The 57671-nt window shown below is 57.3% G+C and carries 39 protein-coding genes (2 of these 39 only partly in view); 14 read left to right on the top strand and 25 right to left on the bottom strand.

Annotation, left to right across the window (positions count from 1 at the left end):
• A protein-coding gene (locus tag UH5x_RS13140; RefSeq protein WP_482635900.1) for a cryptochrome/photolyase family protein crosses the window boundary here: on the bottom strand, positions 1–119 show its beginning. Its footprint begins 1453 nt before the window's first position; only the first 119 of its 1572 coding nucleotides appear in the window; its start codon is at positions 117–119; its stop codon lies off the left edge, out of view.
• Between the two features lie 134 nt (positions 120–253).
• Between UH5x_RS13140 and hisA the strand changes: the two genes are divergently transcribed.
• Complete coding sequence (gene hisA / locus UH5x_RS13135; protein ID WP_482635899.1) at positions 254–982, top strand: 1-(5-phosphoribosyl)-5-[(5-phosphoribosylamino)methylideneamino]imidazole-4-carboxamide isomerase; 729 nt, start codon at positions 254–256, stop codon at positions 980–982.
• Between the two features lie 796 nt (positions 983–1778).
• Here hisA and UH5x_RS13130 read toward each other — a convergent pair.
• The 5 genes from UH5x_RS13130 to UH5x_RS13110 form a co-directional block, all read right to left on the bottom strand.
• Entirely contained in the window at positions 1779–3302 is a 1524-nt protein-coding gene (locus UH5x_RS13130) for a sulfatase family protein (RefSeq protein WP_482635898.1), read from the bottom strand.
• A gap of 12 nt (positions 3303–3314) precedes the next feature.
• Entirely contained in the window at positions 3315–4970 is a 1656-nt protein-coding gene (locus UH5x_RS13125; protein ID WP_482635897.1) for a C25 family cysteine peptidase, read from the bottom strand.
• Between the two features lie 102 nt (positions 4971–5072).
• Positions 5073–5594 carry a Holliday junction resolvase RuvX gene (gene ruvX, locus UH5x_RS13120; protein WP_047817132.1) on the bottom strand — a complete coding sequence of 174 codons (522 nt, stop codon included), beginning with the start codon at positions 5592–5594 and terminating at the stop codon, positions 5073–5075.
• Between the two features lie 198 nt (positions 5595–5792).
• Positions 5793–6893, bottom strand: a complete 1101-nt coding sequence (locus tag UH5x_RS13115; RefSeq protein WP_482635896.1) for a glycoside hydrolase family 43 protein — start codon at positions 6891–6893, stop codon at positions 5793–5795.
• 208 nt (positions 6894–7101) lie between these two features.
• Complete coding sequence (locus tag UH5x_RS13110) at positions 7102–10791, bottom strand: DUF7133 domain-containing protein (protein WP_482635895.1); 3690 nt, start codon at positions 10789–10791, stop codon at positions 7102–7104.
• Positions 10792–11520: 729 nt separating this feature from the next.
• Here UH5x_RS13110 and UH5x_RS13105 point away from each other — a divergent pair.
• Positions 11521–12894, top strand: a complete 1374-nt coding sequence (locus tag UH5x_RS13105) for an IS4 family transposase (RefSeq protein ID WP_482633085.1) — start codon at positions 11521–11523, stop codon at positions 12892–12894.
• Between the two features lie 503 nt (positions 12895–13397).
• Here UH5x_RS13105 and UH5x_RS13100 read toward each other — a convergent pair.
• Complete coding sequence (locus UH5x_RS13100) at positions 13398–15500, bottom strand: ATP-dependent DNA helicase (RefSeq protein WP_482635894.1); 2103 nt, start codon at positions 15498–15500, stop codon at positions 13398–13400.
• Positions 15497–16651 (bottom strand): hypothetical protein, encoded by a 1155-nt coding sequence (locus tag UH5x_RS13095; RefSeq protein WP_047812910.1) that lies wholly within the window; start codon positions 16649–16651, stop codon positions 15497–15499. The genes UH5x_RS13100 and UH5x_RS13095 overlap by 4 nt, the downstream gene beginning before the upstream one ends.
• Before the next feature lie 106 nt (positions 16652–16757).
• Between UH5x_RS13095 and UH5x_RS13090 the strand changes: the two genes are divergently transcribed.
• From UH5x_RS13090 to UH5x_RS13080, 3 genes are all read left to right on the top strand, one after another.
• On the top strand, positions 16758–17579 hold the full coding sequence (locus UH5x_RS13090) for a TrmH family RNA methyltransferase (RefSeq protein WP_482635981.1): 822 nt from the start codon (positions 16758–16760) through the stop codon (positions 17577–17579).
• A gap of 374 nt (positions 17580–17953) precedes the next feature.
• Positions 17954–19708 (top strand): hypothetical protein, encoded by a 1755-nt coding sequence (locus UH5x_RS13085; protein ID WP_482635893.1) that lies wholly within the window; start codon positions 17954–17956, stop codon positions 19706–19708.
• 80 nt (positions 19709–19788) lie between these two features.
• Positions 19789–21054: a hypothetical protein gene (locus UH5x_RS13080; RefSeq protein ID WP_482635892.1), complete on the top strand. Its 1266-nt coding sequence runs from the start codon at positions 19789–19791 to the stop codon at positions 21052–21054.
• Between the two features lie 126 nt (positions 21055–21180).
• Here UH5x_RS13080 and UH5x_RS13075 read toward each other — a convergent pair whose 3' ends face one another.
• Together UH5x_RS13075 and UH5x_RS13070 are read right to left on the bottom strand one after the other, a co-directional pair.
• Positions 21181–21570, bottom strand: a complete 390-nt coding sequence (locus UH5x_RS13075; RefSeq protein WP_047812905.1) for a DUF4339 domain-containing protein — start codon at positions 21568–21570, stop codon at positions 21181–21183.
• Between the two features lie 2 nt (positions 21571–21572).
• A complete protein-coding gene (locus UH5x_RS13070; RefSeq protein ID WP_482635891.1) occupies positions 21573–22289 on the bottom strand; it encodes a PH domain-containing protein in 717 nt (238 codons plus the stop codon).
• Positions 22290–22615: 326 nt separating this feature from the next.
• Here UH5x_RS13070 and nrdR point away from each other — a divergent pair, with 326 nt between their 5' ends.
• From nrdR to UH5x_RS13055, 3 genes are all read left to right on the top strand, one after another.
• Positions 22616–23086, top strand: coding sequence for a transcriptional regulator NrdR (gene nrdR / locus UH5x_RS13065; RefSeq protein ID WP_047812903.1), 471 nt, complete (start codon positions 22616–22618; stop codon positions 23084–23086).
• Positions 23086–24291, top strand: coding sequence for an FtsX-like permease family protein (locus UH5x_RS13060; protein ID WP_482635890.1), 1206 nt, complete (start codon positions 23086–23088; stop codon positions 24289–24291). Before nrdR ends, UH5x_RS13060 begins: the two co-directional genes overlap by 1 nt.
• A gap of 210 nt (positions 24292–24501) precedes the next feature.
• Positions 24502–29307, top strand: coding sequence for an outer membrane protein assembly factor BamB family protein (locus UH5x_RS13055; protein WP_482635889.1), 4806 nt, complete (start codon positions 24502–24504; stop codon positions 29305–29307).
• A gap of 153 nt (positions 29308–29460) precedes the next feature.
• Here the strand turns inward: UH5x_RS13055 and UH5x_RS13050 are convergent, their stop codons facing one another.
• From UH5x_RS13050 to UH5x_RS13035, 4 genes are all read right to left on the bottom strand, one after another.
• Positions 29461–33429 carry a hydantoinase B/oxoprolinase family protein gene (locus tag UH5x_RS13050; RefSeq protein WP_482635888.1) on the bottom strand — a complete coding sequence of 1323 codons (3969 nt, stop codon included), beginning with the start codon at positions 33427–33429 and terminating at the stop codon, positions 29461–29463.
• A gap of 157 nt (positions 33430–33586) precedes the next feature.
• Positions 33587–34855: a phosphoserine phosphatase SerB gene (gene serB / locus UH5x_RS13045; protein WP_047813036.1), complete on the bottom strand. Its 1269-nt coding sequence runs from the start codon at positions 34853–34855 to the stop codon at positions 33587–33589.
• 47 nt (positions 34856–34902) lie between these two features.
• The gene (trkA, locus tag UH5x_RS13040; protein WP_047812899.1) at positions 34903–36249 is read right to left on the bottom strand and encodes a Trk system potassium transporter TrkA; all 1347 of its coding nucleotides are present in this window, start codon (positions 36247–36249) and stop codon (positions 34903–34905) included.
• A 4-nt stretch (positions 36250–36253) separates the two neighbouring features.
• The gene (locus tag UH5x_RS13035) at positions 36254–36445 is read right to left on the bottom strand and encodes a hypothetical protein (protein ID WP_047812898.1); all 192 of its coding nucleotides are present in this window, start codon (positions 36443–36445) and stop codon (positions 36254–36256) included.
• A gap of 386 nt (positions 36446–36831) precedes the next feature.
• On the opposite strand from UH5x_RS13035, the gene UH5x_RS13030 reads away from it, so the two are divergent.
• The 3 genes from UH5x_RS13030 to UH5x_RS13020 all read left to right on the top strand — a co-directional run bounded on the left by UH5x_RS13030 (position 36832) and on the right by UH5x_RS13020 (position 41088).
• Positions 36832–38040, top strand: a complete 1209-nt coding sequence (locus UH5x_RS13030; RefSeq protein ID WP_482635887.1) for a lactonase family protein — start codon at positions 36832–36834, stop codon at positions 38038–38040.
• 126 nt (positions 38041–38166) lie between these two features.
• The gene (locus tag UH5x_RS13025) at positions 38167–40254 is read left to right on the top strand and encodes a WD40 repeat domain-containing protein (protein ID WP_482635886.1); all 2088 of its coding nucleotides are present in this window, start codon (positions 38167–38169) and stop codon (positions 40252–40254) included.
• Between the two features lie 96 nt (positions 40255–40350).
• Positions 40351–41088, top strand: coding sequence for an SDR family oxidoreductase (locus tag UH5x_RS13020; protein ID WP_482635885.1), 738 nt, complete (start codon positions 40351–40353; stop codon positions 41086–41088).
• A 332-nt stretch (positions 41089–41420) separates the two neighbouring features.
• On the opposite strand, the gene UH5x_RS13015 is transcribed toward UH5x_RS13020, so the two are convergent.
• From UH5x_RS13015 to UH5x_RS13005, 3 genes are all read right to left on the bottom strand, one after another.
• Positions 41421–43136, bottom strand: a complete 1716-nt coding sequence (locus tag UH5x_RS13015) for a serine/threonine-protein kinase (RefSeq protein WP_482635980.1) — start codon at positions 43134–43136, stop codon at positions 41421–41423.
• On the bottom strand, positions 43123–43764 hold the full coding sequence (locus tag UH5x_RS13010) for an ECF-type sigma factor (protein WP_482635884.1): 642 nt from the start codon (positions 43762–43764) through the stop codon (positions 43123–43125). The genes UH5x_RS13015 and UH5x_RS13010 overlap by 14 nt, the downstream gene beginning before the upstream one ends.
• 108 nt (positions 43765–43872) lie before the next feature.
• Positions 43873–45183 carry a sodium:calcium antiporter gene (locus UH5x_RS13005; protein ID WP_482635883.1) on the bottom strand — a complete coding sequence of 437 codons (1311 nt, stop codon included), beginning with the start codon at positions 45181–45183 and terminating at the stop codon, positions 43873–43875.
• A 592-nt stretch (positions 45184–45775) separates the two neighbouring features.
• Between UH5x_RS13005 and UH5x_RS13000 the strand changes: the two genes are divergently transcribed.
• On the top strand, positions 45776–46873 hold the full coding sequence (locus UH5x_RS13000) for a DUF1571 domain-containing protein (protein ID WP_482635882.1): 1098 nt from the start codon (positions 45776–45778) through the stop codon (positions 46871–46873).
• 222 nt (positions 46874–47095) lie between these two features.
• Here UH5x_RS13000 and UH5x_RS12995 read toward each other — a convergent pair whose 3' ends face one another.
• From UH5x_RS12995 to UH5x_RS12965, 7 genes are all read right to left on the bottom strand, one after another.
• Positions 47096–48370 (bottom strand): serine hydrolase domain-containing protein, encoded by a 1275-nt coding sequence (locus UH5x_RS12995; RefSeq protein ID WP_482635881.1) that lies wholly within the window; start codon positions 48368–48370, stop codon positions 47096–47098.
• 292 nt (positions 48371–48662) lie between these two features.
• Positions 48663–48848, bottom strand: coding sequence for a hypothetical protein (locus UH5x_RS12990; RefSeq protein WP_482635880.1), 186 nt, complete (start codon positions 48846–48848; stop codon positions 48663–48665).
• Between the two features lie 121 nt (positions 48849–48969).
• The gene (locus UH5x_RS12985; RefSeq protein ID WP_482635879.1) at positions 48970–50172 is read right to left on the bottom strand and encodes a DUF1559 family PulG-like putative transporter; all 1203 of its coding nucleotides are present in this window, start codon (positions 50170–50172) and stop codon (positions 48970–48972) included.
• A 394-nt stretch (positions 50173–50566) separates the two neighbouring features.
• Positions 50567–52024: a sulfatase family protein gene (locus tag UH5x_RS12980; RefSeq protein ID WP_482635878.1), complete on the bottom strand. Its 1458-nt coding sequence runs from the start codon at positions 52022–52024 to the stop codon at positions 50567–50569.
• A gap of 70 nt (positions 52025–52094) precedes the next feature.
• A complete protein-coding gene (locus UH5x_RS12975) occupies positions 52095–53168 on the bottom strand; it encodes a dihydrodipicolinate synthase family protein (RefSeq protein WP_482635979.1) in 1074 nt (357 codons plus the stop codon).
• A gap of 4 nt (positions 53169–53172) precedes the next feature.
• Positions 53173–54210, bottom strand: coding sequence for an NAD-dependent epimerase/dehydratase family protein (locus tag UH5x_RS12970; protein WP_482635877.1), 1038 nt, complete (start codon positions 54208–54210; stop codon positions 53173–53175).
• Positions 54211–54343: 133 nt separating this feature from the next.
• The gene (locus UH5x_RS12965; protein WP_482635876.1) at positions 54344–55756 is read right to left on the bottom strand and encodes an isoaspartyl peptidase/L-asparaginase; all 1413 of its coding nucleotides are present in this window, start codon (positions 55754–55756) and stop codon (positions 54344–54346) included.
• Positions 55757–56166: 410 nt separating this feature from the next.
• Here UH5x_RS12965 and UH5x_RS12960 point away from each other — a divergent pair, with 410 nt between their 5' ends.
• A complete protein-coding gene (locus UH5x_RS12960) occupies positions 56167–56388 on the top strand; it encodes a hypothetical protein (RefSeq protein ID WP_150122475.1) in 222 nt (73 codons plus the stop codon).
• Between the two features lie 150 nt (positions 56389–56538).
• Positions 56539–56988: a hypothetical protein gene (locus tag UH5x_RS12955; RefSeq protein WP_482635875.1), complete on the top strand. Its 450-nt coding sequence runs from the start codon at positions 56539–56541 to the stop codon at positions 56986–56988.
• A 236-nt stretch (positions 56989–57224) separates the two neighbouring features.
• Here the strand turns inward: UH5x_RS12955 and UH5x_RS12950 are convergent, their stop codons facing one another.
• Positions 57225–57671, bottom strand: the 3' portion of a protein-coding gene (locus UH5x_RS12950) for a hypothetical protein (RefSeq protein ID WP_482635874.1). It continues 165 nt past the right edge of the window; 447 of the gene's 612 nt are visible here — the last part of the coding sequence; its start codon lies beyond the right edge, outside the window; its stop codon occupies positions 57225–57227.

The raw sequence follows: 57671 nt of genomic DNA, 5'->3' as shown, positions 1-57671 counted from the left end.
TCTTTGTCGTTTTCCGCCATCCAAACGCGATCGGTTTCGGGATCAAAATCGTCGAAGGCCTCGGAGTCGTGGTTGAGTTGATCACCCAAGACGAGCACGAGATGGCGAATTTTTGTCATGACGGGTCCAGCAAACGGCGGTCTCGAATTATCCTCACGCGTATTCACGGTAGCGCGGACGCAACCCTGCCCTGCTCTGCCCTGCCCCAAACTCGCAATTTTTGTCCTCGCAGACACCTGGAAACGAACCACGCATGGAAATTTGGCCCGCCATCGATTTGCGTCACGGAAAACCGGTTCGCCTTCGCCAAGGAGACTACGACCAGCAAACCACGTTCGGGGATGACCCGGTCGAATTCGCAAAACGCTGGCAGGAATCCGGCGCCAAACGATTGCACTTGGTCGATCTGGACGCCGCGCGAGGCGACAGTCCCGACGCCAACCGAGACGCGGTGCAGCGGATCATCGAGGCGACCGGGTTGCCCTGCCAAATGGGCGGCGGCGTGCGAGACGAAGCCACGATCGAATCGTTGTTGAACATCGGCGTCACGCGATTGGTCGTTGGTTCGCGGGCACTGAAAGATCCAGATTGGTTCGTCGAAATGTGCGACAAGTATCCCGGCAAGTTGGTCGCGGGCATCGACGCTCGTGATGGCAAGGTCGCGACGCAAGGCTGGCTCGAAACCAGCGACGTCTCGGCGTTCGAGTTTGCAACGAAGTTGCGATCACGAACTGAAAACATCGCTGCGATTGTCTACACCGACATCGCGAAAGACGGCATGATGCAAGGGCCCAACTTTGAAGGGTTGGCAGAGATGGCTGCGGCGAGCGACATCCCGTTGGTCGCCAGCGGCGGCGTGACGACCTACGACGATATCAAGCAACTGGTCGAGATGAAGATGCCCGCCGCGATTGTCGGTCGATCACTCTATGATGGAGTGATGGAGCTGGGCGAGGTCGTGCGATTGGCCGGCGACGTTTAGGACGTCGTCGTCCGCAGTCGCCCGCAGCATTGGTAGCGAAAGTCGTCAAGACTTTCGACGAACCATCGTGCAAGTCGAAACTCTTGACGAGTTTCGCTACTGGAGACTTGGGCTGTCGCGGAATTTGAGTTGCGGGTTGGTTAGACATCGGTGCGCGTGCCCTCCCCCGGAAACCTCGCTGAACGCTCGCTTTCCGACCCCTCCCGTTTCACGGGCGGGGTTCATCGCATCGCCCCGGATCGGGCCGTCGTCAGTAGCTCGGGGCGGAAGCCCGGAGACTTCTTGGATTTGAGGTGCGATTGGTAGCGAAAGTCGTCAAGACTTTCGATGAACCGTCGTGCAAGTCGAAACTCTTGACGAGTTTCGCTACTGGAGACTTGGGCTGTCGCGGAATTTGAGTTGCGGGTTGGTTAGACATCGGTGCGCGTGCCCTCCCCCGGAAACCTCGCTGAACGGTCGCTTTCCGACCCCTCCCGTTTCACGGGCGGGGTTCATCGCATCGCCCCGGATGGGGCCGTCGTCAGTAGCTCGGGGCGGAAGCCCCGAGACTGTTGACGGCGAGCAGGAGGTCGCCCCGGATGGGGCCCGTCGTGGGGATGAGGGATGGAGCCTTGCTCACCCGTCGGGTTTCTATTCGACGGGCTTGGAAGCCGATCGTACGGCGGCGCTCGCGTCGGATGGCGTCATTGAGAAAGTTCCATTGACAATTTGAAATGGGTTAGGAGACGTTCGCCCCAGTCGCATTTTTCACTTTGCAGTTGTCGATTTCACTTTTTCAATGGTTGAGAACGCAAGGCTAGTAAGAGCCTTTCCAGGTCAGTTGCGGCTCGTCTTCGGCGAGCTTTCCGGGGCCGCGGATTTCGGTGCCGGTGACCTTTTGAAGTCGGTCGCCGAGTTGTTGGCGATAGACTTCCGCGGCTGCCTGCAGTTGTTGGACGACTTCGGGGTGGGCTTCGATCACGTTGGTTGTTTCCGAAACGTCGGCGTCCAAGTCGTACAGCTCCAGGCCGGATTTGGTCATTGCATAACCATCGGGCATGCCGTCTTTTCCTGGTTCGCGATCACCAAGCGTTCGATAGGCATGCGGGAAAACCAATTTGAAACGTTCGTTGCGAATCGTTTGGAGTTGCCCGCCGCCGTAGTAGCCGACGAAGGATTCGTGAGGTGATGTCGCGCCCGGAACATCCAACATCAAGTCCAGGATGGAGTGGCCATCGATCTTTTGCTCGGGAGCCTCGCCGCCGGTCAACTCGACAATTGTTGGCAGCACATCGATGGTGGAACAGAACGTGTCGCAGGTGGTGCCCGCCGGAATGGTGTCGGGCCACCACATCACAGTTGGTTCGCGAACGCCGCCTTCCCACTGGGTGCCTTTGCCTTCGCGAAGGGGACCGGCGCTGCCGGCGTGGTTGCCATAAGAAAGCCACGGTCCGTTGTCGCTGGTGAAGATCACGAGCGTGTTCTTTTGTTGGTCGATGGATTCAATCGCGGAAAGAATTTGGCCGACCGACCAATCGATTTCCATCATCACGTCGCCGAACAGCCCTGCCCCGCTCTTGCCACGAAAACGCTCGGAGACATACAGCGGGACGTGGACCATCGGATGAGGCAGATACAGCAGGAACGGCTTGTCACTGGATTGATCTTCGATGAACTCGACGCTGCGGCGGGTGAGTTCCACCGTCATCTGTTCTTGATCTGCAGGTTGGACGTTGTCGTTGACAATTCGAGGGGGCTGGCCCGCGACAGCTTCGATGATTGGCAGCGGTGGCCAGTTACCAGGATCGTGGGGGTCTTTCTGTTGACGACGGATGGTGTCGGGGTGCAACGGCCACATGTCGTTGCTGTAGGGGATGCCGTAGAACTGCTCAAAACCTTGGTTGGTCGGCAGGAATTTGGGGTGATGCCCCAGGTGCCATTTGCCATAGCAAGCGGTTCGATAGCCCGCGGATCGGCAGACTTCGGCGAAGGTGGTTTCGGAGGGCGCGAGACCAACTTTGGCTTTCGGGCCGAGTGCTCCAGAAAGTCCGAGGCGGCGGTGGTAGCAGCCGGTGAGAAGAGCCGAACGCGAGGCGGAACAGACAGCGGATGAAACGCTGAAATCGGTGAATTTGCGGCCTTCGCTGGCCATCCGTTCCAGGTTCGGCGTGGAGTAGCCTTGGGCACCAAAAGGGCCAATGTCGGCATAAGCCATGTCGTCCATGTAGATCACGACAATGTTGGGGCGTGATCCCGCGATATCTTCAGGGGCGGTGGCGGAGGCTGGAAGTGTGGTGAAAAAGGCAGGAAGGCATAAAGCCAGAAGGTGGGGAAGTCGCATGGGGAAGGTGGGTCAATCAGGGAGGAAGGTTCTTTGGGCAGCACTGGCCCACCCTGTTTTACCATGAACGAAACCTCGAATGATCAAGGGACCCGATTCTCCGAGCGGAAGCTGCAGCGTTTGTAGGATGCGTTTGCCGGCCGGAACTTCGATCTTGTGTTCCGTGATCGTGGTGCCGTGCGCGTCGTGTTCCTTGGTTGAATCGGCAGGCGTTTGTGTGATCGCGGTCAGTGGTCGTTCAACGGCGACGATCAAGGTTCCCGCGATGGGGCTGGTGACGGCAACGCTGAGTGAACGTGTGGTCACATCGTCGGTCGGGACGTCGGCTTGCTGCTCGGGTTGACCTGAGGGCTCGACAGAAAGGTCCAACGGTTGAGGTGGGTGCAGTCGCAAGGTTGGGTCGCCGAGCAATTGATAAAGCGCCGCGTGTTCCAAGCGTTCTTGTTGCAGGTCCGTTCCCGCGGGTGAAATCAACGAGGCCAGTGTGTCGACCATGACTCGCATGGTGGATTGTTGTCCCTGTTGTTTGGATTGCAGGCTGCGAGCGGCATGCAGCATTGCGTCTCCGATGCGTTCACAACCCGTGTTTTGTTGACCGCCTGAGTAAACCGATTGCAGCAGTCCGAGTCCCATGCAAGCGTTGCCATAAGGCATCGACAAGCGAGACGATGCGATCACCGCGATCGGGCCTCCCTCAGCGAGCACCATGCGTTCGGCCAAGCAGTCTCCTGGTGCGTCGTAAGCACCGGCGAAGCAAGCCAACAGGACGGCGATCGTGGCGCCATTGGGAGCACGTTTCAGTTGCGTTGCGTTTTGATTGTTGAGCAAGGATTCCACCGACCATTGTTCTCGGGCTGCCGGCGTCCCATCCGCCGCGGTTGTTTGCAGCAGTTCGAGGCGATCGATTTGGCCGTGGCCCGCATACACCCAAAAGCGTGCACCCGTGCGATAGCGATTCAGGACCGCATCGGAAAACGATTTGCCGGGAGGACAAAATGGATGGTTGGGACTGGCATAGGCAATTTGTGGTTTCGCATCCGCTGGCAGAACCGTCGTGATCACCCCGCGAGTGACGGATTCGATGGCGGTGTCGACCATCGCCCCAAAGCCACCAACTCCGCCGGTCAATTGAAACGAGCGTCGCCAGAGTCCAAAGTCGTCGGAGTTTTCGTACGCTTCAATCCGCTGGACCACACTGGCCAATTGCTCGGCAGACCGAATCGGCAAACGGCCGATGGCAGCGTCACTGACCCGATCGCCGTCGCGATCACCATAAGGAAGATCGGTGGGCAGCGTGGACGTGGATCCGAATCGCGAGGTGATCGGAGCAGGAATCATCCAGGTGGGAATCTGATGCGATTGATTGCGACGCGTGTCGAAATCCGGGGTGTCGCCAACAAGAACGATGTAGCGGGTAGCGGCTCCACCGGCGTTCCAGATTTCTTGGTGGGTGAGCGTCGCGGTGTTCGCTGGTCGAACGGTCGCGATTCGAAGTCCTTCCTGGGATCTCATTTCGATCCAGGGTTGCAGGGCTGCGTCCAGTTCCGGTGAAGCGACCACGATGACATCCACGTCATCGGCCGAATTCGCAGTGGCGGGGAAGCAAACTGCCACCAGCGCTAGCAGAGCCAGCAAGCATGAGCCAAAAGAAAGGGGGCGACGATTCATTGCGATCCATCTCTTCGAAAGGTTTTGAGTTCGTCCAGTGACAACGTCGACTGAGTCAAAACACAACGTCGACTCGGGCAAAACACGGAACGTTCTGCTCCATCATGCATCATCGAGCGACTCATCGGAAGTTGAATCTTCCAGTCGGTGCCCGGACAGCTCGCCGCGATACCGGCAGGATTCCAAGAAAGATTCCAGCAAAACCTGGGCGGCGACGGCATCGACACGTTGTTTGGTCTTTTTGCGGGTGGTTTTGCCTTGCCGGATCTTGGCGGTGGCGGCGACCGTTGTGAAACGCTCGTCGAAGAGACGCGTCGGCAGTCCGGTGGTTTCCTTCAGCCAGGCCGCGAATTTTCGGCTTTCTTTGCTTTTATCGCTTTCGCCGCCGTCGCAGTGAATTGGAAGGCCAACGACCCAAGCAGCAATCCGTTCCGATTTCGCGAGGTCAATGAAGTACTGAGCGTCCTTCTCGGGCGTGCTGACTGGATGGGTTTCCAGGGGACTGGCCAGGATCCAGTCGGGGTCACAAATCGCGACTCCGATGCGAACGGTTCCGTAGTCAACCGATGCCAATCGCCCGGTGGAAGGAAACCCGTCGTCGGGGATGTCGGTGGACGTTGGCATTCGAATGCTGGGCGAGATAGAAGAGAAATCAAAAAAGAATCACTCAGAGGACGCTGATGTGTCCGAAACGTGACTCGGTTGATTCTATCGTCTTGTGCCAGAGAAGATCACTCCAACCAGAGGAGATCACTCCAAGTCGTTGCCCACTTCGACGAAAGCGGTCTTGGGACGGTTCAAGCCACGTGGAAGCGTTCCGGCCTATTCTTCTCCGCTGAGTGCCTGGCCGCTGGGACGTTGGATCGGAGTCGTTCGGTCCAGCGGTGCGCCGAGAAGCGGTGTTCCATCGTTGGCGACTCGCATGGGTTGCAGGTGGAGGGCTCGATTCCAGCCTGGTTCAGGTCCCACTTTGGCATGGAAAATGTGCCACCATTGTTGGTCGTCGAGCGACGGAACGAAGCACGAATGGCCGACACCGTAGACAGTCTCGGTGCTCTGGAAGGCCGGTTCGGGCAACTTCTTCCAAGCATCGGGAGCCAGGGGATTGTCCTTCACCAATTCCAATCGGCCGAGCTTGTAGGTTGGCAACCAGGACGCACCGCAGGAATAGAGCAGCGAGGTCTTTCCTTTCGCTTGGAAAACCTCAGGGCCTTCGTTGAGCCCCCGTTGAGAAGCATCGGGTTCCACGCGTTCCCACAGGTGGTCGTCGTTGTCGCAAATGAGAACGCGAGGCCCCGACAGTTCGGTCGGTGAGCTCATCGGAGCGATGTAGAGGTATTGATTGTCACTGCCCGGTTTGTCCCATCCCGACCAGATTGCGAACAGCTGGTCGTTGTGATTCAGAAGGGTCATATCGATCGACCAGATGTTAGGCGATCGACCGTCTTCACCATCTCCGGTGGCCAAGGGACCGTGCAGGTTGTACTCGCCCAAAGGGTCAGATGTCTTGGATTCCAAGACGTAAGTCAGGTGATTGGCGTTGTCGCCATCCGAGGCGGCAAAGTAGACGTAGAAGCGGTCGCCAATCGCATGCAGTTCGGGGGCCCAAACCTCTTTGGAATAAGGTCCTTCGTCAGGTGCTTTCCAGACCAAGTGACGTTCGCCCATCGTGGTCAGATCGTCGCTTGCAAAGATGAGAATGCCACGGTCGTTGTCCGATTTGCACCATAGGTAGCGAGGTTGGTGCGGATCCCGAATCACCCAAGGGTCGGCCCCCTTTGCAATCGGATTCCGGAAATGCTGCTGTGAATCGCCAGTGGAAGCCTCTTGTCCGAGTGCATCGACTCCCGGCGAGAAGCCGAGGAACCACGTGAAAACCAGTCCCGCAGCCATCAGTATGCAACGTCCGCCGTCAGCGCTCATCGATGTTTCCAGTTGAAAATGAAGGAGTGATCTCGCAATCGAAATTCTTGGGCAAGCTTCTGAATCAAGGGGCACGGACCTCACATGGAATGCTTGTCATTTCTTCACGATAGGAGTGTGTTTGCCTGCAGTCGTTGTGGACGGGCGGTCAATGAGCGGGCGACGATGGTTTTGCATTCACGCCAGGTTGTCCGGGTGCCGAATGTTGTCACTGCGACAGCGATTCCAGGTAGTCCAGCAGCGAGGAAAGTTCAAAGGTGGTGTATTCATTCAGGACACCCGTTGGCATGACGGAAACCTCCGATGTCTTTCGGACTTCGATGTCTTCTTTTTCGATGGTGGTTTCGCTTCCGGCCTGATCGCGGAGCGTGACTCGGTCGCTGCGTTCGTCCGTGATGAACCCTGTCAGGAGATCGCCATCGGTGGTCAAGATTTTATGAGTCGCGAATCCTTGAGCGATTGTCTTGCTAGGATCGAGAACTGCCACGGCGAGCTCCGGACGCTTGTAGGTTTGGGTGATGTTTCCGAGGTACGGTCCCTTCTGAACTTCGGACTGCGAAACGGTGTGGCAAGCAATGCATTTGGCACTCGAGAACACAAGCTTTCCTAGCTCAACGTTTCCTTTGGCAGCAACGGCTGCGGCGGTCGCTTCCTCGATTTTCAACGAACTGATTTTGGGAGAGTCGGTTGGAATCAGGGATTTCAACTGGAACGCTTCTTCGGGCGACCAAACTGGAACGGTGGGTTCGGAGGAAAGGGGCTGAGAATCGTCGACCTGGAAAATCTCATCGCCGAGATAGTAGTGCTGGCTCACCAAATCCGCTGCCGTTACAGATGGGATTGTGGTGAGTGCCTGTTGCAGTGTTGCTGCAATCTTGGGGGTCTCCTTCCACGATTCGGGTTCGTAGTACGGTCCGCGTGTGTCCGGGCGGGTACCCCATGAATCACCTTTCCAAGGTGCTTCGCGACTGTGCAATCGGCAAAGTGCCTCGAGCATCGCGACCTTCGTGTTGGCGTTGGCGTGTGGGAGTCTTGCAATCACCCCATCAACCACCTCGGTCGAATGAATCATTGCGAGCACTCGGAGAACTTCCGCTTCGGCGGACGATTCGGAAGCGGAATCCAGGACCGCGAAACAAGCGTCGACCGCATTCCTTTTCGCGAGACAGCGAATAGCGGTATGGACCACGACGGGATCTTCGTGTGACAACGCGGCGATGCATTCTTGATCGCTTGCGTCGGTTTGAAGATGCAGCAGTAGATTTCGAAATTCAGATCGCTTGGCAATCGCTTGGTCCACCAACATTTGATGGGCGGGATTTCCGCGACGCATCAACTCACGTTGAGCCTCGACGCGGCGTCGATAGCTCGGAGAGCCCATGACTTGAATCAGTTCAGTGTCCGTTGCCTGTGCGAAATTTGGCATCGGGTCGGGCTCGAAATCAGTGGGCTTCACACAGACGATGTACCCAACATTGGGTGTCGTCCAATCGAATGTCGCACCTTTCCAACTGGCGCAGTAAACCCGGCTGTTTCCGTCCACATCGGCGTCGGTTGGCCGAGTCATCTTGATGAACGACTGAGGCGGCTTGGTTTCCTGGTAGGTGGACCCAGCAGGCGAAACCGTGTGGTGGAAGAGCGACCCTGTTCCCCAGTCAGCAGTGAAGGGAGCGTGGTTCCATTTTCCGAACCCAGGTTCATCGATGTACACGGCTCCGCAACCTGAACCGCCTCCATAATCAGCCAGGGGTTGCACGCATTCGTCGTTGAAGTTTTTGTAGAGGCGGGGGTAGCCATGATCGTCCATTCCCGTGAAGTGATGCAGCCGAACGTCCCATCCTCCACCATCGTTCGTGTTGTCACGAGCGAACATTTCCATCTCCGGACTGATGGCAACCTCGAGGATGTTTCGAGTTCCGGTTGAGTAGATCTGCAGATCGGTTCCATCAGGACGGACCCGAAGGACGCCTCCACCTCGGTGTGTCAGATGTTTTCCGTCACTCCCTTCGGCATCCAAGAATCCGAAATCACCACCGGCGATATAGAGCCAACCGTCGACTCCGAGACTCAGTCCATTGGTGGTGTGATCGGCGGGCCGATCGGAGTAGTCAAACGCAAGGTTCTTGACGAGCGTTTTTTGTTCGTCCGCGACACCGTCGCCGTCATGGTCAAAGAACACGCTGAGGTTGGGCGGGTGCATGACATACAACCGGTCGTGGTCCCATACCAAGCCGCGAGGGGCATCGATTTCGCAAAAGACTTTTGTTTCGTCCGCGCGGTCATCGCCGTCGAGGTCGCGCAGGCGAATCACTCGTCCACGTTCAGGATTCCGCCCGAGGGAACCGTTGCCGTCGGAGCTAACGAACAGCGTTCCATCAACGCCTGCGGCGACGAAGACCGGGTAGTTCACTGCGGGAGGCGAAGCAAAAACGGTTGCCGTGAATCCATCAGGAACCTGGACGTCGCGAAGAATCGCCGCTTCTTGCTCCGCCGAGAGTTCGACGATACGAGGCGGAAGATTGCCGCGGTTGGTATACGGATCGGCCGCAAGTGGTTCAAACTTTCCGTTGTCCGACTTGGGATCGGCTGGCCAAAGGGGCCCGATGCCTTCCCCGTCGATGTCCACTTCCCAAATGCTGCACCACCCACCGTGTCCGCTGCCTAGGCCGACGATGCGAACAAACCGGACGGGATCGGATTGGCGAAGTGGCAGCTTTCCTCGACCGTTGGGTTTCGGCTCGGAAGTATCGAGTGACGAGGAATCCAGCAGCGTCGTCCAGGAGGCCCCGTCAAGGGAGCCTTCCACGCGATATTGATAGATTCCTCGGCGGGATTCCCACTGGATCGAAATGGTTTCGAGAGCGTGTGGTTCTTCAAACTCAAATTGCAGCGACTGGGGATAGCCACCGCCGCTGGCACACCAACGGGTTTGTTGGTTGCCGTCCAGGGCATGGTAGACGGGATGTCCGTTTTGAGTGCTGGATGCGCTCACCTTCACCAGGGAAGCATCATCAGGGACGCTAGTCAGCTCCAAGTCGACTTGCGAGGCGACGTCCTGCTTGTCAATGAACGTTGTCTCGTTCTCGCCTTGATAAGGCGTCAGGTATTCGTCATTGAGTTTTCCGCAGGTCCACAGCAACCCTCGCGAAATGAGTTCCAGATATCGAGGGTCTTGGACGGTTTCGGTGTTGTGTCCAATCGTGGTGCTGAAGCTTTTGGCACCCTGCGTCTCGTTGGTCCAGGCGACGATCGCTTCCTCGATGCGAGGGGGCTTGCCCCCAAGTTTTTGTTTGCCAATGGCCAATGGGTGTGCGCCGAAGACTTTGACATTGTTGTAGAGCTCTTCCGGAATGGTGGTCCAATCGGCAAGTGTTTGCGTGATCGGGTGTTTGGTGTCAACAAAATGAATGTCGATTGGTTGCTGAGGTCCGTGGCCACTGGACTGCAGTCCCAGGTGAGAGAACCACGCGTCTGTGCCAGTTCGAAAACTGTGCATGGCGCAGTGCAGATGGACGGCCGGGATTGTGCGATGAAGGTTGACGATTCGGTTCACCAGCGCCTCGTCTTTGATGTCAGCAGCACACTCGTCGTGAATGATGACGTCGTAATCCTCCGCCCAGTTGAGCTTGCGGTACAAAGGCAGGACCGGTGCGGTGGTTGAGTTATCGGTCCAATAAACATCGACACGAACATTCGCATGAGCCTGAATGCCTTCGGCAATCGCAGATTGCTGATTGGCATAGTCGTGGCAGCACCCACCCGCGATCAACAACGCTCGAATGGGTGGTGCAGAAACGGGAGGGTCCGCTTCCTGCGCAAAACTCGCTGGTGCTCCTGTGCAAAGAACGAACGAAGTCACCAGCACAGCCGGTAAGAGCGTGGAGAGTCGAGACATCATTGATCGTACTTTCGTGCCAAACGCCAACCGGGCTGGTTGCTGCGAGTCAAAATCAGTGGGAAAGGCCAAGACAGAGTTTCTCACAAAGTGATTGTGAAGCCGAGGTGGGGATGTCAGTGTAGTCCGACCGTTTGTATGCTCCCTGCTTCTTTGTTGCGTTTGGCGGAGGGATGGGTAGACCGTGAACGATGATCAGCTTGGTTCCAGTAACCCTTACGATCCTCCTAGGTCAGAGGAGGGACAGCCGGACGATACCGCCCTTCCCTCTTTTCGAACGGCAACTCGAAATCGTGCAATTGCTGGCACGGTTGCGGTTTTGCTTTCAATCGCGATTGCTCATTTTGGATCACGATTCGTAATCACTTGGGTGATACCTAACGCAGCGGCTTGATCCTAGCAACGTGCAGCGATCGATTGACTTGATCGAGACCAATCCACGTCGCGAAAAATGACCTGGATCATTCTCGTTGTGATTGCACTTGAGTTGTGAACATGAACATTCGAACCACGACGATCGCTCGCCTTCTCGCTGCAACCTTTTTTGCCGCATTGAGCAGGTCGGCAGGAGTCTTTCGGCAATTGAACTGTTTTGGCAAACGCCACGGGTCCCACGTACAACCGGGGCTAACGCTGAATGGCACTTACTTTAGATTGAGTCTTCAGCTGCGATAATCTTGGCACAGTTTTTGCGCATTCAGGCTTCCTTTCTCAAAAAGGAGCCATTTTGGCATGAACGATTCCGAGCGAAGCATGGAAGCCGACCAGCAGTTTGACCGCTCCTTCGAACTGCTGCATCAGCTTGTCAACTTCGAAGATGCGAACGAGCTTTTTGCCCAGCGAGCTCACACTGTCTACACCGCCTGCGTTGTCCTTTGGATGCTCGTCTACCAGCGTCTCAAGCCCGATGCCTCACTCGAAAACGCGGTGAAACACCTGATCGAAACTAGGCCGAGCTATCTTCCCGAGAACAAACGACTCGACGAAAACACGATCTCGACCGCATCGGGTGCCTACAGCCGAGCGCGATCTCGACTGCCTCTAGAAGTCGTTCGTTGGTTTGCCGAGGAAGTCAGCTCCGGCATCATTTCGGCCACCGAGCCTACATTCAACCAACAACGCGTGTTCCTGATTGACGGAACCACGATGGCTCTTGCACCGGAAAAAGAACTCCAACAAGCGTTTCCACCGGCAAGCAACCAACTCGGCGAAGGTATCTGGCCATGCGCGTTGTTAACCGTCTTTCATGAACTTGCCAGCGGCGCTGCAATGCTTCCGCAAGTCGGACCGATGTACGGGCCCGAGGCAGTCTCCGAGACGCAACTTGCTCGCCAAGGTTTTGAGCAGCTTCCCGAGCACTCGATCATTATGTCCGATGCGGGCTTTGGGATCTTTGGAGTCGCGTATGAAGCCATCAATGCAGGGCACGACATTTTGCTGCGAATGAAGAAGGCTAACTTTCATTCGCTGCAGAAGAATGCCGAGCTGATTGAGCAATCCGAACATCACAAAAGTTACCGACACACGTGGATACCCACGAAGAAGAATCGCCAGACCCAACCGGAGTTGCCCGCGGATTGCCAGTGCGATGTTTTTCTGCACGAGGTCAAGGTTACCGACTCGCTGACGCTTTATCTGGTCAGCACGCTGGCCGACGAAGCTTTCACGTTGGCCGCATTATTTGAGCGTCGCTACGATGTAGAAATTGACATTTGCAACTTCAAGGTGGTGATGGATGCCGAGAATATCCGTGCCAAGAGTGTCGACACATTCATGAAAGAACTCTACACGTCAGTCGTGGCTTACAACCTGACCAGTCAGCTTCGTATCGAAGCGGCCGCCATGGAGGAAGTTCCGCCGCGTCGAATGAGTTTCAAGCGAACGTGGACCACCTTTCAGACTTTTTTGTTGCGACACATGCACACCGAGCCTAGCCAGTGGCGCGAGGCCTACCGAACCGCCCTGGCGATCGCCCGCAAAGACAAGTTGCCAATTCGAGGCAAACGCAGATACCGACGCGAGGCGTACCGCAAACGGCCCAAAGACGCGCAATTCGAAAAGCGAAAGAAACCACCGTCAAAACTGAAAGACTCGGATCTAAAGTAAGTGCCATTCGGCTAACGCTGGGCTGCTAAATCTTTGCTATTGGCGCTCCCACAGCGGATGCAAATTTTCTTCCGGCTTCTGTCTGTCATCCATCCCGGTAGGGATGTCAGATGGTAGCCGGGGGTCGCTGCGTAGCAGCACACCCCCGGAAACCGTGCCTCCCAAAAAACTCTCCATCCCGCCGTGGCCATCGGCCACGGCGGGATGGAGAGTGGCGGCTTGGGGTTTGCATGTCCATCGGTGGCGCTATCGCTTACCGACGGCTACCATCTTGCATCCCTACCGGGATGAAAACTTGCGCAAGCGACAATACTCTCCAAGCCCAAACGTTCAGTAGTCTCGGGGCTTCCGCCCCGAGCTATCAACGCGGGCTCCTCCGGAGCCATCCACGTTCATTCGCCCCGGGAGGGGCCGTCATCGTTCGCTCGGGGTGGAAGCCCCGAGAACATTGATGGAGACCACAATCCCGCCCCGGATGGGGCCGTCGAATAGAAGCGGCTTGCTCACTGCTTCTTTGTTTTTTGACGCGGGACGGTGCCGACGTCGTGGCATGGAAGCGGTGGAAGTGCGCTGAGGAAAAGTCGGCCGTAAGGTTTGGATCGGATTCGAGGGTCCAAAACCACGACCATCCCCGAGTCATCGCGGGTGCGGATCAGACGCCCAAAGCCCTGCCGGAATTTGATCACGGCTTCGGGCAATTGGTAGTCAGGGAATGGATGGCCGCCGCGGGCGCGGATGGTTTCGAGCCGTGCTTCGAGTAGCGGATGGTCGGGAACGGAGAATGGCAGCTTCGTGATCACGACGTTGGTCAGTGCGTCGCCAGGAACGTCGACTCCCTGCCAAAAACTGTCGGTTCCAAGCAGCACACCACGTGGATCTTTGCGAAAGGAGTCGAGCAACTGCGTTCGGTTTTGATCGCCCGCTTGGCTGTACAAGTGCAGGTCGCGTTCGATGCACCACGGCGTGATCGCTTCGGCGCATTTGCGAAGCAACGAGTAACTCGTGAAGAGCACGAACGCGTGGCCATCGGTGTGTCCAACGAATCGCTTGATTTGTTGCGGAAGGGCCGCTTCGAATTCATCTCGTTTCGCGGAGGGATCAGGCAGTCCACGGACGATGATCAGCTTGGCTTGTTTCTCGTAGTCGAAGGGGCTGCCGACTTGGAGTGAGCGGCCTGTCGTCAGACCCACACGACTGCGAAAGAATTTGAATTTGTCTTGTTCGCCAGTCGCCAGCGTGGCACTGGTCATGATGACCGAGCCAATTTCCTCGTTTTGAAAAACTTCTTCGCGAAGCGTTTGGCCGATGTCGATTGGTGAAGCGGACAGGGAGACTCGGTCCATCCCTCGACGACTGCCGGAGGTTTCCACCCAATAAACCGATTCTTGCTTGAGCGATTGGTCGAGCCATTCACGCAGACCGCCGGCCAAGGCGAGAAGTCGATCGTGAGCGGATTGGAAGTCTTGGCGATCGGAATCGTTTTCTTGTGCATCGGCGTGAGCTCGCAACCGTCGAGCGAGGATCTCCATCGGTTCACTGAGCGGATTGGGCACGACTTCGGGGTGATGCACGCGACCATTGCGTGAGCGTGACTCTTGCATCCAATCCAGCACACCGGCAAACATTTCGCTGGCCGCGAATCGGCATCGGTCGACCATCTTTTGCAACGCGTCCAGGTTGTGCGCGACGAGCAAACCCTTTTGTTGGCGGTCGTTGTAGAGACGATCAAACAGGTAATCAAATTGGCCACTGGTCAATCGAATGCCGAGGTGGTCACCGGCGACGGATTCGATGGTGTGGCATTCGTCGAGGATGATCGCGTCGTAGTCGGGCAGCAGCGAAACGCCCTGCCGTCGCATCGCGATGTCGGTGAACAGCATCGCGTGATTGACGATCAACAGTTGTGCGTTCTGGGCACGGCGTCGGGCTTGGAAGTAAAAGCAGTCCTTGAAGTTCGGGCATTTATTGCGAAGGCAATTGCCCGTGTCGCTGCGGACCTCGTCCCAGACTTGTCCGTCGGGTTTGATCGGCAACGTTGAGAGCGAACCGTCGGGAGTGCTGTCGGACCACTTGCGAATTTCGCGAAGCTGTTGCATTTGAAAATCGTTGGCCATCAACGACACGGATTTCTCAACCGCGCGTCCCATTCGTCGCAGCGACAGGTAGTTGTTGCGACCTTTCACCAGCACCGCGGAAAACTCTCGCGGGATGACGCTGTTGAGAAGCGGGATGTCTTTGCCGATCAGTTGTTCTTGCAGACTGATCGTGTGGGTTGAGATCAGGACGCGTTTGGGGCGATCGGGTTTCTCGCTTTGTTCGCCAGCGGGCGGAATGCGATCGTCGACCGAGTCAGCAGAACGGGTTGTTTTTGGGCCTCCCGATTCGGTTTGGTCGGAAGTGGCGTGCAGGATCGCGGCGGCCAAGTAGGCGAAGCTCTTCCCCGTTCCCGTGCCCGCTTCGACGACCAGGTGTTCGCGGTCGGTCAACGCCGAAGAGACCGCTCGCGCCATCTCGAGCTGCTGTTCGCGAGGTTCGTAGCGTGGCAATCGGCGGCTGATGCTGCCACCAGGCCCGAGAATCGAATCGATCGAAATGGGATCGCTCACGTGGAAGCCTGCTCCGGTTCGGGAGTCAACGATCGGTCGTAGATGCGGTGGGTTTTGCTGCGGGTGGCGCCCCCGCGTTCGATCGTTCCTCGGGAAAGTTGGTTGCTTTCGAGGACCCAGGAGAATTCGCCCATTTCAATTCCGAAGTCGATCGCTTCCGGCAGGATTTTGTAGAGCGTGACCAAGCCCAGGCCCCACTTTTGATATTCAGGCAACACGTTGGCGCTGACCAAGCGGAGTCGTTTCAGTTTCTTGCGGCCGAGCAGCAGTTTCAGCCAACCGAACGGAAACAGCTTGCCGCCGATTTGTTTGATCAACGGGTTGTAGTCGAGCAAGCCGAAGCCGGCTCCGACGGGTTTGCCATCGATTTCCGCGATGCTGGTGAGTTTGGGGAGCAACAGGTTTTTCAGGCCTTTGCTTTGCTCGTCCACTTCCGATTCGCTCATTGGGACATAGCCCCAGGTTCGCTGCAGCGATTGGTTGTAGATGTCCAAGAACACGCGGACGTCAGCGTGGAAGTTCTTGGGATCGATCGTGCGACATTCGGCATTGAAACGCCGAGTCGATTCTTCGATCACAAACAGCAACTTGGGATCGAGCGTTTCCAGGATGTCGATCGAGGCTTCGTAGCTGTAGAGGTCTTGAGACTTTTCGAAGCCGGCGGCTTGGATCAGCCGTTCGTAGTACGGATGGTTGTAGGGGATCAGGAATGTCGGCGGTGTATCGAAGCCATCGACCAACAACCCAACTTCGTAATTCAGGCTGGGGTGAACCGGGCCGCGGACGCCGGTCATCCCGCGTTCTTTCAGCCAATCGCCGGCGGTGTTGAGAAGTTCGACGGCGGCTTCTTCATCGTCTTCGCATTCGAAGAATCCAAAGAACCCACGTGTTTCTTCGTGATAGCGATTGTGGGCGTGATTGACGACCGCCAGGACTCGGCCGACGACACGGTCGCCGCGGCGAACCAGGAAGGTCTGCCCTTCGGCGTCGTCGTAGAACGGATGGTGCTTGAATCCCAGCAATTTGACCCGTTCGCTCCACAGGGGCGGGACCCAGTTGGGGTCGTCCCGGTAGAGGCGTTTTTCGAGATCGAGAAATGCCTTTTGGTCTTTGCGTCCGGAAACGGGTTGGCACAACACATTTTCGGACATTCGCGAGGCCGTGAGTTGGGGGCAGAGAAGGTGTTTGGAAAACATTCAAAGATAGCAGACTCGGGTTGGTTCTCCCATTGAAGCGAATATGCAAAAGTGTGGCCCCATGGAAACCATCCGAAGTTTGCAAAATGCCGCCGTCCGCCGAATCGTTTCGCTGCGCCGTTCTCGGAAACGACGGGCTGCTGGCGTTGTCTTGGTGGACGGGCCCCGAGAATCGTTGCGGGCGATCGAGGCTGGGTTGAAGCTGGTCGCTTTTTACGAGATCGAACCGAAGCCCTCGGATTTGTCGTCGAAATCTGAAATGCCAGAGCAGGCGGTCGTTCGTCGCCAGGCGATCGATTCGGGCGTGCATCGTTGGGTGACGCCTGAGGTGTTGCGGAAAATCGCTTACACGGCGTCGACGGATCGCTGTGTGGCGGAGTTTGTGGCCCCGGATGATTCACTCGACCGGCTCACGGCTCATCCCGCTTGGAGCGAGGGATTGGTGTTGGTGCTCGATCAGGTTGAAAAACCGGGCAATTTGGGCGCCGTGTTTCGGTCAGCCGATGCGGCGGGCGTGTCCGCTGTCTTGTTGTCGGATTGCCCCTCGGATCGATTCAACCCGAATGCCATTCGTGGTTCGTTGGGGGCGGTGTTCACGGTCCCTTCCGCATCGGGCAGCGAGTCGGAGATCGCTGGGTTTTTGAAGGCTCAGGGTTATCGAGTCGCCGCCATGCGAGTGGAAGGCTCGCGACCGCTGTTCGAATCGGACTTGCGTGGCAAGCTCGCGGTCGTGCTGGGCAGCGAAGCGGATGGCTTGGCAGATCGCTGGGCGGCTGAGTGCGTCGAACCCGTGGCGTTGCCGATGGCGGGCCACGTGGACAGCTTGAATGTGTCGGTCAGCGCCGCGATTGTGGCTTACGAAGCGATGCGGCAGCGAAGTTGAGGCGAGGCAACTCTCTCGCGCCACGTTCGATCGGTGTCACAGCGTGATCCGCGCAGCGTGTTTCCTCGTGAAACCATTTGCGTCGTCGAGCCACTGTGAAACGACCGACCTGACCTGAACCACGTGGACCGAGCTGGAAATGGGGTGGTTCTTCCCCGTTCGTGTGGGGTTGGCAGGTCCAATCGGCATGGGTGTCAAGATCGATTCAACAGAACCAAGCGTTCGATCTGTCAAAATCGTTAATGCCGGAACCACCCGGCGACGATACAGAGGGTGTTCGGAGGTCCGGCGATGAATTTCGTCTGACCAACGACATGGAGAATGTGCCGGGGGGGTACAGGATCCCAAAAAGATCGTGAGCGTAAGGATCCGCCATGCTGATTGGCAAAACAATGAACCCGATGGGCTCGAACCAAATGGTTAGCCGCCGCAAACGTGAACGGCTCGCTCGTTGGTTGACCCAAGCCGTTGTATGGGGAGGTTGCATTGCCGCGAGCCAAGTCGCCGGAAGCACGGCGTTGGCGGACGAAACTGCAACTGACAAACTGCCACCGATTCGTCTGGTTTCGGGGAGCATGCACAGCAACCCATTTGTGAAGCGTTCTGCTTCCCATCAGGCCGTTGGTCCGATTCTGGCAACCAAAGTCAACGGCCATGCGGCTGCGAGCAACGTGAATTTGCTCCAGAACCATGGCAGCGTTGCACCGGAGGGTCAGACGACGCTGTACCCGATCCGTCAGACATCCGATCAAACGATGTCGGAGATCAAACTGAAGTCGATCGGCACCGCTGTTGGTTTGCTGCCAATTGGTGCTCCGGTTTCGGAAAAAACACCCTTGGTCGTGGAGCCGCCTCGTGCTCCGCAGACAAGAATCAACCCACATGCCCAGCCGGACTACGACCGAGTGGAGTCCGGCGGCATCGTCGAATGGAAGCATGCTCAGCTTTCACCTGCAGTGGAGCCGACGAAATCGCTCGAAACTCCACCTGAATTGCAGTGGACTCAGCCGAGGATCGCTCGCCAAACCATGCCGTTGGTGAAGCCGGAAATTGTGGCGGAAGAAGTCGTTGCCGAGACACCTGTCGTCGAAGCCACCGTTCCGACGTCGTCGTCTGAGCCTGTGAAGGTCACAGCCGTCGTTGCTGAGGAAGCAGACGTGGCGATCGCCGAAGAATCGGAGCCCATTGAGTTTTCGCTCAATGATGCGATGGATTCGATGAACGCCGAATCTGTTTCTCTTAGCTTTTCGGATGCCAGTCTCTCTGGCTCAGAAGCATCGGAAAACAAGGGCGAAGAATCGATTGCGATGCCCGAGCCGTTGAGCATTGCAGCACCAGTTCAGGAGTCGGCTGCACCAGCGTCATTGCCGCTGTTGCCACAGCCGGTGCAAGTCCATTTGCCAAGCGAGATGGTGGTTCAACAACACCGCCACCTGCCTGTGAAAATTGACGCTCCAGCTCACTTCGAGCATGTCGCTTCGGAACGCATGCACGAGGCTCCGGTTCGGCACCGTGCCGCGGTCGCTGTTGAAGCACCACCGATGGTCGCGGTTGCACAACCGTCCCAAGACGCTCCGGCGGAAGGACGGGTGAGTGCGACACTGATTGTGCCGGCAGCCTTGGCCGGCCATCGGGGACCATCACGGCAAAATTCGTCCAACGGTTCGGGATCCACGTTGCTGGTCCAAGATGCGATCGTGTGTGACCCAGACGATGTCACTTCGTTGACGGTCGATGGCATCATCGAGGCCGTTCGTGTCGAAGACGATTCCGTGGCGCGAGTCATCAGCAGCACTTCACGTCACTTGCGATTGATTGGGGTTCGCCCTGGCAAGACCCGCGTGTTGGTGCAGCAAAAAGTGGCCGGCCAAGAAGGTTCGCTTCGTGAAATTTATGAATTGCACGTCGCTGCGTCCAGCAACGTTCGTGGTGGTGAGAGCCAGCAAGAGCGATCGTTGATGGAACTGATCGAGCAAAAGTTTCGCACCGCATCGGTGCAAGTCACGCGTCAAGGTGACCGCATTGTCGTTCAAGGTGAATGCGATGACTCCCAAGACGCAAAAGAAATCGTTCGTTTGATTCGAAAGACATTCCTGGTGCCAGTCGAAGATCAGCTGATCCTTCGCTAGCTCCTGTCCCGTTCGTCCAACCTACCACTACCCAGCCACCGTCGGTCACCGTGCCGCTTTGTTCGTCCTGAGGTTCAATTATGAACAACAACTGGTTTCCTCGATTCGCCGCACGATTGTTCGGCACCCTTGCCGCGGTTGGTTTGGCTTGGTCGGGTTTGGGCACCGCTGCCACGCATGCTCAGCAATTTGGCGGTTCGGCACCCAGCAACACGCTGATGCACGAAGGCCAAGCATTCCGTGTCGTTCAGGCCTCTGATCCGGCATCCGCTGGTTGGGACCTGAATGCGATGCAGTCAGCGGTTGACGCTTCGTCGTCATCCTTCGGCAATCAAATTGCTCAGGTCGGCCACCATCACGGGGCGATGTCACAATCGTGTGGCAGTTGCGGAACCCAGTGTGGTGGAGCTTGCGGATCGACCGGTTACGGTACAGCTGGCTACGGCGGCGGGATGGCATGTCCTACCTGCGATCCTTATCGCTACGCCAGCGTCGAAGCGTTGTACATGCGTCGCGAAGGAGTCGACAACTTCACCGTCGCTCGTGACTTTGCTCTGGATGATGTGGACTTTGAGATTGCTCCACGGATCACCGTCGGAGTGGTTCCTGACTGCGTCAACGGCATGGAGGTGAGCTTCACCGGTGTCCTGGATTGGGACTCGGATATCTCGGTTGCGGACAACGACAATCTCTCGACCTTGTTGATCGAAGATCCTTTGCAGCCCGGTACCCTGGGCACCTTTGGTTTTGATGCCTTGGATGAAGCCGACGCTCAACGCCAGATCTACGAATCCCGTCTCTGGTCGGTTGAAATGAGCCGAACCATGATGGCTTGGGACGTGGCCAAGTTGCTGATCGGTGGACGCTACATCGATTTCGAAGAGGACTTCAACTATTCAACCGTCAACGGAGTTGACCCAGTCGCCGACACTGGTTTGCTGCGAAACAACGCTGCCAACCGGATGATTGGTTTGCAGGTCGGAGCTGACATCTACAATCCGATCGGACGTTTTTCGTCGAGCTACGTTCGGGCCCGTGCAGGCGGTTACTTGAACCTTGCTGAATCCGACATCCTGGTTCGCAACGGCGCCGACATTCTGGCAAATGGTTCGGACAGTTCCTCCGAACTCGCCGGCATGTTCGAATTCGGGACGGGGGTTCGTTATCAGGTTGGCGAGATGATGGCCGTTCGCGGTGGCTTCGAGGCTTGGTACCTGACCGGAGTGGCAACCTCGGAAGAGCAAATCAGCTCCGCCACCGTCACCCCGAACTTTGGCCGAGGGCTGATCGCCGACGACGATGTGTTCTTCATCGGTTTGACCGTCGGTGCTGAACTGAAGTACTGATCTCTGCCCCACGGTGGCACAGGACACCGCTCGATATCCAAGAGCGGTTCTGATCATCCGTGACCGACCGAGACAAAGAGACAACGAAAGCCATCGGCGAGTCCCTTCGGGGGTTCCTCGGTGGCTTTATTTTTTGTCGCGTCGGATTTTCTTTTGCAGCCAACGCTTGGCTGAGTCGCTGGGGCCGGTCGTGGGAGTGTTGGACGATCGTTTTTCTTGCCCGACGCTGTGTTCGATGATGCGAGTTTTGGTTCGTTCGAGGTCTTTGCCGCACTCAGGGCAGATCGTCGGCGGTTGTCCCACGCGAACGTTGCACTGGGGGCAGTAGTGTTCGATGCTGGGCCGGCGAGCGGCTTCGAACAGACCGCCGACCTGGGAGGCCGTGAACCAATTGGAATCGTCCTTGCGAATCCTGGTTTCCGCCACCACCGATCCGTCACGTACCAAAGCCAATAATTCGGCGGGCTTGTACGGACCGAGTTGTTCATCGCCTTTCTGAACAAACCAAACGGACATGCTTAATTTTGCTCGATATGGATGCTGCGCCGTCGTCGTTCGGCACGTCGAATGTCGTCGATCAAACCGGCCACCTCACCGACGTTGTGGATTCCGACCAACTCCAGCGTCGGATCGCTCTTGTCCGTGCTGATGATGGAGATGGAACCGACCTTGAACATTCGCTGGATCGGACCCTGTTCGTAGCTTACATCGCTGATGTCAATCACTTCAATGCGATCGGTGCGACGCGTCAAGATACCGGTTCGGTGGATGAATCGTTGGCTGGTGAGTTCGTATTGGACGCCCAGTCGTTTGGCGGCGTAGTTCAGGCCGACCAAAATCCACAGGATGACGATCACAATCAGAGCGATACCGAACGTGAATTGCTCGATGAATCCGGCTGCGACCAGCAAAACGACACTGAGGATCGTCAATCCAATCCAGGACCCGATCATCGCCTTGGGGCTGTAGCCGCCTTCCCAGAGAGATTCTTCTGGTTCGTGGTCGTCCAGTGACTGCTTTTTGGCGATTTCCTCCATGAAGCGTTCCCGAGGGGTGCCTGCCGACGGTTGCGCTGTGCCACGGGGTTGCGCTGTGCCCCGGCGTGGGACTGAGCCGCCGGAATCAGGGGCGGGGGTGGAAGAACCAGCCGACGAAAGCGGATCGTTGACCGAATCCGTTGGCGTATCAGCTTGGGAAGGGGCGTTTTCGTCGGTAGGATTGCCGGGAGTGGTCATCGTTGAGTCGTTCCTGTTGATTCAATTCGAGGGTTGGTTCACGAGTGGTGCCACTCCAAAAAACATGCCAAAGTCAGCATGTTGGCGCAGAACCGAATGATTCTCGTTGGCCAAAAAGGTTGACCTTCTGGGCCGAAAACCTGGTGTTCTGGGGCGCTACACTGTGATGGCTCGGTCCGTGATTGCCGGACCAGACACCTCGCATCCGAAGACGTTCTGGACGATCATAGCACACCTTCGAAAGACTCGTGAATCATGCTTGCCAGGTCCAGTGGGCTGGAGCGTTTGAAATCCGGGGCTGTTTTCCATCTTGAATTTGACCGCCAATGCGTTGCCCGTTCTGTCATTCCGATAACGACAAAGTCCAAGATTCACGGACGGCCGAGGCCGGGTATGTGGTTCGGCGGAAACGGTTGTGCCAAACGTGCCAGCGGCGTTTCACCACCTTGGAACAAATCGATGCTCTGAATGTTCGCGTGGTCAAAAGTGACGAAACGCGAGAACCGTTTGATCGAGAGAAAATCAAACGCGGGATCGAGCGGGCGTGTTCCAAGCGGGCCGTGACCAGCGACGAAATCGAAAAGACCGTTCAGAAAATCGAAGAGGCGATTTACGCCGAATTTGACATGGAAATCCCCACCGCGACGATCGGCGAAGTGGTGCTGCGGAAACTCGCGACGCTAGACGAGGTGGCTTACATCCGGTTCGCTAGCGTTTACCGAGATTTTGACGACGCGAAAGATTTTCTGCAGATCGTTTCGAACCTGCAGCGTGACGCTCAGTTGGACGGTCGCTGATGAGTCGAAGCACCCCCCTGGCCTGGAAGAATTTGGTCGGCAACCCGGCACGTTTGTGCGTGGCGGCGGCAGGGGTGGGTTTTGCGGCGGTGCTGATGTTCACGCAGAATGGGTTCCGCAACGCGTTGCTGGACAGTCCGGTGCGGTTGATCGAGGTGGTGGACTGCGAATTGGTCGCGATCAGTCCGGCTCGATACATGCTGCCGGTGGATGAACGATTCCCGCGGTCTTTGCTTCGCCGTGTGAAGGCGGATCCCGCGGTCGCGGACGTGCAAGCCTTGTTGATCGAACGAACGATGGCCCGGGTGCGGGTCGAGGGCAGTCCTGCGAGACCGATCCGAGTGATCTCGGTACCGGACTCGAGTTTGTATCCTGCGGCCATGTCCGAGGACGCGTCGCGACCGTGGTTGAATCTCCCGGGCCTGGATGAACACCGTGATCAACTCCGGCAGCGAGCGACCGCACTGGTCGATCGCAAGACGCGGTCAGAATACGGATTTCAATTCAAAGCGTCGGGGCAACCGGCCGACCAACGAATCGAGTTGTCCAAGCGATCGATCGAACTGGTCGGTTCCTTCACCTTGGGCACCGACTTTGCCAATGAAGGGTCGTTGTTGATCGCGGAGTCTTCGTTCGCGAACTATTTCCCTCAGCGTGGTTATGGCAAGCCGCTTGAGACCGTGGATCTGGGGCTGATCCGCTTGCATGACGGTGCTTCGCCGGAGCAAGCCGCTCAACGATTGACGAACATGGCCAGGGGCCAGTGGGAAGTCCTCACGCGGCAGCAAATCCGAGATCGCGAGCAGACATTCTGGAGCGAGCAGACACCGATTGGGATGATCTTTCTGATCGGCACGCTGATGGGATTCGCGGTTGGAGTCATCATTTGCTATCAAATTCTGTTCACCAATTTGCAAGACGCGATGTCGGAATACGCCACGCTGAAGGCGATGGGGTATCCCAACCGGTTCTTTGTGGGGTTGGTGGTCCGGCAGTCGGTTTATTTGTCGGTTCTGGGGTTCATCCCCGCGGTGCTGATCGCGTTGGCATTGTTCCAGGGGCTGGAATCACTGACGGGGCTGCCAATGGCGTTGACGCTGACTCGGGCGGGTTCTGTGCTGGCCCTGACCACCTTGATGTGTCTGATCAGCGGGTTGCTGGCACTGCGGAAATTGGTGCGGGCGGATCCGGCCAGCCTGTTTTGAAGGGATGAAAGATTTCGTCGAGTCCGGTTCGGCGGAAGATGACACTGGTTTGCGAGGAACCCGGGGCGATACAATGAGATCGCGTTTTCGTGTTCCGTGTGTGCCTCTGGTTCCGTGCGAGCAAGGTACGCTTGTTCGAATGCTTGTTTTCAATCGGTTTGTGTAGTGAATTCCCACGCCAATCTTCGTCTCGATGCCAAGGTTTCCTGGATGACTCGCTCGACAATGGCGGCGGTGATCTTCGCCGGAATGCTGTTTGCCACACCTGGGGCATCGAAAGTGGCCCTCGCTCAAGGCTTGTTCGATTCGCGGATGCAGATGGGGGATGCCGAGTTCTTGCCGCCCCCACGAAGCATGCGACAAATCATTCGCGATGCCGAAGAGGCGATCGAGCAAGAACGCTACAGCGACGCGGTCGTCCGACTGGGAGATCTTCTGCTGCGGTCAAGCGACGATCCTGCGTCGGAAATGATGCAGGACTATTACGCTCCGATCGCGTCGGATGCCGAGGAAGAAACCGACGACCAACGTGTGCAGCCAGGACAACCGCTTGGCAACCGAGAGGGAATGCTCGATCGCAATGGGCGGCCGTTGGATGACGAGGCCGCTCAAGCGGAAGAATTGGCGCGGTTGCAAAGTCAATTGCCTCGTAGCCTGCTGGACCATGTCCGTGACTTGATCGGTGGTCTCCCGAAAGAAGGCTTGGAGATTTACGAACTGCGGTACGGGCCTTTGGCTGGCAAGCTGCTGGAAGATGCCGGGCCGAAGCGAGATTGGAAAACGGTCGAACGCGTCCGACGCGAGACCTTCCACACCCAAGCCGGCTACAAAGCATCCGTCCTGTTGGCGGTTCGTGAGTGGATGCTTGGCAACCCGTTGGCCTGTTCGTTGTTGCTGGATGACCTGGTCAGTCAGCAACGCATCGTGGATCAAGTGGGCGAGTCGGTGGTGACCTTGCATGCGATTGCGTGTGCACGTGCGGATCGATCGATCCCGACGCCGACGAAGTATCCCCAAGCCTTCACTTCGTTGTTTCCAACCAGCGAAGCCGTTGATGAGATTGCCTGGAAGGAATGGGTGCTGGCACAGAGTGAATCTGAATTGGTGAGCGCGGAGTCTCTGGCGGAGAATTACCCGTTGTTGGGCGGTGAGGTGGATCGCAATGGTTCCGGTGCTGGGCAAATGCCGCTCAGCAATCCACGTTGGATGGTGGAATCGTCCGCCAGTCCGCGGCAGGAACGAATGATTCAGGAGAAGACTCAACAACTCAAAGCCACCGGGCAGTTGCCGCCTCCCTCTTGGACACCGTTGCGAGTGGGCGATCAGTTGCTGATGCGAACCACTCAGCGATTGTTGGGGGTCGATTTTCGGACGGGCAAACGAGTTTGGCAGTATCCGTGGTTCGCGCCGCCAGAAGCCACATTGACGCCGGACCTCGCCGATCCGATGGAGGAGGAAGAAGACCCCGTTGATATTCTCGTTCAACGTGTTTGGAACGATGTTCCGTTTGGGCAGATCTCGAGCGATGGCCAACGAGTCTTCATGATCGATGATCTGAGTAAAATCGAAATTGAACGGTTCAGTCCGTTTGCCAGTCGCGGCATGTCGTCACTCGCCAACACGTTGGTCGCGTTGGATCTCAAAACCCAAGGCAAGTTGCTGTGGCGACTGGGGAAGTCAGAGTCCACCCCTTCGGCCTTGGCCGAAGCGTTTTTCCTCGGCCCTCCACTTCCCTTTCGAGGTGACCTGTACGTGATCGCCGAGATCGCGGGTGAAGTGGTGCTGCTGTGCTTGGATCCCGCGGATGGATCGGTTCAATGGCAGCAGGTGTTGGTGGCCGTGGAATCAGGTGGGATTGGTGCTGATCCCGTCCGCCGAGTCGCCGGAGCGATGCCCACTTATCACAACGGAATGCTGATCTGCCCAACCGGGGCTGGCGCCACGGTCGCGGTCAATCTGGTTGACCGAACCATTCGTTGGGGCAACCAAATTCCACGAAATCAGGAATTTGTTCATAGTATCTACCGGCCAAACACCCGGGTCTCTTCGAATCAGTTGAGCCGCCGTTGGACGCACTCGCTGGCGATCGCAGAAGGCACCTCGGTGGTGGTCACTCCGATTGAGTGCGATCGATTGCAGGTTCTCGATGTGCTCACCGGACGCAATCGTTTCACGCCCCGAAATCGAATTCGTCTGGCTTACGTTGCAGGGATCCAAGACGGCCTCTTCTTTGTTGTCGGTGCCGATGAAGTGTCGGCGTGTTCGTTGCAAGACGGCACGGAGGTCTGGTCGACGCCGCCTGATTTGGTTCGACCAGGGCAACGCATTTCGGGGCGTGGTGTGTTTGGAAACGATCGCTATTACTTGCCCACCACCACCGACGAACTGATCGAAATTTCGCTGCAAAACGGTGAGGTGTTGCAGCGCCGGACGGTCCGTTTTCCGCTTGGGAACCTGATCGCAATCGATGGCGAGTTGATCTCCCAATCGGCCACGATGGTGGCGGTCGCTTACGGTGAACAATCGCTGCAGCCGCGTGTCGATGCGTTGCTCCAAAAGGATCCGGACAATTTCTTTGCCTTGGTTCGCAAAGCGGAGCTGTTGATCGAACAGGAGCAACGTCCCCGAGCACTGGGCCTGCTCCGAAGAGCTCGGGAATTGGATCCTGACAACGATGAAGTGATCATGTTGTCGGTGGAAGCCATGCTGGGAAGTCTTCGCGAAAATCCGAGCGATACCAGTGTCGACTTGGATGCCCTGATGGAGTTGATTGACCAACCCGAGCAACGGGCGGAACTGTTGGTGCTGCAGATCAAGGGGGCGGTCGCGAAACCCACTTCGCAGATCGAGCATGCGAAGGCGTTGAGGCTGTTGCTGGATTTATCCGAGTTGGTGCTGCGTCATCCAACGCTCAATCGTGACATGGACGCTGTCTTTCCCAATGCGGCTCGTCAGTTCACGGTCGATGATTGGATCAGCGCTCGGGTGTCGCAGTTGGTTTCCTCTGCTACCGAAGAAGACATGGTGGCAATGACGCAAGCCGTGGAGTCATTGGTTTCGACGCGAGGGAACATGGACGGGGCCACGTTGATGCGGACGCTGCAGCATTTCTCACCGGTCGTCGAGGCGACGCGAGGTTTGCGACGAGACATGGCCGCGCGAGCATTGTTGATGGAAGACGGCTTCCTGGCCGAGCGTTTGATTTGGGCGGACACCATGACGACGGATGATGCCTTGAAGTCGTTGAGCAACGATCGTCTGTTGATGCTGTCGAAGCTGTACAGCAAAGAATCGTGGAACCTGGATCGATTGGCGGTGGGAGAACTGCTGGGCCAACGTTTGAGCGAGACAGAACCCACTGGTGCGGACACGTTCATTGAGGACGCGCTGCAAGCCAATCCCGTTCGAGGTCGCGACTACGAGATGGGCGAACAGTGGCCTCGAAACGTCAACTTGGAATGGCAATCGATGCGAATGCCTCGTTCCAGCATGATGATGAACGACCGTCGTTACGCGAAGACAACTCATCTGATGGGGCGTCAACTCCGCGGTTGGAATGCGATGAGTGACAACATGAACTCCTTGGCACTGATCAATCCTTACGGGATTCATCGGGCGATCCCGGTCGAGGGTTTCTCGGGGATGCGATCGTTTGGAAAAGAACTGACCTACAGCGGCAGCCTGATGCTGTTGCTGACTCAATCGGAACTGATCGCCATTGATTTGTTTCGAACCTTGGGTGCCAATGGCGAGGACCCCATTCGTTGGCGACGAACTCTGGGAACCGATGGCCAGCCGGTTGCCAGGCGGCGGAGTGCGGCAACTCCGTTTGGAAATCAGATCTATCGCAACATGATGGTTTCGGCGACGGCGGACAACGGGGATGCTCAGTTGATCCTGGGACCGGTTTTGGGGGATCGATTGTTTCTGTTGCAGGGAACAGAACTGATTTGCTTGGACACGGTGACGGGGGAAGAGCGTTGGCGGACGACAACCGAAGCCGTTGGGACCGCGATCGTGCATGCGGAGGATCGGGTGATGGTCGTCAGTCGGTCGCAGAACCAAATCGAAAGCTATGACATCCACGATGGCGGTTTGCTGGAGACCCAGAAACGGACGCTGGGATCGGTGATCTCGTCACTGGGGTCCCATCTGTTGACGGTGACACAGGTGAACAGAGAAGCCAATGTGCCTGCCGATGTGAGCGAAGAAATGCGAGCCAGCCTGGAGGCAGCCAAGGAGATGCTCGACCCTCAGTTGGTCGAACTGATCGACATGAGAACGGGAGAAACGGTCCAGTTCCGAGTCGCAGACACTCAAAACGTGAACGAAACGGCGGCCTACGCGGAAATGTCCGACGGTCGCTACTTCACGCTGTTGGATCACACCGGCCGGGCAACGATTTGGGATTTGCTATCCGGACGCGAAATCGCGGATGTTATGGTGCCTGCTCGGCAGGGGCTGTACGGGGTTTCGGTGATGTCGATCCAAGATCAAATGTTGATTCTGCCCCGACACCGAAAACCCAATCGAGATTTGGCTGCGACGCGTTCGGTGGCGGTTTCGGGTGGTGCGGCGGTTCAACCAATCACTGCGATGCATGCGATCTCAACCGTGGATGGATCGCTGCGTTGGAGTCGTTCGTTTGACGATGCCTGGGGATGCACGGTGGAGCAACCGTGGGGCACTCCGATGCTGCTGATGGCTCGGGCGCACTTGACCGTGCCCGGCAATGGCGTGCGTCGTCGGCAAATGGATGTGATGGGGATCAGCGTCGTCGATGGCAAGACGTTGCACGAGATCGAACGCAAGGAAACGAACAGCAACACCAATGTGATTGAGAGTCGCGTGAAGCTGATTCCACATCGCAACACGATGCTGGCGGAGATTCAATTGGAACTGTTGACGTACACGTTCAGTGAGGAGGGATCCGGTGACAACGTGGTTCCTGAGCTCACCCCACAAACCGATGGTGAGGACGACGCGAGCGAGGAAGCCGACGACACGCTGGAATGATCCGTTTCAGGGGCGTCCCGAAATCTCGTTGGTAGCTGGACTCACCCGAGTTCAGGAATCGCTGCTGGAACCGAACTCTGGCGAATCCGGCGACACGCGACAGGGGTAGGTAGCTCAGGACGGTTGCTCTTTGTCTCGCACTGCTTCTTTGTTTCAGTCGGCGGGCCGTTCCTTGCCGTAGCCGCCACCGCCTGGCGTTTCCATGACCAACCGATCGCCAGCCTCAACTTCTCGGCTGGTCGCGAAGGGGAGTTCCGTTCGTTGGGATTGATGGATCAGGGTTTGTCGACCGGGTTGGCCTGGTTGCCCGCCTTGAATCCCGTAGGCACGCGTTGTTCGCCGGGAAGTGATGAGAGACAGTGTCAGTGGACGAAGGAATTCCATTTCGCGAATCATTCCGTCACCGCCTCGGTTTTGCCCTGCTCCTCCACTGCCACGACGGATGGCAAACCGCCACAGGCGAATCGGCAATCGTGATTCCAGGATCTCAGGGTCCGTGATTCGCGTGTTGGTCATGTGAGTGTGAACGGCGTCCGCACCTGCTTGAGTCGCCGTTGCACCGGCACCACCGCCGATGGTTTCGTAATAACCAAAGGTTTCATCGCCAAGCAGCAGGTTGTTCATCGTGCCTTGGGATGCGGCGGCGACGCCCAACGCGCCGAGCAAGACATCCACCACGCGATTGCTGGTTTCAACATTGCCAGCGACCACTGCTGGACTGTTCTCGGGGGTGTCGCCAGCAGGCGGCGCGAGCAAGCCCGGAGGGATAACCAGTTCGATTCGCTTCAGCACCCCGTCGCACAACGGCAACTCGCCGGGGACAACGCACCGGAGCACATACAGCACGGCCGCGGTCACGATCGATGGTGTGGCATTGAACCCGTTGGGATGGACCGGACCCGTTCCAGTGAAATCGATTTGCAACCGTCCGGTCGATTGGTCCGGCTGCAGGGTGACTCGCAGGGGCGTGCCGTCGTCGAGTGAATCTTCGAAAACGCGAGGCTCGGTTCCCAGCGTGGCGATCCAGGTCGCGGTGGCTTCTCCCGCGACATGCAGCAACTGCTTCAGCAGATCCATCAGGCGAGACTTGGTCATCGAATCAGCCAAGGCCTGGATTCGATTCGCACCGGCCTGCCCTGCCGCTTCCGCCGCCGCGATGTCGGCCATGTTTTCTTCCACGTTTCGAGAAGGGTACGTGGCGGTGGAAAGCAGTTCGCGAATTCTTGGGTGGTGAGACTTCCCGCTGCGGACCAGGCATTCGTTGTGCAGCACCACGCCTTCTTCTGCCAGACAGGTGGCTGCGGGGGCCATGGATCCCGGGACCATGCCACCGATTTCGGCGTGATGGCATCGTGAGGCGACGAAGAAGTCGCAGGGCCAATCCTTGGGACGCGACGAACCGGACGCGTTTTCGTCGCAAAAAACGGGGGTCACCACAGTGATGTCAGGCAGGTGCGAACCACCGGCATAGGGGTCGTTGCTGAGGTACGAGTCACCCGGTGACATCTCCGGGTAGTCCGCGATCAAACTGCGAACCGTGTGACTCATCGCCCCCAAGTGAACTGGCACGTGGGGTGCGTTGGCGACCAAGGATCCATCGCCCAAGAACACGGCGCAACTGTAGTCACGGCGTTCTTTGACATTCACGCTGACGCTGGTTCGACGGATGACTTCGCCCATCGATTCGGCAATCCCTTGCACGCGTCTCGCGGCGATCTCCATCGCGATGGTGTCATTCAGTTGGTCAGCGGCTGGGAGTGGGGTCTCCTCGACACGCGGGGATTTGGTTTTGTGAATCTCCAAGATCCCTTCGGCGGACAGGGTGGCGGTCCAGTCCGGTTCCACCACCAAGACAGAATAAGGGCCCGTCACCACCGCCGGTCCGATGAGGGTCTGACCGGTCTTCAACGTTTCACGGTCCCAGAGGTCGACGTTTCGATCAGCACCCTGGACCCACATCGAGATCGTTTCAGGCTTCGCGTGAGTGACAGACGCGGCGGGGGAATTCTCGGAGTTGTCCTGTGGGTCGAGGTGATTGGTCTGGTTGGCATTTCGTTCCAGCGTGGCTTCGCAGCGAACGGTGACCACTTCGAGCGGCATGGAGTCGCGACGGTAGCCAAACGTGATTTGGTGTTTGGCATCGAACCGAGCGGGGAGGGTTTCCAATGGAAACAGATCGACTGGCAATGTCGACTGAGTTCCCAGTGGACGTGCATCGCATTGATGGACAATTTGCAGTGGCGTGTCCGGCGAGATGTTTTCTTCTTCGCGGAGTTGAGCCTGGCATTGAAGCAGTGTGTCGTTCGCGGCCGATTCCAGTGGCGAGATCGCGTCCTGGCTCAGTGTTCGGTTGGCGTGTGGGGGTGCACCGTCCGGCACGGCGGATGCGATCGTGAGTTGCAAAGACTGGGACGCGATGCGTCCAATCGGTGCCGCGCCCATTCCGACTGCTGAGAGCAATCCCGAATCAGGATGGTCGATCACGTGAGACATTTCCAATGAGTCAGCGACCTGGCAAAGATGGCCGCCCGCAGCACCGCCGAATCCAACCAACGCCATCTGTCTGGCATCACTTCCTGCGGCAGTGGTGACGACTCGAACGGCTTCGGCCATTTGTGTGACCGCCAGTTGCAGAAATCCATCTGCGAGTTGTTCGGGGCTGAGTGTGCTGTCGCTTGGCAATTGTTGGTGGGTTTGCTGCAGTGCGTTTTGTGCGGCTTTCAAGTTCAGTGGAAATGGGAAGCGATCGATTGGCAGTCGACCCAGCAAAACGTTGACGTCGGTGATCGTCAAAGGTCCACCGTGCCCGTAGCACGCCGGTCCGGGGAATGCTCCGGCACTGTCAGGCCCGACCGTCAAGCGGCCCTCGTGGATCGCACAGACTGACCCGCCACCGGAGGCAATCGTGTGAATGTCCATCATCGGGGTCAGCACGCGGATGCCACCGATCATGCTTTCTTGTCGTCGTCCAACCGTTCCTTCGAAGCGGCTGACATCGGTGCTGGTGCCGCCCATGTCGAGCCCGACTGCTCCGGAGACGCCACACTGCTTGGCGACTTCACCGAGTGCCACGACACCGCCGGCGGGACCCGACAGCACACTGTCTTTGCCGCGGAAACCAGCGGAGGCGACGAGATTGCCTCCGCTGGTCATCCAACGTAAATGGCAGGTTGCTTCGCCACCGAATTGCTCCCACACACGCGCCACGTACGCTTCCAAAATGGGCAACAGGTACGCGTCGAGTGTCGTGGTTTCGGCTCGCGGGACAATTCGAGGCAGCGCTGCGACCTCGGTCGATCGAATCACATCTTTGAACCCGACTTCTTTCGCGATTCGCTGAACGGTCCGCTCGTGAGTTTCGTTGCGATGGGAGTGCAACAAGCAGATCGCCAGCACCAGATCCTCTGGGCTGGACGCTTTGAGATCCTGCAAACCGGAGCGGAGATGGGATTCGTCGAGCGGGATCAGTTCGCCACCCTGGGCATCCAGTCGGCCGCGAACTTCCATGGTTCGAGTCGCCAAAGGTTCGGGTTTGACGATGTCCAAGGCGAACAGATCGGGGCGATCTTGGGTTCCGATCTGCAGCAGGTCCGCAAATCCTTCGGTGATCAACAGAGCGGTCGGGGCACCGTTGCGGGTCAGCAAGGCATTGGTGCCACGAGTTGTGCCCATGCGAATGGAGAGCGCTGGGAGTGGCTGCGGCAATGGGCAAGCCAGCAACACTCGAGTTGCCAGGATGGGCGATTCGATCCTAGCATCGAGCACCCAACTTTGATCGTGGCGAACTTGATTGGCCGGTTGGTTCAATTGCAGTCGAACGGTGTTCGCGGATTTTCTCTGGCAACCCAGTACGGTGAACGAGTCACCCTCCAACGCTGATTCACCTTGCTCGAAAAGTTTGGCGGATTCCCAGAAGCCATCGATGGCAAATCGTGGTGGGAGTTCGACATCCACGTGCGTGAAGTCGTCGCTGTGGTCCACCACTCGAACCGACACCAATCCACTGCTGAGGACTTTGATGGCGTCGCGTTGGCGATGTCCGTCTGGATGGGTTTGTTGGACCAAGCAATCCGTGAAGGTGCCACCGACATCAACCCAGACTTCAATCGGTTCAGTGTTCATGGAGAGTCACGAAATGATGAGCGGGAAATCAGTGTCAGGTACCTTTTGCGCGAAGCACCCATGGCAGTTCCGGCAAGGGAGCTGACACTGATTTTCCGACCGTTCCTAGGGGTATGAAAAGCCGGTCTTCGTTTTGTCACTGACGGTGACCGCGGTGTCACTCCACCAAGTCGCGGTCTCTCACGCCGAGCAGGTAGAGAACGGCGTCCAGCCCCAGTGTGGAGACTTGATGCTCAGCCGATTCCCGCACAATGGGCTTGGCGTGAAAGGCGATCCCCAGGCCGGCTCGGGAGAGCATGGGCAGGTCGTTCGCACCGTCGCCGATCGCGATCATCTGTTTGCGGTCGACGCCTTCGTTGGCGGCGAGTTGTTCGAGAAGCAAGGCTTTGCGCTCGGCATTGACGATGGGACCGAGGACCCGTCCCGTCAGCTTTCCGTCGATGATTTCCAGTTCGTTGGCGTGCACATGGTCGATGCCCAACAGCTTTTGAAGGTGCTCGCCAAAGTAGGTGAAGCCACCACTCAAAATCGCGGTTGTGTAGCCAAACCGACGGAGGTTGGAAAGCAATCGTTCGGCACCTTCGGTCAACTGCAATCGCTCGGCGACTTTGGGAAGGACGCTCTCAGGCAATCCTTCCAAGGATTGCACGCGTTGGCGAAGCGACTCGTCAAAGTCGATTTCACCTCGCATCGCCGCCTCGGTGATCGCACTGACTTTTTCTCCGGCACCCGCTTCCTTGGCCAGTTCGTCGATCACTTCGGCTTGCAGCAAGGTTGAGTCCATGTCGAGCGCGACGATGCGTCGGTTGCGGCGGAAGGCATCGTCTCGCTGCCATGCCAGATCCAAATTCAAGCGGTTGGACAGATCCAACAGACTGGCTTTGAGAGCGTTGGCGTCCGTTGGATCGCCTCGCAAAGAGAACTCCACGCAAGCGCGAGTCAGTTCGTCGCCAGGGTCTCGCTCGGGGCGGCCGGACAACCGCGTGATCACGTCGATGTTCAGTCCCTGGTCAGAGACCAACCGGCTGACCGCTGCAAATTGCTCGGCGGTAACCGAACGGGAAAGCAGCGTCAGAATGAATCGCGATTTGCCTTGGCGTTTGACCCAAGCGTCGTAGTCCGGGTCGCAAACGATTTTTGCTTTGCATTTCAGACCGAGTTTGCGACTCTTGCGTCGCATCTTTCGAATCAATCTTTCGGGGTCTTCGCTGCCCGGAATTTGAACCAGCATGCCCAGTAGCAGCGATCGATGGATCACCGCTTGATTGACATCGATGACTCGGCAATTGAATCGGTGCAAGCGTTCCGAGATCGACGCGGTCAAACCCGGGCAATCGTCGCCGGTGAATCGAAGCAAGACGATGGTTGGCGGGGTCATTGCGATTGCGGAAGACGCGTGCGGGGATGGCAAAGTGGATTCGTTCACAACAGCGTTGGGGTGGGACTCGAGAGCGTTGGTGGTGGCGGACACGATCAGTCGCTGTGAAAGAGTGAAAGGACTTCGTCGGCATCGGACAAATCGATCAAGGCGACGATGATGTCATTGACTTCCAGAACATCGCTGGCGGTGGGCACACGCACGAATCCGTCGCGTTGAATCGCGGCAATCAAGCATCGGCCTGCCAGCGGCAGATTGGCGAGCGACGCCTGGGTGACGGGGGATCCTTCCAGGATTTCCAGTTCGTAGACCCCGATCGAGCCGTTGGGCAATTTGCTTTGGCTGATGATGGCTCCTTCGTTGAGGAACCCCAGGATTTGCCGAGCGACGACGTCGCGTTCACTGACCGCCAAGTCGATGCCCAGTTTTCCGACCACGTTGGCGTAGTCCGGTCGCCCCACCACGCACATCACGCGAGAGGCACCCAGTTCACGAGCCTCGACGCCGGCCATGATGTTGTTTTCGTCGTTTCCGGTGCAGCCAACGAAGTAGTCCACCGTGCCGCCGCCTTCGTCTTCCAAAACGCTGCGTCGGTTGGCGTTGGCATGCACCACGGTGACGTCAGGCAGCAGCTTGGCCAGTTGTTCACAACGTTTCGCGTCTTGTTCCAGCAGCACGGTGCGAAAGTCTTCACGACCCAGCAAACCGGCCAGGTGATAACCGGTTTCACCACCACCGGCGATCATGACCTTGGACTGTTTGCGACGTCGTTTTTCGCCGCCAAAGATTTGCCGGGCAACACTGACGGCGTCCGGCATCCCGACCAAGCTGACTCGGTCACCCGCACGTGTTTCGTCGGCACCGCTGGCGATCCACATCCGGCCTTCGCGGGCCAGGGATCCCACTCGGACCCTGGGCGGAAGTTGCAGTTCCATCAGCTTCTTGCCTGCGGCGGCGGATCCGACTGCCACGTCCATTTCGTAGACCTGCAGTTGGCCACGCGCGAAGTGTTCCAGCGGGATGGCGTCGGGGTTGCGAATCGCGCGAGCCAATTCGGAAGCGGAAAGCTGTTCGAGCGAAAGCAGACTGTCGATTTGAAAGTGACGTTGATAGTCAAACGTCGACAGGTCACGAAAGGCGGGGGCGTAAACGCGAGCGATCGCGCGGCGGGCACCCAACGCCTTGGCCATGCTGGCGGCAACAATGTTGACCTCGTCGTCTCCGGTGACGGCCAGGCACAAGTCGGCGCTGAGCACGTCGGCGGAGAACAGCACGGTGCTCTGGGAGGCATTTCCCTCGATCGCACGCACGTCCAATTCACTGTTGATGGATCGCACGATTTCGGGATCGCTGTCGATCAGCGTGACGCTGTGCCGGCGTCGGCACAGCATGTCGGCGATCCAGCGTCCAACGGTGCCGCCACCGAGAGTCAGAATCCTCATCGGCTCAGACCATCCAGTCCAAGACGAGAACCAAGGCGAAAACGACCGCCATGAAGCCGGTGATCCAACGGGCCGTGTGGAAGGCGTGTCGCAGGATCAACGACAAATCCTCATGCCGAGTCGCACCAAACACCAGCGAGATCGCAATGATCAGTGGCAGGTAGTACAGCAAATAGGTGGGCGAAATTGAAAGCACAGCGGATTCCAGGAAAGGTTTGAAGTCCCCGCATCCTAGATCAAACCACCGCGAATCGGCAATGTCATGGGGGGAGAGAGCTTCTAGCTTCTAGCTTCTAGCTTCTAGCTTCTAGCTTCTAGCTTCTAGCTCCTAGCTCCTAGCTCCTAGCTCGTGCTCGTGCTCGTGCTCGTGCTCGTGCTCGTGCTCGTGCTCGTGCTCGTGCCCCTGCCCCTGCCCCTGCCCCCCTGCCCCCTTGCCCCCCTGCCCCCCTGCCCCTGTGCCCCTGTGCCCCTGTGCCCCTGTGCCCCTGTGCCCCTGTGCCCCTTTCCTCCTCTCCCACGCCTCCTGGGGTATGATGCCCCCTTCGGCGAGTTTTTCTCACCAAACAGGCAAGAATTGCATCCATGATCGGAGAGACGCAGATGAGCAGCGGATTGAGCGGCAACGAGCAAGTGACAACGCGAACGAGTTGGGGGGTGAAACGGGGCCTGGTGGCCGCGGTTGTCTTCGCGGCTTTGCATGGGAATTTGGCGATGGCGGAAACACTGAACGTTTGGTTCGGAACCACCACCCCTCGGGGAGGTGCCAGTGAAGGGATCTACCATGCCACCTTCGACACCGATTCGGGCAAACTGAGCTCGGCGAGCTTGGCAGTGAAAGCCTCGCAACCTGGGTTCTTGGCGATGCATCCGAGCAAGCCCGTGCTGTACGCCACCAGCGGAAGTGGCGTGACGGCCTACCGCGTGCAAGCTGATTCCAAGGACGCGAAGTTGGTGGAACTGGGATCGGTCGAGAGCGGTGACGGCGGGGTCGCTCACTTGGCGACCGATCGCACCGGATCGGTTCTGTTGTCGGCGCAGTACGGCGGTGGCTCGACGACGTTGTATGAATTGGCCGAAGACGGTTCGGTCGCACGCCGCGTGGAGGTCCATGAACACGATGCCCTGTTGTCGCCAGCGGGATCGGGGGTGGTTGAAAACCGCCAAAACGCACCGCATGCACACTGGGTCGGGACCTCGCCAGACAACCGCTTCGCGTTCACTCCGGATCTGGGGATGGACAAGGTCGTGATTTGGAAGTTGGATCCCAACGGACCTGGTCTGAAACATCATGGTTTTGGCGAAGGGATCCCCGGTGGCGGACCACGTCACATGAAGTTCAGCCCAGACGGCAAACGCATTTACCTGCTCAACGAGTTGGCTCTGTCGGTCACCGCGTTCGACTACGACGCGAAGGCGGGCACGATGACGGCCGGGCAAACCATCCCTGCCCTGTCGGAAGAAACCAAGGCGAAGGAGCGTTTCAACAGTGCTTCTGAAATTCGAGTGCACCCGTCCGGCAAGTTTGTTTATTCCGCGAACCGTGGCCACGACAGCATATCGGTCTTTCGTGTGGATGACTCCGGTGAAATGCAATTGGTGGAAGTCGAAGCCATTCGCGGCGGTTGGCCTCGAAACTTCAATCTCGATCCCAGCGGTCGCTGGTTGATTGCAGCGGGCCGAGACAGCCACACTGCCACTGTCTTTGAAGTCGACGGGGACACTGGCGAACTGACCTTCACACGTCAAACCCAACAGGTTCCCACGCCCATTTGCGTGCTGTTCAGCAAGTAGCTGGGATCAACAGATCGAGGGCTCAAGCGGACCTGAGCCCTCGGTCGAACCGCGTCACCGATAGAGGGTGCAATGATGAGACTTCCGAGTTGTATTGGGGGGCTGTTGATTTGGCCCTGCCTGGTCATGTCCATCGCCTGTTTGCTCGGCATGTCAGATGGCGGTTTCGCAGACGAGCCTCCCGGTGAAAGCCTCACGGGTGGAGGCGTGCCTGGGACGGTCAAGTGGCGGGAACCGGTGGAGTTCACTCGCCGAAGTCTTGAATTGCCGGGTTACGTGCAACCGGCTTTGGGAGCCGCTGACGACAAAGCGGTCATCGCAGTCGCCTTCTCGCAAGATGCAAAATGGATGGCCACCGGCAACGCCGCAGGCCAAGTCTTGCTGCGCCGCACCGGCGAACCCGAAGTGCAGCAAGAGATGATCGGTGAGCACCACACGATTGTCCGCGGTCTTCAGTTTCTCAGTGGGGGGAAGTTTCTGGCGTCTCTGGATGTCGAAGGTCGGCTGCTTCTGTGGTCCACCAGCACCGGCGAGAAGGTTCAGGAGTTGGCTCCCATTGACCAGGTGCTCGCGATTGGCGTGGGGAGCGATGACGGTCGGCTCATTGGGCTTTCTGAAGGAACCACGTTGCGGGTTTGGGAACAGGAAGATGATCGATGGCACGAGACGCAGGAGGTCTCGCTGGAGATGCCCTGTTCCTTGTTGTCGGTCAGTCGGGATGCCAATGTGGCGGTGGTGGTTTCACAACCGAACGTCTGGCAGGTTCACCGTTTTCCGGCGAGCGTTGTTGGCCAATCGGAGAAAAAACAAGCAGGTGACGTCGTCAGCGAAGAGCCATTCACGGCAGACTCCAACGGGCTGAACGCCATCAGTGCTGTCCGAGTGTCGCCCAATGGTGATCGGGTGGCATTGGGGTGGGATGATGGATCCATCACTGTTCACTTGACCGCGGACGGCAGTGAGAAATTTCGTTGGTGGAAGCATCCCAACAGGGTCACCAATCTTTGCTTTTCAAAAACGGGCAAGATGTTGCTGAGCGGATGTTTTCGAGACCGCATTCGTGTCTGGGATCTTGCCCGTGGACAGCACATCAACGATCGAGAGGTGGGTTTGGAATTGGTCGCGGCGATGGAGTTGACCGACGACCCACAGCGTTTGGTGGTAGCGGGAGCCGGACCGGATGTTGTTGTGTTGGATGTGCAGGTACCCGCGAATCGATTCGTTCCCGCATTTGCTCGGCCGCGAGCCTGGAACAACAAAGCGGTCCATGGGGTTCGGTTTGTTCCAGGAAAAGACGAAATCGCGGTGGTCGCGAAACTGGGCACGATTGAACGACTTGATCTGCAGGGAAAACGTCTGCAAAAGGCGACGCTGCTCGAGCCAGGTCGCGGCAAGCTGGTCACCGCCATGGTTTCTCCTGATGGCCAGTTCAGTGTGCGCGGTTATGCGTCGGGAGAGGTCCTGGTTCATCGCCAGGGAAATGGAAACCCGCTCTGGAAGTCGAACCTGGGGAGTCGAGTCAATGCGCTGGATATCTCCCGCGATTCCAAGTGGTTGGCGGTCGCCAGCGGTCGGAATTCCGTTTTGCGAGTCATGGATCTTCCGACCGGACGGGAGGTTTCTCGCACAGCGAATTTAGACCAAGACATTCGCCGGGTGCGTTTTGATCCTGACGCAGCAACCTTGCTTTCGAACGGGCATCAAGGTCGACTCTCCGATCATATCGGCGTGTTGACGCGATGGTCCGTCAAAGATGCGAAGCAGCTCAATCGAGTTCAATCGCCCGACATCTACAGTTGTGTGGAAGTCAGCCCTGACGGATCGCGGATCGTTACGGGTGGCATGACCGGCGTGGTGCAATTGTTCGATGACCAATTGCGATTGCTGAAAACGTATGAAGTGGGTGGGCGGGGTGGAATCCACGTGCTGCGTCTGTTTGATTCAAAGCACTTGTTTGTCGGGACCTACAAAGGCAGTGTGCTGTGCATCGACTTGGAGACGGGGATGGAACTTGCCAGGTTGGAACCATTGCCGGAACACTTGTTGATGCCAGTACGCGACATTGACTACGACGCCAAAACCGAAACGCTGATCGCGGCGGGCGGCTACGACGGGCAAGAATCCATGCGTCTTTATTCGCTCAAAGAATTTTTCCCAGTGATTGACGCGGTGGGTGTTCCAGTGATCAAGACACCGCCTCGCCTCCATCAATGATCTTGGATTGGGGGACGGTGGCGTTCCGGTTCGGTGGATGGTCATTGCTGAATGGAACACACAGCTACGACATGAACGCAAGCAGGAGTCCTTTGCATGAACGAAACGAAGAAGGTTGCCATTGTCACCGGTGGGTCGCGGGGAATCGGTGCGGCGATTGCCGAACGATTGGCGAGCGATGGATTCTCGGTGGTGATCAACTACGCGAGCAGTTCCCAGGCGGCGGACGAACTGACCGAGCGAATCATAGAAGCGGGTGGTTCGGCACAGTCATTTCAAGCCGATGTGAGCGACTCGGACGCGGTCGAGAAACTCTTTGATTTCGCGACGGTGTCGTTCGGCGGGGTGGACGTGTTGGTCAACAACGCTGGCGTTCTGAAGATGCAACCGCTGGCGGAGTTTTCCGACGAGGACTTTGATCGATTGGTGGATATCAATCTGAAAGGTTGCTTTCACACGATGCGAGAAGCGTCCCGTCGACTTCGTGATGGCGGACGGGTGATCAATTTATCGTCCAGTGTGATTGGATTGCGGATGCCGAACTACGGTGTCTACTCAGCAACCAAAGCGGCCGTGGAGGCCATGTCGGCTGTCCTGGCGAACGAATTGAGAGGGCGGCAGATCACGGTCAATTCCGTCGCGCCTGGTCCGACCGCGACCAAGCTTTTTCTAGATGACAAATCGGACGAATTGATCGATCGCTTGACCAACATGTCGCCGTTGGAACGTCTCGGCCAACCCAGTGACATCGCGTCCGTGATTTCCTTTCTGGCGGGGCCAGATGGGGCTTGGGTGAATGGTCAAACGCTGCGTGCCAATGGGGGAGTGGTTTGAGAGTGGAAAGGGCCTTAGGGCCTTAGGGCCTTAGGGACTCAGGGACTCAGGGACTCAGGGACTCAGGGACTCAGGGACTCAGGCCTCAGGACTCAGGACTCAGGACTCAGGCCTCAGGACTCAGGACTCAGGACTCAGGACTCAGGACTCAGGACTCAGGACTCAGGACTCAGGACTCAGGACTCAGGACTCAGGAAGCTGCTGGTCTGTCACAGCTAAAAGTTCGGGTTGATCGTAGTGGACGAGGCGACGAGTCCTTGGATTTGACGCCAGTTCAGGACTCGTCGCCTCGTCCACTACCCTCGGGATAAGTCATGACAGACCACTCGAAATCAGCGGATGCTGGCTTGTTCGATTTGTGTGAGTTCTCGTTCGGCATTGGTGACACTTCGGCCGCCGATCTTTTGACGCGCGAGTTCTGATTTCATTGCCATGGCATACAAACCGCATGAGACGACGATTCCGATCACGCCCACAATCAGTGACGGGTAAAGTGAGTTGGGGTGCAGGACCTGATCGAACCCTGCGGCCACGACAACGGGGATCCAAATCAACCACCATGCGAAGCCGATGACGGGACCGACCCACAAAGAAAAACGCCTGACGGCGCCGAGCTTCTCGCGAATTTCGGTGATCGGTTGGGACGTGTCGATGCGTTTGATTCGAACCAAGACGTTGGCCGCCGAAATGATCAAGAACAACCCGTAGACGTGCACGATCACACCACAGACCAGTCGATGTGGCACGTGCGTGTTGGGGGCCCAGCAGTAAGCACCCAGCGCGATGAGAGCGACTCCGATCATAATTTGAAGCACCTGGCCGACACCCAGAGGTCGCAACGCTGATTTGACCCGCTCCATGAGTTGGCGACGTGTCAGGAGCAAACGGCCGGCGAGTTCTTGCTCGTGCATCCCAGCGGAGGAAGGGAGACGGTCTCGTTGTGACGCCGAGTCCACGATCTGGGTTGGAGCGAGCGCGGCCCGGTCACCGGACGCAATGGACTGCATATCGGATTTGATTTGGCTGGCTCGTTGATAGCGTCTCCGAGGTTCCTTTTCCAGTGTTCGCAGAACGACATCATCCAAACGAACATCGATCTCGACCTTTTGGGATGGGGCCGCGAAACGACCGATCGGAAGTTCACCCGTCAGCATTTCGTAGAACACGACGCCCAGCGAATAGATGTCGGCGCGATGGTCGACGCCACGTGCACCTTCAAGTTGTTCAGGGGCCATGTACCGCGGCGTTCCCATGATCTGGTGGGTGCCGGTGAGCGCTGATGGTTGGTCTTGATCGCCGAGGAGTCGCGAAAGTCCGAAGTCGGCGATCTTCACCGAGCCATCGACCGCCATCAGGATGTTTTCTGGTTTGATGTCGCGGTGGATGACGCCGTTGTCATGAGCGAACTGGAGCGCGTCGCAAAGATGCGGCACGATCGCGAGCGCATGGGCGGGGGCGAGTTGGCCGGCCGCGACCACATCACGCAGCGTGGACCCGTCAACGTACTCCATCAAGAAGTAGTACGTGTCGTCGACGTGCCCGAACTCATAGACCGAGACAATATTCGGATGGTTCAATTTCGCGAGCGTGCGAGCTTCACGAGTGAACCGCAATGCGAACTTGACATCGTGTCCGAATTCTTCGGGGAGGATTTTAAGGGCAACGACACGATCAAGGCCTTCTTGGCGTGCTTTGTAGACCGCACCCATTCCGCCCGCGCCGAGTAGTTCGGTGATCTTCAAATTGGGGAATCGCTTTCCCAGTTGCTCCACCGACGGTGGGATGAAGGCTCGCTTGGGTTGGCCGTTTCCACGAAATGCGTCGCGGATCACCTGGGCGTTGTCTTGAAAACGATCCAGGTAGTCTTGCTCGGTGGGTTGCTCAGCCCGTCGTCGGCGATAATCGATATCCAACACAATCAGTTCCGCTAGCAGGACGTCCCGTTCGTCCGGCGGAATGTCCTCGGTTAGAAAGGATTCAATGCTGGGCGATTGATCGGTTTGCCATTTGTGCTCGAAGTCCGCGCACAGGTCGTCAATTCGTTCCAAGGTCGCGATCGGTAGTTTCTTTTGGCGAATGCTCATCGAACAGTTCCTGGTGACATTTTTCACGGATGAGGTGCAGACGACGTTCAATCGTCCGTTCGGAGCATCCAAATCGTGCGGCAAGTTCCGCGTTGGAATACCCTTCTAACTTGGCACCCGCCAAATCTCGCAGTTGCCCGACACCTAAATGCGAAAAAAATTGCTCCACGGATTCCTCCATCATCAATACCATCTCGGGGGATGGCTCATCGCCGATGGCCTCGATGAAGGATTGGTTTTCGTCACGTTTGTCCAGTGAATGAAGCTGAACATCCCCGCCCCGTCGCTGGCGATGATCGCGACGTTTTTTGTCGACCACTTTTCGGGCGGACATCTTCAACAGCAAACGCCACAAATCGTCTCGGTCGGAAAGATCCGGAAAGCGGCCTTTTTGAGCGGCTGAATAAAAACTGTCGAAGACGCTCAGGACAATGTCTTCTTCGTCCGAGACGGCGCGGTTTTGACCGAAGAGTTTGTTTCGAACCGATCGCACCAGCCGATCATAGTAGTGCTGCCAAATCTGGTTGGCAGCAATGGAATCGCCGTCTTTGACTTGGTCGATCCAGTGGCTGATGTTTCTTGATTCTGACATAAAAACAACTGTTGCATCGCAAACCACCTGTGACAACACCACGTCGACGCCGCTTTCGGTTCGTGCAGCGCAGGCGTTCCTGATTGTCGAAGATTACCCGCCCTCGATCTAGCCGGAGCACAAACTTGCCCCAAGTGCAGGCAGTCTTTGCAGCACGCTTTGCAAGTGGTCCGAGATTTGGTGGACAAATTCGACGTCTTGTTCGTGAGCCACGATATAGAGCACGAACAGGCTGTACATGGTGAGCAAAGCGAACGCTTTGCCCCGTTTCATTTCGACGGTCTTGGTTCCATCGGAGGCGACGCCTCGTTTGCCGATGTAGTAGATCAAGAAACCGACGATCGTCAGAAGGAAGAGGAACAACCGCAGTTCACCGCTTTGAGCTGCGATCTCAGGTTCCATCTGAATTGGGCCGTGAAACAAAGTGAACAGAAACAGCGGAAACCCAAGCGCGAAGCAGATGTCAAAGATGTTGCTGCCCAACGCGTTGGCCACCGCATCGTCGTAGTCGCCGTCCCGAGCGTCGCGAATGGACATGACCGTGTCCGGAACACTGGTTGCCATCGACGCAAAGATGACCGCGACGAACATCGCTGGCATGCCAAGCCCTTCAAAGGTTTGCCCGAACAATTCGTAGGAAGGGTTCTCGAGGTTGGCAGGGCCGCTGCCGAGCCACTCGCAGGCCAACACCAACGCCCAGCAGGCAACGGCGATGACCCCGGTGCTGGTCAGCAGCAATCCCCAGCCGTTCCAGGTTTCTTGCTTCATCTGTTCGCGGTGATGGTCTTTGACAAACCATCGTTCCAGATCCAGCAACGGTCCTCCCGAGATCCAGTAGAACAAGGTGGCGAGCAGTCCGCGTGGGGCATCGTCCTCTTCCGAGTCTTCTTCTTCATCCAGGGTGTTTTCGGAAGGGTTCCTCTCAGAAGGCTTCATCGTCGTCAGCATGTACGTGAGGTAGGCCCCGTACATCAGCATCAGGATCAAACCTTGCCACCAATGAAGTTGTTCCCCGTTGATCAGCAGGATCAAAATGAACTCGCAGAGAATCAACGAGAGGCCATCACGCAGAAGGACTCGCGTGGAAACGTTGACCGAAGTGACGCGGACTCCCATCACGACAAAGCCCACCACGCTGAGGATGCAGACGGCCGGGATGATCATCCCGTTGAACAACGCGCTTCCGGCTGTGGTGCCGATTCCGATCGAAAACCCATCGCGATCGGAAAGCACAAACAGTGCGATCAGGGTCGTGAAGAGTTCTGGGACGGAACTGGAGATGGCATTGATCGTGCCGCCACGAACGCCTTCGGAAAGATTGCGGCCGATGTACTCACTCGCGATTTCGAATCCGTCGCAGGCTCGCCAGATGACCAAGCAGGTGAGGAAGATCAGAACGAGTGGGATGACGATGCCCATGGAAGCCTTGGAAACGGGAAAGAGGGAGTTTGATTCGTTGAATGCTCGCGACCGCAAAGAATGACATCGCGACGGTAACAATTACAAGCGGCGGATCAAGTTTGCCAGGGCCCCGGATGGTGTTTGGGTTCCACATTTGGTTTCACGAAGGTGTCTCAGAATGCAATGCATGCATGTCAAAATGAAGGCGGAATGCTCTGAGAGGACTCGGCGGTGGCTGCTCAAGGACACTCCCCTGCCCCGTGAAACATCCCGCGAGGCGTGTTTTGCGGGGCTGGAGACGCGGAAGGCTATGCCGGTTTTGACGACCGTCCAGGCGCCAAGATTTTCGTTCCAGCCCAGTTTGGTCCTTTTCAGTTGTTTCGACTCGGGACGCCGCTAGTCTGAAACTTTGACTTTTGCAGGCAATCGGCACGCTTCGTGCACCAACGGACATCGCCGCCTGGGCCGAACGAGCACCACCGGAAACAAACGGACTTTTGACCGCCATTTGGAGCCACCTTCCATGCCGACCCCATCGCTGATTCACCGCCTTCGATCTTCAAGCATCCTCGCTTCCAAGTTGACGCTCTCGTGCGTTCTGTTGGGATCAATGTCCAACCCCGTCGCGGTTCTTGCGGACGAAACCGCTTCGGCAGTCAAGCATGCGGGCAACGACGGTCGAGTCAATGAGGGGCGTGTTTCTGTGCAGAAGATTGCCGTCGAAGATCCCACCGACCAGCTGGCCAAGCAGGCCATCGCTGAGCTGGGGTTGGATGAGCAGAACATCATTGAGCAGACGTCGGCCACCTCAGCAGCGAATGCATTTTCAACCAACGACTCCTTTGCTCCGCTGAGCGAAGCGAAGGGAACCACTGGTGGTTTGGACGATCATCGATCGACACCTCCACTGGCGGATCATCCGTTGAGTTGGGCGCTTGGGTTTGCCCAAGCTCATGCGGACCACATTCGCCAGCACGTCAGCGACTACAGTTGCAAACTGATCAAACGCGAACGGATTGATGGTGATTTGCAAATCCCTCAAATCATGGACGTGGCGGTTCGCGTGGAACAAGCCAACGAGCAAGGTGAGGTCTCACCGATGTCGGTGTTTCTGCAGTACCAGTCACCGCGCACCCTCCGTGATCGTCGCGTGCTCTACATCGAGGGCGAGAACGAAGGCAAAGCCAGGGTTCGAAAAGGCGGTGGGGCACTGAGCTACTTGGTGCTGTCGATCGACCCACACGGGCGTCAAGCGCAAGAGCAAAGCAACTACCCCATCACGGACATTGGCTTTGACAAAATCATGAATCGGTTGATCGGGCTGATCGAATTCGACATGGAGAATGATCCCAGCGGCGACAACACCGAAGTGACCTACTTTCGCAACGCTCGGGTGATGGGGCGTCCAGCCACGCACATCCAAATCGTACATCCGACCCAGGAAGGTGGGGTCACATTCCATCGTGCCAACGCGTTCATCGACGACGAACTGCACGTGCCGATTCGTTTGGAAGTCTACGATTGGCCCGCTTCGGAAAGTGATGCACCTGAGTTGAAGGAAGAGTACACCTACGCGGATCTGAAGCTGAACGTCGGTTTGGCGGATGCCACGTTTGCATCGACTCGATTAAAAGGCAAACTGAACGGCAACGTCGGCCTGACCGAAGCCGATTTGAAAGTCAGCCCCAACGCAGTCGCCAAAGACTGAGCGATTTTCGCGGGATGGTCGTTGTTGCGTTGCTAAAAAGGTACGCAGTTGTCATCGGGGATGTGAGCCGCTTGGCGTTAGCCACGGTTCCCGCACTGAACCGGGGCGAACGCCCAAACGGCTCATGGGATTCAACTCAATCATTCCTGCGTAGCTGCTTCGTTTGGGCACGCTTCGAGCGAACGTAGCAACGGTTTCGAACTTCGATCTCGACACGCCAGGTCACTTCTGTCTGAGATAGCTGCTGTTGAGGATCGTGAGCGATTGGACCTTTCCGTTTTCTTGCCCTTCCAGCAACACGCTGACGTCGTCGTCGGATCCATCCAAGTATTGAAGGCGTTTGGGAGAGGACGTTTTCACGAGTTTGCCAAACGTTTTGGGGCCTCCCCAGTCGATCACCATTTCCAAACCTTCGCCGGCTTCCGAAACCGTTATCACCCTCGACTGAAGTCTGAACTTCCCGACGAGCGATTCGCGAAATTCTTGCTCGAACTGCTGCGATTTCGGGAGTGGAATGACCATGGTCTCCAAAGCCTTTCGGCAGCCTGATTCGGCGAGGAAGAAACCACGTTTGTCGTCGGTGTTGGCCAGGACGATCAAAGAGGCGTTCTGTTCTGGGTACCAAGAGACCGCGGTGAGAAAACCACGCACGGAACCAGTGTGAGAGACTCGCTGATGAGGTTCGCCTGCATCGGCAATTCGCCAGCCCAGTCCGTAGCTGCCGTCGGGGCCGGGTTGCAGCATTCGTTCCACACTCGCTTTGGATCTCCGAAGCGTCAGAAGAAAGGAGAGCATGTCCTCCGCGTTGGTGACGATCCCTCCCATTCCTTGATATTGCAAACCGTAAAAATCGCCGTATGGATGCTCCAGTGCGGAACGGTCTGCGCCATAGGTTGATTTGCCAATTGACACCTGGAAGCCCTCGGGGGCGGAGTCACCGGTGAAGCACGCGGCATCCATTTTCGCAGGACGCAAAACCAATTCGCGAATTGCGTTTGGGTAGGTTTGGCCGGTTACCTTCGCGATGATCGCGGCGAGCAACGCGTAGCCCTGGTTCCAATATTCAAATTGGGTTCCTGGTTTCTGCTGTGGACCGCCTTGCAGATAGGCTTGGGTCACCTTCCCGACATCTTTTGACACAGGGCCATAGTTCGTGCCCGGAATGCCGGAGGTATGTTGCAGCAGATGTTGGATCGTGATGCCACGGCAACTCTCAGGGACATTTGGCAAGTGATCCGCAATGGAATCCTCAAGAGACAATTTGCTTTGTCGGTCGAGGATGATCACCGCGAGAGCCGTGACCGGTTTGGTCACCGACCCAATCTCGAACAGCGTTTTGGAATCGATCGGAGTTTTCGATTTGGAATCGGCGTAGCCAAAGCTTTGATTGGCGATGACCTTTCCATCTTTTTCGGCAACCACGATGCCGCTGAAATTGCTTTTGCCGGCTAGGTCGATGGCTTCTGCGAATTGGCTCTGAAGTGATTCCTGCCCCATCAGACTTGGGACGAGAAAGAATTGACTTATCAGTGTCGATATCAAGAGACTGGTGCAAAAGCGTACGGCCATTTGTTTGTTCCCGCGGATCGATTGAGACCAGTGCCACCGGTAGGGCGATGACCGTTCGTATTTGGAATCGTCTTCTGTGGGACTGCATGCGTGCCACCCGATTGGGTCAAGTTTGGGGCTCGCATTCAATGATTGGTTCGACCGAGTGGGATCACTCCATGCAAAACGCTGGAACCATGTTTGGATCCAGCGTTTGTTGTCGGGTGGGGAGTTGGGATCCCTATTTGCCGTAGGGTTCTTTCGTAGAGGAATTTATCATCGATTCATAGTCTTCCATTTCTTGCGCCGCATCCGCAGGTTGCTGGATGACGGTTGATTCGCCGCTGTCGCATCCGATGCAGAACAGAGAGAGAGCGATCAGCGAAAGCAAGGCAAACGATCGGTTGGAAGATGGGGTTCGGGACATCAGCGTTCAGTTCCGTATGAGAGAAAGAGGGGGACAAGGTTGGAAAAGAGAAAAGCGTTGTGGCTGCATTGCAACAACGCTTTTCGTTTCCCGGGCGTCGAACAGGTCGCCTGATCGACAATCAGATCGAGTCCAGCGACACGATTTCTTTGTTGGCTTTTGTGCCAAGAGCACCCCACAATCCGTAGGGGCTCTGCGATCCCGTGTTGCTTGGGCTGTGGTCCTTGTAGACGGTGTGAGCACGCGAGTTGCCCGCTTCAATCGAGTCGGTGATGAACTTCACGGCCCCATCACCCATCAACACATGCACTCCGCCTTGGTGACGTGAACTGGGTGGGTAGATGCCCCAAGTGCTGTCGGCCGTGGTGCGAGAGACGGTTTCGCTGTTGGGGGAAAGGATGGTGTTCATGCCAGAGTGTTGCATTTCGCCGTCTGCCCAGTGAAATCCACGAGCCCAGCTTGCGCAGGCGCCGTCCCCAGCAGCGTTGTCCGTGGTCAAGTTTTCCCCGGATCGCCAGAATTGTGGCCGTTCGGGATCGATCTTGTCATTGTCTTTTGCCCAGGAAGGGTTGTCCCGCAAGGGTGCCGAGCCGGGACCGTCGATCGGAGCGGTTCGGATATCGCGGTCACCCAGGTCCGTGGCAATTTCGCCAGCCGCGATCGTGTTGGACAAGCCGTCCAGCACATCCCGGAAACCGGTGTATTGGCGAGCGATGAACATGCCCCGACCTGAGGCACGGATTTGTTCCGCATAACCCGAGTTGATCACAAACGGATTGGAACCGCCCCATGCGCCGACTTCTCCGTATTCGACGGCATCGCCTTGGCATGCGGCATAGTTCGTTCGCCCGAGCGCTGGCAGTCCCGTTCCTGGATCGCTGGGGCAACGAAGAGCCGCCAGTTCCGTGATCCAGGGGGTGTAATCGGATCGCCACGGTGCGGGGCCCATCCCAGGCCAAGGGGTCGCACGAAGTGTCCCGTCCGTGTTGATTGCCAAAGGGTTGCTGATCTGTTCCCACAAACCTTGTTGTTCGATGAAAGGCAAGATCGCAGGCAGCCAACCCAGACGCAGTTGGTTCCCGCCGAGCGATCCATCGTTGGCATTGTTGGACCCGCCTTTTTGAGCAGGCAGCTTGTTGTAGGCCGAGTGATAGTTGTGTAGTGCAAGTCCGATTTGCTTGAAATTGTTGCTGCAGCTCATCCGTCGGGCTGCTTCGCGTGCCGCTTGGACGGCTGGCAACAACAAGCCAACCAGGACGCCGATGATGGCGATGACCACCAAAAGTTCCACCAATGTAAAACCGCTTCTGCGCATCTTCTTCATAAGACTCTCCCCGAGAGCTGATCGCGAAAGGATGGCACCAGCCATTGCTGAAGTCGAGAGTTCGACTGTGATGCCAAGTGGTAGACAAGGCAACGCTTTCCAAGAATCGCTTGGTGCACGTTGTGCCACTTCTAAGGGGATTAAGTTCTCCTACGATGCAATTGTTTCGCGAGAATCCTAAATTTTAGTGCGTCTTTTCACGAGAGGGTTCCTCACGCCATGGGGGACTGCCAAGAGGGCGGTGCACTTGTGAGTGGGCTGCAGGTGGTCCACAAGGGGCGTGTTCAAAGGCCTGCTAGGCCAACGCGGTTGTCGAACGTTTGGTGCGGCGAAACCCACCTGTTCTTCCGAAGCCTCGCGTCCTTTGCTTCGACGGAGGGCGATTCGAAAGTCATCAGAAATCGCGAAAAGGACCGCGTGGTTCAGCGGCTTCCATCTCGCGAAGCCAATGGGCATACCGTTCTTTGACCATCGCAAGCACCTCGGGGTGTGACTCCGAAAGGTCCTGTTTTTCGGCGAGGTCGCGATCGAGATCGAACAGGCCACCTTGTTCGCCCATCTGGACCCACTTCCACTGGCCGACCCTCGCTCCGATCTGATCGCGGCGTTTCCAGAACATTTCTTTTCTTGGTGATGCTGACTCGCCACGGAGGGTGGGCCACCAATCGAATCCGTCGAGGACAACGCCGGCAGGTGGTTCGACACTCGCAGCTGCTGCGAAACTGGGCAGCAGCTCCAGGCTGGTCAGAAATTCGTCGTTCACCTGCCCTGCTTGGATCTTTCCGGCCGGCCAACGAACGATGCAGGGCACGCGAATGCCGCCTTCCCAGGTCTGTCCCTTGTGGCCTCGCAGCGGTGAGTTGTCGGCACCCCCGCTGCCACCGTTGTCGGAGAAGAAAACGACGATCGTGTCATCGAGGATCTGCTTCGCTTCCAACGTCTTCAGCATCTCGCCAATCGCCGCGTCCATGCAGGTGACGGCCGCACGGTAGTCGCGACGCCGGGCCTGCGGTGTCGCGACCGTTGCCGGGGCGCCGTAGCGATAGCGGTCGGTGACTCTCGTTTCCGCCTCCACGGGCGGGTACATCGCTTTGAATCGTTCGGGTGCCTGCACGGAGGAACGAATGGTGGGATCCAGCGACGACGAATTGTGCGGTGCGTTGAAGGGAACGTACAAGAAGAACGGTTCTTCGCCTGCATGTTCATCCAAAAAACGCAGAGCCTCGCGTTGAAACAGGTATGTGCAGTAGGTGCCCTTGTCCTCTTCCGTCGGTTCGAGGTTGCGAACCATACAAGGCACGCCGTAACGCTCGTGCGTGAAGTAGTCGATGCCGGTGTTGACGAACCCGTAGAAATCATCGAAGCCACGCGAAGTGGGCAGCATTCGACGCAGGGCACCCAAGTCCCATTTGCCATAGATCCCGCTTTTGTAACCGGCCGGTTTCAAGACGGCTGGGATGATCGCCTCACGTTCGTCCATCCCGCCGATGCGTTCGAACGTCACGGCGTATTCTTCGGGCGTGTAGCGATGGCCGTAGTCGGGAGCTTCGTTGCGGATCATGTCATAGATCCCGTTTCGCTGCGGATAACGCCCCGTCAACAGACTGGCCCGCGACGGTGTGCAGGCTGGCCACGCCACATAGAAATTTGTCAGCCGGGTGCCTTCTTTGGCAAGGCGGTCGAGGGTCGGCGTGAGGATGCCGTTGCCAAGGAGGCCCAGGTCGTTGTAGCCCTGATCGTCCGAAACAATCAACAAGATGTTCGGACGATCCGCCGCTGAGGCCTTGGCGGCAATCAGCAATATCGCAAGCGTCATGAGAAAGTGGATCATCCAGTTTCGGGGCGGTTGCATCACGCTGTTCCAGTGGGGATGGGGTGTCAGGTGTTTTGTGAGCTGTGTTGTTCTGCTTGCGTGGGACGCTTCAACGTAGCCATCGACTCAGATTCTCGCGTACGAACGCATCGTCATTGAGAGCTGGGTAAGCGGCGATCACTCGATCGATTTCTTCGGATTGACCGTCCGAGAGAACTTCGTTGGGATCCAGGCACCAGGTTCCAGGCAGCAGGCCTTGGCGGCGTAGCACCTCATGGATTCCGGGAATGCAGCCGGCAAACCCGTTGGCGGCATCAAAGAAGGCTGCGTTGCAATCGGTGACTTCGATGTTACGGCTGAGTAATTCCAAAGGGATGTCATCGCCGCGATCCAGCACTGCGTGAATTTCATCGAGCAATTCAACGGCCTTGCGAGTCCACACGCACCAGTGCCCCAGCAGCCCGCCACGAATTCGAACCGATTTCACTCCGCGTTCCGTGACAATGCGGTACGGCGTCAGCAGGTCAGCGATGATGTTGTCGTCGTTGCCGGTGTAGAGAGTGATCGCGTCGTCGCGATCAGCGTCACAGATGGCACGAACCACATCCAGCGTTTGATAGCGGTTGAAGGGAGCCAGTTTGATCGCGATGACGTTTTCAATCTCGGCGAACTCTCGCCAGAATTCATACGGCAGCACGCAACCACCGACGGCTGGTTGCAAGTAGAAACCGATCACCGGCATGACCTCGGCGACTTCTCGGCAATGAGCAATCAGATCGTCGATCGAATCGTTGGCCAACGCCGCCAGGCTCAACAGACATGCATGATAGCCCTGTGAAACGGCGAACTCTGCTTCGCGGATTGCTTGCGGTGTTTTCCCACAGACGCCCGCCACTTTGAAGATTTCACGGCCTTGCGCACCGGCGTGTTCGTCAATGACCTCGGACGCCAAACGCAACACGGGTTCATACAACGCGTTCGATGGATCACGGATGGCGAACTGCGTGGAGTGAACACCGACTGCGATGCCCCCCGCGCCGGCGTCGATGTAATAGCGAGTCAGCGCCGTTTGGTAACGAGGATCGAATTGGCGGCTGGCATCGAGAGCCAGAGGTTGCGCTGGGATGACGATTCCACGGCGGACGTTCGCGCGGATGTCTGGCGAGAGGTCACTGGTCTGCATCGGTTCAATAGGCTCCGTCACTGACTTCGAAATGAGTGGGCTTGTTCAGCGAACGACCGCCGGTCTTGACCCAGTGGGCTTGCCAGCGAATCAGTTGATCGGCTGAGACGGACGGAGCTCCGAACAGCTTTCTGGCTTGGGAGCTGTCACTCAGGTAAGACGCATCGTCCGGAGTGGTCGTGAAGCGAACTGGCTTGTTCAGCAGTTCCCCGAGTCGCAGGGCAACATCTTCGGTGAGCAATGTTTCTGGACCGGTGACGTTGAGAATGTTCGCTGGCGAGGTGCAGTGGTCCAAGCACATCAACGCTTGATGATTCGCGTCGCCCTGCCAAATCACGTTGAAGGCTTGGACGGAGTTGTCGACGGGCTGCCCGTTCCAAATCTTGGCGGCGATGTCATGCAGCACCCCGTATCGCAGGTCGATCGCGTAATTCAGTCGGTACAGACAGACGGGAGTTCCCCACTCAAGGCTGCCGTACTCGAACATGCGTTCTCGACCCAGGCAGGATTGAGCGTATTCGCCAACCGGCGCCGGAGGTGTGAGTTCGGTCGGTTGGCGATCCACTGAAGCCAGCGGGTAAACACACCCGGTTGAAAAGGCAACGATCTTGGAATCGCGAAAGTGATCCGCCACATTCGCGGGGACAATCGTGTTCATCGCCCAGGTCAAAGGTTCTTCGCCCTCGGTTCCGAATTTTCGGCCGGCCATGAACAGGACATTGGGGACGGGTGGAAGTTTGGCCACGGCGTCTCGGTCGAGCAAATCGCACTGGATCGTTCTGACGCCCGCCGATTCCAATCGAGCACGCGCGTCTGCATCGGAAAACCGTGCCACCCCGTGTACTTTTTTTCGCAGGCCAGCTTTCTCGATTGCCGCAACGGCCAACTGGCCCAAGCTGACACCCATCTTCCCAGCGATTCCCAAGATGATCAGGTCGCCATCGAGTTGTCGCATGAACTCGATCAGTGCATCGCTCGGTCGAGACAGCAATGTGTCGAGTTGCGATTCAGATTCAATCCACTCAGGAAATTCGACGGCCATCGTCTGCTGCTCGTTGGTGGTCACAAGGTTGGACCCTGATTCTAACGTCGCGTGACCACGTTGGCTTGCTCGAGCCCAGAGCCCTCATGAAACCGTGAGAGCATGTGCGAACCGCACCTTTGGTTGTCGTCGTTCAGTCGTTGAGTGGATCAGGGAACTTGGAGGTGTGGTCGTGGACGATTCGCCAGCCTTCCGGAAAACGCTGGAACACGAGCGTGAATCGGCCGCCCATCGGTTCGTCTCGTTCGAGTTTCCAGACTCCCAGGACTTGCATGGCAGCGTCGCCGAGTGGCAAGAATTCGAGATCCGTGAACGTGAGCTCTCCCATTTCTTTCGACGTTGGATAACGTTTCTTGTATCGCTGCCACGTCGCGTCGAACCCGCGAGTCACTTCGCCACCGGAGGAAAACGTGAGCTGGTCGCTCTTCCAGTAGACGTCCATGAACGCGTCGATGTCGCCCGCATTCCAGTCGCTGGCTTGCTGTTGGATCAGAGCCGTGATTTCCGCCGCGGGTGAGTTTGTTTGGTCCGTTGTGTCTGCTGGGGCTCCGCCGTTGTCGAGGATCAAGTGCGTCTCGAATCGTCCGGTGCTGTCGGCTGCAGCGCAGCTCATGCCAGGTGTATTGTGCTGCATCACGATCTCGCCGGTTTGTGAAACGGCGATCAATCCACCGATGCCAGGCTGAAGACGATTCTGCATGATCTCCGTGACGGCTGATTCGAGCGATTTGCTCGCGTAACGCATTTGAGCTGCGATGTCATAGGCGACGCTGTTACGGATGTACTCTTCGCCAACACCGGTGCCGGAAACGGCGCACAAGCCATTGGCGGCGTACGTGCCTGCACCGACGATCGGTGAATCGCCAACTCGTCCGGGCAGCTTTTGGGCGGTGCCACCGGTGCTGGTTCCTGCGGCCAGGTTCCCATGCGAATCCAACACCACACAGCCAACGGTTCCCAAGTGGGATTCGTCTTCCTCCTGATTGGCGGAAGCAATGTTCGCTGCGTCATCGCCATCGCGTTGGGAGAGAAAGTATGCCGGATCGACGAGAGGCACTTGCTGTGTTTCTGCAAACTCATCGGCACCGGGACCGACGAGCAGCACGTGTTTCGTGTTCGTCATCACCCGGCGAGCAAGCGAGATTGGATTCTTGACCTTGGTCACGCCAGCAACGGCGCCACACCCGAGTGTCTTGCCATCCATCACCGAAGAGTCCATTTCGACGCGTCCGTCATTTGTCAAAACAGAACCACGCCCGGCGTTGAAGATTGGATTGTCTTCCAAGGTGCGGATGACGGCTTCGACGGTGTCCATGGCGGTTCCGCCGTCGGCGAGCAGGTCGCGTCCTGTTTGCAACGCGTGTTGCAATCCGGCGGTTCGTTTTTGGCTGGATGCCTCACCGAGTTGTGCGGGAGAACTGCCTGCTCCGCCATGAATCACGATGGCCCAGGTTGGTTTCATGGCTGGCTCTTCACTGTGGGTGCTCCTTGTGCTGATCAACGCCAATAGGATAGCGGGGACAAGGATCGTCGCATTGAACTTCATACTTCAGGCCTCAAGCGTCGGCGACACAACGAACTGGATTCAACGTCGAAACCATCTTCCATCGGCGAGAGAGACGCGGGAAGGGGACGCGATCGGGCGGTCCGCGGCGAAGGGAAGAAGAGGTGAGGCAGGATTCTGACGGCTGCAGCAGCGCCGGCAAAGGCCCGGTTCGGTGGGGATTCCCTGCTTCAAAAGGAAGCTTTTTGAGGCTGATGTCACGGGGATTGTTTTTTAAAAAAGATGGCGGCGGTCCGGCGTGAAACTGGCAACGTGTTGTGTAGGCGGATGCGTTCGTTACACAAGTTTTTGCTACTGGAGAACTCACTATGTCCCGTCCATCTCATCGCCAATCCCGTCCCTTGGAGCATCTCTTTCGAGCCACGACGCAGTCGGGAATCTCCAATTCGAGGATGACCAATTTTGAGCCCAGCCCGAATGTCCAACGATTGAACATGGAGCTCGATGGCTCACCCGGTCAGGACAAGAAACCGTCGTCGATCAACCGCATTGCCGCTTATGAGCGACAGCATCTGCCGACGGGGAGACGCGTGGTGGACACCGAGGCGGTGGACCACTGCTTTGGCAGCGACGTGGATTACTTGGTGGATTTGGACGACTGCTCAAGCGAATGAGGTGAGTGTCACCACGGTGGCTGGCGATGCACTGAGTCGAATTCTTGTGACACTTCGATGCAAAAGCGTCCTTTGTTGAAGGAGAGAATGCGTGGCCGTGATGGCCGCCCTTTCCATGTTCCTTTCTTTCACGACGCGCAGAGGTGCACGATGAATTTCCAACGAGTCTCCTTCCTGATCGCAACGGCTTTGCTGTCGGCTGCTTTCTGCAGCAGTGACGTCGTTGCCCAGTGCAGGTCGGGTGGCGGCAGATCGCCGAGCGGCAGCCCGGCCTCGTACACAAGCAACTCGATGTATCCGCAGAACGCTCTGGTCTCCAATGGGTATCCCCAGGGCAACTTGGCCGCGCTGCAGTACCAGCAACAGCAGTTGGCGTCCCAACGGCAAGTCGCAAACGTCGCCTATGAGAACTTGCAGCGACAACGACTCGCTGCGATGCAGTTTGAGACAGAAGTCCAACTGCAACGTTTGGCTCGTGCGGAAGCGAAAAGAGCCGCTCGAGCAGAACGCATCGCGTCCCGGTTGCGTGAGCAAGGGCGATTGGATGAGTCCTACACTCTGGCGTCGGTCCATGTCGGTGAAGACATCCCACGACGCTGACTCAAGACCGAGCGAAGAAGTTTCACAATGAAAGTTGTGGCTCAGGCTTCGAGTGGTCTGTCAGCACTTGTTTTTAGGGTAGTGGACGAGGCCACGATTCCTGAACTGGCGTTAAATCCAAGGACTCGTGGCCTCGTCCACTACGATCAACCCTCACTTTTAGCTGTGACAAACCACTAGCCTGAGTTGCACGCAAGCACCGGCTGAAGCCTATGCCACTTGATTTCCAACCTGCCTTAGACAGGGCTGGATGCCATGTCAGCCGATTTGGAATGGCTGAAGTGGTTGGCGGTACCGATGCCGTGTGGAGCCGAGATTCCCTGCGACGCCTTGTGAGCCCTGCCCGTCGTTTCGTGGGTGCTTCGCGAGCGGTACGCCCAACGGACGTTCAGATCATCAACGGCAACCAGCAATGGATCAGCGTTGCAGTCGACACGAGCTTGGTACCTGACCACAACGGTTGATCCACTTTGGACCGTGTTGAAGTGCAGGTTGAGGTTCCGGTGCATGGAATGGTTGGTCGGACGGGACGGATTTCCATCGATGTGAGTTGAGAGGATCTGATCGAACATCAGATTGGGGCTGTAGCTGCGTGACAGTGCCACTTGCACGACGTCGTCTTCGTCCTCGACCTGAGGCAGCTCCAGCGTGATGCGGAATTGAAGAACGTCTCCAGCAATCGC

This window comes from Rhodopirellula sp. UH5 (genome assembly GCF_056839225.1).
Note: the sequence above shows the minus strand (reverse complement) of the source record. Positions and strands in the feature narration are given on the sequence as shown.

Bases quoted from the DNA above. Each gene is read 5' to 3' on its own strand.
- nrdR (WP_047812903.1), top strand. From the start codon at position 22,616: ATGCGTTGCCCGTTCTGTCATTCCGATAACGACAAAGTCCAAGATTCA.
- UH5x_RS13030 (WP_482635887.1), top strand. From the start codon at position 36,832: ATGATCGGAGAGACGCAGATGAGCAGCGGATTGAGCGGCAACGAGCAA.
- UH5x_RS13025 (WP_482635886.1), top strand. From the start codon at position 38,167: ATGTCCATCGCCTGTTTGCTCGGCATGTCAGATGGCGGTTTCGCAGAC.
- UH5x_RS13055 (WP_482635889.1), top strand. From the start codon at position 24,502: ATGACTCGCTCGACAATGGCGGCGGTGATCTTCGCCGGAATGCTGTTT.
- UH5x_RS13050 (WP_482635888.1), bottom strand. From the start codon at position 33,429: ATGAACACTGAACCGATTGAAGTCTGGGTTGATGTCGGTGGCACCTTC.
- UH5x_RS13005 (WP_482635883.1), bottom strand. From the start codon at position 45,183: ATGGGCATCGTCATCCCACTCGTTCTGATCTTCCTCACCTGCTTGGTC.
- UH5x_RS13080 (WP_482635892.1), top strand. From the start codon at position 19,789: ATGAACAACAACTGGTTTCCTCGATTCGCCGCACGATTGTTCGGCACC.
- UH5x_RS13085 (WP_482635893.1), top strand. From the start codon at position 17,954: ATGCTGATTGGCAAAACAATGAACCCGATGGGCTCGAACCAAATGGTT.
- UH5x_RS12980 (WP_482635878.1), bottom strand. From the start codon at position 52,024: ATGCAACCGCCCCGAAACTGGATGATCCACTTTCTCATGACGCTTGCG.
- UH5x_RS12965 (WP_482635876.1), bottom strand. From the start codon at position 55,756: ATGAAGTTCAATGCGACGATCCTTGTCCCCGCTATCCTATTGGCGTTG.
- UH5x_RS13115 (WP_482635896.1), bottom strand. From the start codon at position 6,893: ATGAGCGCTGACGGCGGACGTTGCATACTGATGGCTGCGGGACTGGTT.
- UH5x_RS13130 (WP_482635898.1), bottom strand. From the start codon at position 3,302: ATGCGACTTCCCCACCTTCTGGCTTTATGCCTTCCTGCCTTTTTCACC.
- UH5x_RS12955 (WP_482635875.1), top strand. From the start codon at position 56,539: ATGAATTTCCAACGAGTCTCCTTCCTGATCGCAACGGCTTTGCTGTCG.
- UH5x_RS12990 (WP_482635880.1), bottom strand. From the start codon at position 48,848: ATGTCCCGAACCCCATCTTCCAACCGATCGTTTGCCTTGCTTTCGCTG.
- UH5x_RS12970 (WP_482635877.1), bottom strand. From the start codon at position 54,210: ATGGCCGTCGAATTTCCTGAGTGGATTGAATCTGAATCGCAACTCGAC.
- UH5x_RS12985 (WP_482635879.1), bottom strand. From the start codon at position 50,172: ATGAAGAAGATGCGCAGAAGCGGTTTTACATTGGTGGAACTTTTGGTG.
- trkA (WP_047812899.1), bottom strand. From the start codon at position 36,249: ATGAGGATTCTGACTCTCGGTGGCGGCACCGTTGGACGCTGGATCGCC.
- UH5x_RS13020 (WP_482635885.1), top strand. From the start codon at position 40,351: ATGAACGAAACGAAGAAGGTTGCCATTGTCACCGGTGGGTCGCGGGGA.
- UH5x_RS13075 (WP_047812905.1), bottom strand. From the start codon at position 21,570: ATGTCCGTTTGGTTTGTTCAGAAAGGCGATGAACAACTCGGTCCGTAC.
- UH5x_RS13110 (WP_482635895.1), bottom strand. From the start codon at position 10,791: ATGATGTCTCGACTCTCCACGCTCTTACCGGCTGTGCTGGTGACTTCG.
- UH5x_RS13090 (WP_482635981.1), top strand. From the start codon at position 16,758: ATGGAAACCATCCGAAGTTTGCAAAATGCCGCCGTCCGCCGAATCGTT.
- UH5x_RS12960 (WP_150122475.1), top strand. From the start codon at position 56,167: ATGACCAATTTTGAGCCCAGCCCGAATGTCCAACGATTGAACATGGAG.
- ruvX (WP_047817132.1), bottom strand. From the start codon at position 5,594: ATGCCAACGTCCACCGACATCCCCGACGACGGGTTTCCTTCCACCGGG.
- UH5x_RS13070 (WP_482635891.1), bottom strand. From the start codon at position 22,289: ATGACCACTCCCGGCAATCCTACCGACGAAAACGCCCCTTCCCAAGCT.
- UH5x_RS13095 (WP_047812910.1), bottom strand. From the start codon at position 16,651: ATGTCCGAAAATGTGTTGTGCCAACCCGTTTCCGGACGCAAAGACCAA.
- UH5x_RS12975 (WP_482635979.1), bottom strand. From the start codon at position 53,168: ATGCAGACCAGTGACCTCTCGCCAGACATCCGCGCGAACGTCCGCCGT.
- hisA (WP_482635899.1), top strand. From the start codon at position 254: ATGGAAATTTGGCCCGCCATCGATTTGCGTCACGGAAAACCGGTTCGC.
- UH5x_RS13125 (WP_482635897.1), bottom strand. From the start codon at position 4,970: ATGAATCGTCGCCCCCTTTCTTTTGGCTCATGCTTGCTGGCTCTGCTA.
- UH5x_RS12995 (WP_482635881.1), bottom strand. From the start codon at position 48,370: ATGGGGCAGGAATCACTTCAGAGCCAATTCGCAGAAGCCATCGACCTA.
- UH5x_RS13010 (WP_482635884.1), bottom strand. From the start codon at position 43,764: ATGTCAGAATCAAGAAACATCAGCCACTGGATCGACCAAGTCAAAGAC.
- UH5x_RS13000 (WP_482635882.1), top strand. From the start codon at position 45,776: ATGTCCAACCCCGTCGCGGTTCTTGCGGACGAAACCGCTTCGGCAGTC.
- UH5x_RS13105 (WP_482633085.1), top strand. From the start codon at position 11,521: ATGAACGATTCCGAGCGAAGCATGGAAGCCGACCAGCAGTTTGACCGC.
- UH5x_RS13060 (WP_482635890.1), top strand. From the start codon at position 23,086: ATGAGTCGAAGCACCCCCCTGGCCTGGAAGAATTTGGTCGGCAACCCG.